The organism is Tabrizicola sp. (assembly GCF_022842145.1).
Taxonomy (GTDB): domain Bacteria; phylum Pseudomonadota; class Alphaproteobacteria; order Rhodobacterales; family Rhodobacteraceae; genus Tabrizicola.
This window is the reverse complement of record NZ_JALHQD010000002.1, coordinates 1-54,540: the sequence shown is the minus strand read 5'-3', so window position 1 is coordinate 54,540 and position 54,540 is coordinate 1. Positions and strand designations below refer to the sequence as shown.

Genomic DNA, 54,540 nt, shown 5'->3' with positions numbered 1-54,540 from the left:
TCGAGCGCGCGATCGAGGCCAATGCCGCAACCCTTGCATTTGCCGGCGTCGCCTTGGGGGCCACCACAGACCGCCGCTGGCTGGTGCTTCCGGCACTGGTCGCGGGCTTTCTTTTGCAGCATGCCCTGCAAGGCTGGTGCCCTCCGGTGCCGATCCTGCGCAGCATGGGCTTTCGCACCGCGGCCGAGATCGATCGCGAGCGGTATGCGCTGAAGGTCCTGCGCGGCGATTTCGTCGGCGTCGCGACCCGCAAGGCCAGCGTGAAGAACCGCGCCGCCGCCGCGATTTCCGCCGTCGAGGGCTAGGGCTTCGCCTGCTCTGGCGGGTTGACGGCGAAACACCTATCCTTGGGGCGTACTCCAGCGCGAAGGACCGCCATGCCCGCCCCGAACGACGCCGCCCTGGCTTTCCTGAAGTCCCGCCGGTCCCGTCCTGCCAAGCTGTTCAGCTTTCCCGTTCCGACCCGTCCGCAGCTGGAGGACATCCTGACCGCTGCAACCCGCGTGCCCGACCACGGCAAGCTGGAACCCTGGCGGCTTGTCGTCCTCCAGGGCGCGGCGTTCCAAAGGCTGGCCGATCTGGCCGAGGCGCGCGCGCGCGAACTTGACGGTGACGCCGAGAAGATCGCGAAGGGCCGCGGGCAGTTTGATCTGGGCAAGCTTGCTGTCGTGGTGATCGCCGCGCCCAAGCCCTCACCGAAGATCCCGCCGGTCGAACAACTCCTGTCTGCCGGGGCGCTTTGTTTCGGAATCGTCAACGCTGCCGAAGCTGCGGGCTGGGGCGCGAACTGGCTGACCGGCTGGCCGTCGCATGATCCGGAGTTCATGGCCCGTGCCTTCGGCTGCATCGAGGGCGAGACCATAGCCGGCATCGTGCATATCGGCACACCACCCGAGGACGGCCCCGACCGCCCGCGCCCCGACCTTGCGCGGATCGTCAGCTGGGTCGACGCGTGATATTCGCCGCCTTCTTTAAGGCCTTGGGCCAGCTTGGCGACCGCCGCTTCCGGCGCGTGGTGATGCTTGGCGTTCTGCTCGCATTGGCCCTCCTGTTCGCGGTTTACGCGTTGTTTCTGCAACTCGTCTGGTGGCTTTCGCCCGATCAGATCGACCTGCCGCTCATCGGCCCGGTGACGGGAATGGATACGCTGCTGGGCTGGACCTCGGTCCTGTTCATGATCGGTCTTTCGATCTTTCTCATGGTCCCGGTCGCTTCGGCCTTCACCGGGCTCTTCCTGGAAGACGTGGCCGACGCCGTCGAGGATCGGCACTATCCGCAGCTGCCGCCCGCCACCCCGCTCAGCTTTGCCGAGGGGTTGCGGCAGTCGGTCAATTTCCTGGGCTTGGTGATCGCGCTGAACATCGCGGCGCTTTTCGTCTATCCGTTCCTAGGCCCCGGCATTCCGCTGGCATTCTGGGCGCTGAACGGTTTTCTGCTGGGGCGGGAATACTTCAGCCTCGTGGCGCTGCGACGCCTGCCGCCGTCCGAGGTGAAGGCCATGCTCCGCCGCAATCGCGGGACGCTTTGGGTCGCGGGAACGCTGATGGCGGCGCCATTGTCCGTCCCGATCCTGAACCTGGTGGTCCCGGTCCTGGGGGTGGCGACCTTCACCCACCTCTACCACCAGCTCGCCTCGGCGGGCCGGTAGCGCGACCCAAATTTCTTGATCAAGAAAATTGCCAAAATCCTTGCTTAAGGATTTTGTGCCGGACCCACCGTCAGGGCGTCATCCGCCCGAACCAGTCCAGGTCTTCCATCGTGATCCAGCCCGACAGGATCACCCCCGCAATCACCACCCAAAGCGGCGTCGCGATCAGCGTGGTGATCCAGGCTTTCCGCTTCATCACCTCGCCCGCCGGCGCGCCCGGGGGTGTCCCCGGCACGATCTCGTTCGCCTCGTCCTGCGAGACGGTGCGGTACGGCAGGACGCAGAACAGCGTCATGAACCAGGTGATCGAATAAAGGACGAGTGCCGCCGTGATCGTCATGCCTGTTCAAGCTCCACCAGACAGCCGTTGAAATCCTTGGGATGCAGGAACAGCACCGGCTTGCCATGCGCCCCGATCTTCGGCTCTCCGTTTCCCAACACCCGCGCGCCCGAGGCCTTGAGGTGATCGCGCGCCGCAAGGATGTCGTCGACCTCATAGCAGATGTGATGGATCCCGCCCGAGGGGTTCTTTTCCAGAAAGCCCAGGATCGGAGAGTTCTCGCCCAACGGATACAAGAGCTCGATCTTGGTGTTCGGCAGTTCGATGAAGACGACCGTCACCCCGTGATCCGGCTCTGGCTGCGGCGCGCCGACCTTGGCACCCAAAGTGCCGCGGTACTGCGCTGCCGCGGCTTCCAGGTCCGGCACGGCGATGGCGACGTGGTTCAGGCGACCGATCATGGAGTCCTCCAGGCTTGTCGCCCCGCTTATGCGATCCGGCTTCGCACCTTGCAAGCGGGCTATGGGTCGCAGGCGTTAACCCGGGTTTTACACGCTTTGGACAAACTCCGCCCACCGCAGACGAGGTTGCCCATGCCGTTTCCCCCCGATCCGATGTTGCCACTCAGCCCGCCGCAGGGGCCGGACCGCCTGCCGCTGCAGGGCCTGTCCCTTTTGATCGTGGACGACAGCCGCTTTACCTGTGACGCGCTTCGGCTGATCCTGCACCGTGCCGGCGCCCGGCTGCGTCGCGCAGAAAGCCTTGAAATCGCTAGACTTCACCTTGCCTTTCGCCGACCCGACCTTGCGATCATCGACCTCGGCCTGCCCGACGGACGGGGGGAAGACCTGATCGCCGAACTGGCCGCCGAAGGCCTGCCGGTTCTGGGTCTTTCCGGCGATCCAGACGGGCGCGAAACGGCACTGGATGCCGGCGCGACCGGATTTCTGGAAAAACCCCTCGGCTCCGCCGCGGCGCTGGTCCGACTGATTCGCCAGCTTGCCAGTGGTGCTGGCCCGGTCGAGAAGGGCGAAGATGTGCCCGCCCCCCTGGGCGATCCCCTGGCCCTGCGCGACGACCTGATGCGTGCCGCCACCCTGATCACCGCTTCGGGCGATCCGGCCTATGCCAAGGGGTTCCTGCGCAGCCTTGCCCGTGCAGCGGGCGATACCGCGCTGGAGGCGGCGGTCCAGGATGCCCAGACCGCCTTCGACCGCGCCAGACTGGCCCGCATGATCGAGGACCGGCTTGCCACCCTCAGCTCACTGGCCTGACGCGCTCAGCGCCGGATCGCTTCCAGCCCGCACCAGCCGCGTCAGGTCGGACAGCCGCTCGCGCTGCCGCCCCTTCGCATCGAAGTTCGCCGGCGCAAGCCAGGCCGCATAGGCCTCGGCCAACGCAGGCCATTCGCTGTCGATGACCGAGAACCAGGCCGTATCCCGGTTCCGTCCCTTGACGATCATGTGCTGCCGGAACACGCCCTCGAAGCTGAACCCCAGCCGCTGCGCCGCCCGGCGCGAGGCCATGTTCAAGGCGTTGCACTTCCATTCATAGCGCCGGTATCCGGCCTCGAAAGCCCACTGCATCATCAGGAACATGGCTTCGGTCCAGGCCACCCCGCGCTGCATGGACGGGGAAATGCAGATGTGCCCGACCTCGATCGACCCCACCTCGGGCGCGATCCGCAAGTAGCTGGCGATCCCGCCCGGCAACCCCGTCGCCACATCCCGCAGCACCACAAATCGCGGGTCTTCGCCGGCCTCCCGCTCCCGCGCCCAGCGGTGATAGGCCGAGCCTGACGCGAAGGGCCCGTAGGGCATGTAGTCCCACAGTCCGTCGTGTCCCTGAAACGCCTCTTGCAACGGGAAGGCATGGCGGTCCGCCTCCAGCGGCTCCAGCCGCACGAAACGCCCTTCGATTGCCGCGAAATCAGGTCGCCGCGGCGGCGTCCAGCCGGTGACAACCTCGCCCAGTCTTGCGTCCGACATTCTGCGCCTCCCAAGCCCCGTTACAGGCTAGGCCCGAGACAGGACCAGCGCAAGCGACTGACTAAAAGCGGAAATCATCCGGATAGGAATGGAACCCGTCAAAATCGGCCTTGCCCAGCCGCACGCCCGCCGCACGCAATGCCGCATAGCCCATTGTCAGGTGGAAGAAGAAATTCGGCAGACCGTAAAGGTGCAGAAACTCCACCCCAGTCTGCTCCAGCACCGAAAACCCGGCCTGATGCCGGATGACCCTGCCCTCGGCCCCCTCGAACTCTGCCGGGGTCATCGCGCCCAGCATTGCCCGCGCCACAGCCAGCCGGGGGCCCAAGGCCTGCGGCAGGTCCGGCACCTCGCGGCCTGCCAGCGGGCAGGTGATCCGCAAGGCGAACCCCGCCGCCGTGGCAAACTGCTGGGCTGCCGGAAAAGCGTCGGCGATACGGGCCTCCAAAGCCTCGGGTCCCGCCTTTTCGGCCATCTCCGCCACACGGGCGAGGTAGTGCCGGAAGACGGGGACCGAGGCCTGGTACATCAGGCTTCCTTGGGCAGAACGCGCAACCGCAACTCGCGCAGCTGTTCGTTCAGGGGCTCAGATGGCGCCCCCATCAGCAGGTCCTCGGCGCGCTGGTTCATCGGGAACATGATGACCTCGCGGATGTTCTGCGTGTCGGCCAGCAGCATGACCAGCCGGTCGATCCCCGCGGCGCAACCACCGTGCGGAGGTGCCCCGTACTTGAACGCCTTGACCATTCCGCCGAAGCGCTTGTCGACTTCGCTGTTCGGGTAGCCCGCCAGCTCGAACGCCTTGTACATGATTTCCGGCTTGTGGTTCCGGATGCCGCCCGAGATGACCTCATAGCCGTTGCAGGCCAGGTCATACTGGTAGGCATAGACGTCCAGCGGGTCGCCGTTCAGCGCCTCAAGCCCGCCCTGCGGCATCGAGAAGGGGTTGTGGGAAAAGTCGATCTTCCCCTCGTCGGTCTTCTCGTACATCGGGAAATCGACGATCCAGGCGAAGCGGAAGCTGTCCTTGTCGGTCAGCCCCAGCTCTTCACCGATTACATTCCGCGCCCGGCCCGCGATGGGCTCGAACGTTTCGGGCTTGCCGCCCAGGAAGAAGGCCGCGTCGCCTTTTTCCAGGCCGAGCTGCACCCGGATCGCCTCGGTCCGCTCCGGCCCGATGTTCTTGGCCAGGGGACCGGCGGCTTCCATGCCCGAGCCATCCTCGGCCTCGCGCCAGAAGATGTAGCCCATGCCCGGCAGCCCCTGCTGCTGGGCGAAGGCGTTCATCCGGTCGCAGAACTTGCGGCCCACGGGCTCGCCCGACGGCCCCTTGGGTGCCGGAATGGCGCGGACCTCGTTGCCCTCCTGCTCCAGAAGCTTGGCGAAGATCGCGAAACCGGAACCTGCGAAATGCTGCGACACATCCTGCATCCGGATCGGGTTGCGCAGGTCGGGCTTGTCCGAGCCGAACCATTTCAACGAGTCCCGGTACGCGATGCGCGGCCAGTCGGCGTGGACGCGGCGACCCTTGCCGAAGGTCTCGAACAACCCCTGCAACACCGGCTGGACGGCGGCGAACACGTCGTCCTGGGTGACGAAGGACATCTCGACGTCCAGCTGGTAAAAGTCGGTGGGCGAGCGGTCGGCGCGGGGGTCTTCGTCGCGGAAGCAGGGCGCAATCTGGAAATAGCGGTCGAAGCCCGCAACCTGGATCAGCTGCTTGAACTGCTGCGGCGCCTGCGGCAGGGCGTAGAACTTGCCCGGATGCAGCCGCGAGGGCACCAGGAAGTCGCGCGCGCCTTCCGGCGACGAGGCGGTGATGATCGGCGTCTGGAACTCGGTGAACCCCTGGTCCCACATCGCATTCCGCAGCCAGCGCACCACGTTCGACCGCAGCATCATGTTCTGGTGCATCGTGTCGCGGCGCAGGTCGAGGAAGCGGTAGGTCAGCCGCGTCTCCTCGGGGTATTCGGTGTCGCCGAAGACCGGCAACGGCAGCTCCTCGGAGGCGCCCAGCACCTCGACCTCGGTGACATAAAGCTCGATCTCGCCCGTCGGGATCTTGGCGTTGACCAGGGACGCATCGCGCGCCTTGACCCGGCCGTCGACCCGGACCACCCATTCCGCCCGCACCTTCTCCAGCGCGGCAAAGGCCGGGCTGTCGCCGTCGCACAGAAGCTGCGTGATCCCGTAGTGGTCGCGCAGGTCGATGAAGAGCACGCCCCCGTGGTCACGCACCCGGTGGACCCAGCCCGACAGGCGGACCGTCTCGCCGACGTGATCCTTGTTCAGCGCGGCACAGGTGTGGCTGCGATAGGCGTGCATCATCACTCCCCTTTCCAGGGCCTCAATTTCCTCGCGCCGATACACCTTGCCCCCTGCCCGAAGTCAACCCCGCGCCCTTTCATCTTTGCCCAAATATCCCCGCCGGAGGCACCCGGCATCGACCGCAAGTGCCTCCGGCGGGGATATTTATCCAAAGATGAAAACCGCAGGGATCAACCCGCGCAATGCATTGCCGACCCAGAGCCGGACATGGGGCAGGTCGTCGCCGTGCAGAACCTCCTCCGGGCAATCCAGTTCCGCCCGCAAGACACCCGGCAGCAAACCGCAGGACAAGGGCGGCGTCCGCATCCCCTGCCCGCGGTCGAAGAAGACGGAAGTGATCGACCCGTCGCAGACCTCGCCGCGTTCATTCAGGAAGATGACCTCATCCAGCCCCTCCGGCAAAGCCGCCCGCGCCCGGTCGTAAACCGCGCGTCGCGTCGACTTCACCCGCAGCCAGGGATCGTTCGAGCGCAACCGCTCGGCCGCCAACCCCACCCGCCATTCCGCAGCGGTCGCGGGCATCGAAAAGACCTGCCAGTCCTCCTGTCCGGTCGCATCGACGGTCAACCGCACACGCGCGGGACGATCCGGAAGGGTGAGGGGGCATTTCAGGTCGAAGCCGACGCCCGGACGCGCCCAGCCCAGCCGCGCGCGCGATCCGTTCAGCCGGTCGAGATGGCGCAGGATGCGGGGAAACCTCTCCCCGTCCCACAGCATCGTCTCGATCAGCTTCAGTCCCAGCTCTCTGCCGCCTTCACGAAGCGCGCTTTCCACAGCGCTTCCTCCCATTCGCCATCCGCGGTCGACCCGTGCGTCAGCCCGCCGCCCACATTCATCACGATCTGGTCCCCGGTCACCGACAGCGTCCGGATCGCCACCGAGAAATCCGCCTCTCCGTCCGGGCCCATCCACCCCACCGCGCCGCAATAGACGCCACGGGCGCAAGGCTCCACTTCGCGGATGATCTCCATCGCCCGGATCTTCGGCGCTCCGGTCACCGAGCCGCAGGGAAACAGCGCCGCCATCAGTCCCGGCAGGGTCGGCGGGCCCTCCAGGACCCCTTCCACCGTCGAAGTCATCTGGTGCACCGTCGCATAGGTCTCGATGGCGAAAAGCGCTGGGACCTTCACCGTGCCGACCTTCGACAGCCGCGAGATGTCGTTGCGCAAGAGGTCCACGATCATCAGGTTTTCGGCCCGGTCCTTTTCGGCCGCCAGCAGTTCGGCCACGATGGCCGCATCCTCGGCCACGTCCTTGCCACGCGGGCGGGTGCCCTTCATCGGACGGGTGACGATCTTGCCGCCCTGAACCTTGAAGAACAGCTCCGGCGACCGCGAGACCACGACCGGGCCGACGCCAAGGTCGACATAAGCGCCATGCCCCACCGCTCCGGTCCGCCTGAAAGCCCCGTAAAGGCCCAGCGACGTCCCCGAGACGAGGCGTGCCGTCATCGGGAAGGTCAGGTTCACCTGGTAGCAGTCGCCCGCCGCGATGTAGTCAAAGACCTTGCGCGCGGCATTGCCATAGGCACGGCGACCGATCGCGGGCCGGGGTGAGGTCATCCGGGTCGCGCGGCCTTCCTCAAGCGCGCGGGCCAGCGCCGGTGCGGCAGGCGCAGGACCATCGAAGACGCCCAGTGCCAGAAGCGGTCCGGGACGCTTCCGCGGCATCTGGCGCGCAAGCTTCGCTTCCAGCGCATAGCCCGCCTCATAGGCCACATACCCGGCCAGCCAGCCGCCCGCGGTCCGCGCCGCCTCTGCCCGCGCCAGCGCCGCGGTGATCTCATCCGGCCGGTCGGCGATGATCACCTCGCGCGGGCGGTCAAAGAAAGCCGGCTCGCCCCCTGGTCCATGTTCGATGAGGATCACCCGCCGGCCCCTTTATCCTTGCTCTTCGAGATAGGCCGATCATGCCTGCCCCGCCAGACGAATCCGCGCCGCAGGGACAGCCGAAAGCGACCTCCGGGTGCGAAAAACTTGATCGCCCGATCATTAGACGCATTCCAAGCTTGCCAGATGATCAAAATAGCGCTTCCCTGCGGGCACGGCCGGCCACCAGATGATGTGGCTCAACGATAACCAATAACAACAATCGTCCAACACCGGTACGAAGGGACACCGCAATGGCTTCCGACGACTATAATGAAAACGCCAAGCATGAGGACCTGAAGGTCCTGCATGGCATGGGTTACGCACAGGAGCTCTCACGCTCCATGTCGAAGTTTTCGAACTTCGCCATCTCCTTCTCGATCATCTGCATCCTCTCGGGCGGCATCAACTCCTTCGCTCAGGCCGTCTCCTCGGTCGGGGGCGCGGGCGGCGGCATCGGCTGGATCGTCGGCTCGGCGCTGTCGGGCATGTTCGCCCTGGCGATGGCGCAGATCGCATCGGCCTTCCCGACGGCGGGTGGGCTTTACCACTGGGGTTCCATCCTCGGAAACCGCTTCTGGGGCTGGCTGACGGCCTGGCTGAACCTCCTTGGGCTGATCACGGTCCTCGGCGCGATCAACATCGGGACGGCCTATTTCTTCACCGGCACCTTCGGCTCGATGTTCGGCTTCACCGGGACCGATTGGCAGATCGTCGGCTTCGTCGCCGTGATCACCGTGATCCAGGCGGTCTTCAACCATGTCGGCATCAAGGTGACCACCTTCCTGACCGACATCTCGGGCTACATCATCTTCGCGACCACCGCTGTTCTCGTGGTGGCCTGCCTGTTCTACGCCCCCGCGATCGACATCTCGCGGCTCTGGACCTTCACCAACTATTCGGGTGCTGCCGGCGGCGAGGTCTTCCCGCAGTCCGACAACATCGCCTATCTCTTCCTGCTGTGCCTGCTGCTGCCGGTCTACACCATCACCGGCTACGATGCCTCGGCGCATACGTCGGAAGAGACGAAGAACGCTGCCGAGGCGGTGCCCCGCGGTATCGTTTCGGCCGTGCTCTGGTCGTCGCTGATCGGCTGGATCATGATCTGCGCGATCATCCTGGCGATCCCGGACATGGACGCCGCGGCCGCACAGGGCTGGGGCGTGTTCTTCGGCACGATGGACGCGATCCTGCCCGCCGGGCTGAAGATGACGATCTACTTCTTCATCTTCATCGCGCAGCTGCTTTGCGGCCTGGCCACCGTGACCTCGGCCAGCCGGATGCTGTTTGCCTTCTCGCGCGATGACGGTGTTCCCGGCTTCTCGAAGGCGCTGGCAACGGTGTCGCCGAAGTACCGGACCCCGGTGAATGCCATCTGGACCTCGACCGTGCTCTGCATCCTCTACGTGGTGCTGGCTCTGTCCATCAAGGTCGGCGAAACCTCGATCTACGTGATCGTGGTGAACTCGACCCTCGTCTTCCTGTTCCTGTCCTTCACCATCCCGCTGATCGCCGGCATGCTGGCCTATGGCGGGCCGAAGTGGCCGCAACCAGGTCCCTGGGCCATGTCCGCCGGGCTTTACAAGCTGGTGACGGTGCTGTCCGTCCTCGGCATGGGGGTCATCCTCTTCATCGCCGTCGCCCCGCCGAACGAGCGTGTGCTCTATGTCGTCGCGGGCTTCATCGTCTTGGCGCTGATCGTGTGGGTCCTGGGCGAGAACCGCCGCTTCGAAGGCCCGCCGACCGGGGACCGCATCGCCGCCCGCAAGGCTGCGATCGCGGCTGCCGAAGCCGCCGTGGGCGAGAGGGGCTGAAGCCTGGCAACGCCTGAAAATCGGAAAGGCCGGGGGTTCGCTCCCGGCCTTTTCCTTTGCCGATCCTCGGCCCGTTTGCCCCTTGCGCCGGTCCGGCTTCTGTCTATAACCCGCACAATTTTGCGCAATAGGTGGGGGCTGACATGCCGAAGCGGACCGATATCAAGTCGATCATGATCATCGGCGCGGGCCCCATCGTCATCGGTCAGGCCTGCGAGTTCGACTACTCCGGCGCCCAGGCCTGCAAGGCCCTGCGTGAAGAAGGCTACCGGGTCATCCTGGTGAACTCCAACCCCGCGACGATCATGACCGACCCGGGGTTGGCGGACGCCACCTACATCGAGCCGATCACCCCCGAAGTCGTCGCCAAGATCATCGAAAAGGAACGCCCCGACGCCATCCTGCCTACGATGGGCGGGCAGACCGGCCTGAACACCGCCCTGGCGCTGGCCGACATGGGCGTGTTGGAAAAGTACAACGTCGAGCTGATCGGGGCCAAGCGCGAAGCCATCGAAATGGCAGAAGATCGCAAGTTGTTCCGCGAGGCGATGGACCGCATCGGCCTGGAAAATCCCAAGGCCACCATCATCGCCGCCCCGAAGAAGGCCGACGGCAAGTATGACATCGCCGCCGGCGTGCGCGAGGCCATCGAGGCCATCGAATACGTCGGCCTCCCCGCCATCATCCGCCCCGCCTTCACGCTTGGCGGCACCGGCGGCGGCGTCGCCTACAACCGCGACGACTACGAGGCCATCGTGAAGTCCGGGCTCGAAGCCTCGCCCGTAGCGCAAGTGCTGGTCGATGAATCCCTCCTCGGCTGGAAGGAATTCGAGATGGAGGTTGTCCGCGACAAGGCTGACAACGCCATCATCGTCTGCGCCATCGAGAACGTCGATCCGATGGGCGTCCACACCGGCGACAGCATCACGGTGGCCCCGGCGCTGACCCTGACCGACAAGGAATACCAGATCATGCGCAACGGCAGCATCGCCGTCCTGCGCGAAATCGGGGTCGAAACCGGCGGCTCCAACGTCCAGTGGGCCATCAACCCCGCCGACGGCCGCATGGTCGTGATCGAGATGAACCCCCGCGTCTCCCGCTCCTCCGCTTTGGCGTCGAAAGCCACCGGCTTCCCCATCGCCAAGATCGCCGCCAAACTCGCCGTCGGCTACACCCTGGACGAGCTCGACAACGACATCACCAAGGTCACGCCCGCGTCCTTCGAACCCTCCATCGACTACGTCGTCACCAAGATCCCCCGCTTCGCCTTCGAGAAATTCCCCGGCTCCGAGCCGAACCTGACCACCGCGATGAAATCGGTGGGCGAAGCGATGGCCATCGGCCGCACCATCCACGAATCCCTGCAAAAGGCCCTCGCCAGCCTTGAAACCGGCCTCACCGGCTTTGACGAAATCGCCATCCCCGGCGCGCCGGAGAAAGCCTCCATCGTCAAGGCCCTTGGCCAGGCCACCCCCGACCGCCTCCGCGTCATCGCGCAAGCCATGCGGCACGGGCTGACCAACGACGAGATCAACCAGATCACCTCCTTCGACCCCTGGTTCCTCTCCCGCATCCGCGAGATCATCGACACCGAAGCCACCATCCGCAAGGACGGCCTGCCCACCAACCCCGACGCCCTCCGCGCGCTGAAGATGATGGGCTTCACCGACGCCCGCCTCGCCAAGCTGACCGGCCGCGACGAAGCGCAAGTCCGCCGCGCAAGAACCCGCCTCGGCGTCACCGCCGTCTTCAAGCGCATCGACACCTGCGCCGCCGAGTTCGAGGCACAGACCCCCTACATGTATTCCACCTACGAACACCCCGCGATGGGCGACGTGGAATGCGAAAGCCGTCCCTCGAACGCCAAGAAAGTCGTCATCCTCGGCGGCGGCCCGAACCGCATCGGGCAAGGCATCGAATTCGACTACTGCTGCGTCCACGCCTGCTACGCGCTCACCGCCGCGGGCTATGAGACCATCATGGTCAACTGCAACCCCGAGACCGTCAGCACCGACTACGACACCTCCGACCGCCTCTATTTCGAACCGCTGACCCTGGAACACGTCCTCGAAATCCTGCGCGTCGAACGGCAGAACGGCACGCTTCACGGCGTCATCGTCCAGTTCGGCGGCCAGACGCCGCTGAAACTCGCCAACGCGCTGCACGACGAAGGCATCCCGATCCTCGGCACCACGCCCGACGCCATCGACCTCGCCGAAGACCGCGAACGCTTCCAGGGCCTTCTCAACAAACTTGGCCTGAAGCAGCCCGTCAACGGCACCGCCCGCAGCCGGGACGAGGCCTTCAAGGTGGCCGAAACCGTCGGCTACCCCCTCGTCATCCGCCCCTCCTTCGTCCTTGGCGGCCGCGCGATGGAGATTATCCGCGACGACGCCCAGCTCGAACGTTACATCACCACCGCCGTCCAGGTCTCCGGCTCCTCCCCCGTCCTCCTCGATAGCTACCTCTCCGGTGCCGTCGAGGTTGACGTAGATGCGTTAAGCGACGGTAAAGATGTCCATGTCGCTGGAATCATGGAACATATCGAAGAGGCCGGCGTCCACTCCGGCGACTCGGCCTGCTGCCTGCCGCCGCACCAGCTCTCCGCCGAAACGGTCGAGGAACTGAAACGCCAGACCGTCGTCATGGCCCTTGCCCTCAACGTCGTCGGCCTGATGAACGTGCAGTTCGCGATCAAGGACGGCGTGATCTACGTCCTGGAAGTGAACCCCCGCGCCAGCCGCACCGTGCCCTTCGTCGCCAAGGCCACCGACAGTGCCATCGCCTCCATCGCCGCCCGCCTGATGGCCGGTGAGCCCCTGTCGAACTTCCCGATGCGCGCCCCCTACCCCGCCGGCGTCGGCCCCGACAGCCCGCTGCCGCTCGCCGACCCGCTGACCCTCGCCGACCCGAACACGCCGTGGTTCAGCGTGAAGGAGGCCGTCCTCCCCTTCGCCCGCTTCCCCGGCGTCGACCCGGTCCTCGGGCCGGAAATGCGCTCGACCGGCGAAGTCATGGGCTGGGACCGCACCTTCGCCTTGGCCTTCCTCAAGGCCCAGATGGGGGCAGGCACGATCCTTCCAACCGAAGGCCGCGTCTTCCTGTCGGTCAAGGACATGGACAAGACCCCCGCACTCGCCGCCGCCGCCCGCGACCTTGTGGCGATGGGCTTCGTGATCGTCGCCACCAAGGGCACGGCGAAGTGGCTGGCCGAGCAGAACGTCCCCTCCGAGGCCGTCGCCAAGGTCTACGAAGGCCGCCCAAACATCGTCGACCGCCTGAAGAACAACGACATCGCGCTGGTGATGAACACGACCGAGGGCACGCAGGCGGTGAGCGACAGTCGGGATATCCGCCGCGTCGCGCTGATGGACAAGATCCCGTATTTCACGACGGCTGCGGCGTCGGTGGCGGCCGTGGCCGCGATGAAGGCGCGGGGCGAGGGGTATGGGGTGCGGACGTTGCAGGGGTGAGGCAACCAAACAACGGGCCTCGACCTTGTTTCGTCAAGAGTCCTCGATCAGGGATTTGGGCGCTGATAGCCGAACAACTCCGTCATAATCATTCCAAAAAGAGCACCAAAGAAGAATTCAACCTTCAAGAAATTAGAGTTCAGAGACTCTAAATCAGGGGCGTCCGACTGAACAAAAGAAATTGGTATATAGAATAGGGCGGCGAAGAATGGCAAAACAATCATTACAATCGCCGCCATCAAGAACGGGTTAATGGGCCTTGCGTCTTCCGAAGCATCCTGACGAAAGAGCCAAGCTAAGACTGCAGATACGTATGCAAGAGTGAGTGGTGCATTGATTTCCTGAACCTTTGACCCGCTTGGTAGATCAATTAAGAAGATAAAGGTAAGGGCTAATGCAACATGCGCAAAGACTACGCACAAGCCCAACCAAGAACTGAATCTCTGCCTTGTCATCCAGATTTAGCCTTTCTTGCTTCCGCTCTAAGCTTCGCGAATTCTTTAAAGTAGGTCGCAACTTGAAGTTGGCCCGCATCAAGCGGCTCCGTGTAGTATCTCCGAGCGCTGAGCTCACGATAAACGGCACTGAAACGAGCCATCACTCTAGCAGAATTTTCTATCCTTTCAAGGAAGGAGATTAACCCACTTCCCAGATCATCTTTGCTCCCACCGGCTTGCCTCCCGTAGATCCCTTGCGCGCAGTCAACAAAGCTCTTTAGAACACCTGCCACTGCTTCCTGCCTCACTTGGCTGCTTAGGTTCACGATGACTGAACCATCACCAGCTGAGATCATTGACTGCAACATCATGTCAGAAAGCTCAAGACAAACAGTTGGATCACTGTCCTTGACTATCTCAAGTGTCTTGGGAAGCTCTTCAACAAGCGCAAAGCGACGCTCGTTGTAGACCTGAAGGACTTTTGCTAATGCCGCCTGACGCAAAGTGTTGCTGTCAGAGAGCGATAAATTCTCACCTATGCGATAGTAGATTTCCAGTAGTCTCAGCTTAAAGACAATCTCGTCCAATGGGACTTGAGCCGCTCCCCTACTAAAGAGATCGGATTGCATCCAAAACTCCAAGAGGTCACTCCGTTCATCTTCGCCTAGAGAAGCGATCTTCATTCTGTTAAGGGCAAATTCGTAAAGAAGACTTCGCTCAGGAAAGCGAGTGTAAAAGCCACTTTCAATTTGCAGCTCGACTGCCAGAAGGAAAACAAGAACGTTTGCATCACCCCAAGCGACCGACTCGGAGCGAAGGAAAGGGAAACTTTGTTCGATTGCCTTCACTCGGTCCTTCTCGGCTTTAATTCCGTACACATTGAAGCTAATTTTCTCGGCGTCATTAACATCTTCCTTGGTAACCACCTGAACCGGAACGAAACCTACAAGATCTCCGGACGCATTCTGCATGCTTCCACCAATCATCGCAATGAAGTTTGCATCCCTATCGACATCGATACGAGATTCAAAAACAAGCTGATTGCTCCCATTCATTTTCCCGGATACGACTTCAACATCCCCCAGGAAACTACCGTTCTGAACAACACGAACTACTAAATTGAGCTCAACGTTATTCAAATCGCTTACCCCAATAACCTTCCCTAACACCTCAACCGAAGCCACTACAGACGACGGCAAGAGTGAAAGTGCAAAGAGAATGCAGAATAGGCAGAATTTTAAAAGGCCGATTGCGCCCGTACCGAAGCTGGAAGAACTTTTCAACTGCACGCTCCAGGTTGGCCAAAGTAGCATATCGAGGCTTCCATGTTGGACACACTGCACTGCGAGAACAAGGAAGCCACATCCGTAGGAAAGAGGTGAGCGCGGCGAAGCATAACACTTGGTCGCACTGTATAAGATGAGTGAGCAGGGTTGGTTGATCAAGTTCTTTGTTTCGCGCGCAACCGTATCATACTGTAATAGAGCCTTACGGTTCTGGATTGTTACCGTGAATCGGCGGCTCCCTTTACCCGATTCCTTTGGCACTTGTCAGCCGTTTACCCTTAACAACCTCCTAACGCCCACACCCAACCCATTGGAATCCTTTGCGGCCCCCACCTGCCCACGCGTGGGCACCCAGAGGGGTCGCTTTCCGCCCCCACCCCGCCGCCTGCGACTTCCCCCCGCCCCCGGCGCCCGCTACTCTCTCCCGGAAAATGGAGACCCCGATGCCCCGCGAGACCACCCTCTCCCTCCTCCGCCGCTACTACGACGCCTTCAATGCCGGCGACCCCGAGGGGATGCTCGCCTGCCTGACCGAGGACGTCGAGCACCGGGTGAACGAGGGCGGGCACCGGATCGGGAAGGCGAAGTTCCGCGACTTCTGCAGCCACATGGGGGTCAGCTACCGGGAGCAGCTGCACGACCTCACCCTCTTCGCCACCGACGACGGCACCCGCGGGGCGGCCGAATTCGTGGTCCACGGGGAGTATCTGAAGACCGACCCCGGCCTGCCCGAAGCGAAGGGCCAGACCTACGTGATCCCCGCCGGGGGGTTCTTCGAGATCAGGGACGGCCTCATCAGCCGCATCACCACATTCTACAATCTGAACGACTGGATCGCGCAGGTCAGCCGATGAACATCGACGAAATCGACGTCCGTGTCCTGAAAGGCCCCGACCTGGAGGCGGCCCTGGACGGCGTGGCCCAACTCCGGATCACCGTGTTCCGGGACTGGCCCTACCTTTACGACGGCTCGCTTGCATACGAACGCGAATACCTCGCCACCTACCGCGACAATCCGGGGGCGCTGCTGGTCGGGGCCTTCCACGACGGCCAACTGATCGGTGCCTCGACCTCGACCCCGATGGAGGACCACGCGCCGGAGTTTGCAGCTCCCTTCCGTGACATCGGCCTGCAACCGGAAAGCATCCTTTACGGGGCGGAATCCGTCCTTCTCCGCCCCTATCGCGGGATCGGTCTTGGCCACCGTTTCATCGACCTGCGCGAAGCGCATGCCCGTACCCTTGGCCGCACCCATGTCGCCTTCTGCTCGGTCATCCGGCCGGACGACCATCCGGCAAGACCTGCCGCCACGCGAACCAACGATGCCTTCTGGCGCGGACGTGGATACCAGACGCTGCCCGGCGTGGTGGCGCGGTTCAGCTGGAAGGACCTCGGCGACAGCGCCGAGACGGAAAAGCCGCTCCAGTTCTGGATGCGGCAGCTCTGAGGTTACTTCACGTCCAGGTGGATGGCCCTGCGGTAGGCTCGCTGGCCGTAAAGCAGGGCCGAGCCGTTGTCCGAAAGCCGGACTGCACTGACCCGGCCCACGAAGATGTGGTGCGTTTCCCACAGAAGCGCGGTGGCGAGGCGGCATTCGAAACTGGCGGTGGCGCCTGCAAGCAGCGGCTGGCCGATGTCGCCCGCGGTCCAATTGACCCGGTCGAACCGTTCGCCGCGCTCTGTCGTGCTGCGGCCCGCGAAGAGGTTCGCGATCTCTTGCTGGTCTTCTGCCAACAGGTTGGCGCAAAAAGCCTGGTTCAGCAGGATCGCCGTCGCCGCCGGAGATTGCCGGTTGATGCAGACCAGAAGGGACGGCTGCTCTCCATCTGCCGAGACCGAGGTCAGCGACGAGACGGTGACGCCCGCGCGCCCGCCCTCGCCGTTGGTGGTGGCGACGGCGACGAAGGTGGACGCGCGGCTCATGCCTTCGACGAAGGCGGCGCGAAGGTCGGCGATTTCAGGCATCAGGTTTCCCGGGGTACAGGCTGCACAGGCGGAGGCGAGCGTCATTCCGGCATGTAAACCTTTATCGCGCCGAGAAAATGGCGCGGAGGCCTTGCGACCCGGTTTTTCTATCGACCCGTTGTCACCGGGGCGGCAAAGGCCGGCGTGCCACCAAGATCATCAAGGATCGGACAGTCGGGACGCCGGTCTCCCGCGCAGCAATGCACCAGATGTTCCAATGCGGCCTTCATGTCCTGCATCTCGCGGATCCGTGCCTCCAGCGCCTGAACCTGAGCTTCGGCGAGGTGCTTGACGTCGGCGCTTGCCCGGCTGCGGTCATTCCAGAGGGCCAACAGGTCGGCCACCTTCTCCATCGGGAACCCGAGGTCGCGGGCGCGGCGGACGAAGCGAAGGATCTGCACCTCCTTCGGGCCATAGGTCCGGTAGCCCGAGGCCGTCCGCCCAGCTGGGGGGATCAGGCCGGTTTCCTCGTAATAGCGGATCATTTTCGCCGACACGCCGCTAGCGGCGGAAGCTTCACCGATATTCATCATGCGCGTGTTCCATAGCGTTTCAGCCGCAGGGCATTGGTGAGGACAAAGACCGAGGACATTGCCATCGCCCCCGCCGCAAGAACCGGAGACAGCAGGATGCCGAAGGTCGGATAAAGGACCCCAGCCGCTACGGGGATTAGGGCGGCGTTGTAGGCAAAGGCCCAGAACAGGTTCTGCTTGATGTTCCGCATCGTCGCGCGGCTGAGGCCAATGGCATCTGCCAGCGCCGGCAACCGGCCCGAGACCAGCACCACATCCGCCGCCTCGATGGCGATGTCGGTGCCGGTGCCCATCGCGATGCCCACGTCGGCCTCGGCCAGGGCGGGCGCGTCGTTGATCCCGTCCCCGGCGAACGCGAGCTTACCCTCGGCCTTCAGCTTGCGGATCACCTCGACCTTGCCCTCGGGCGTCACCTCGGCCACGACCTCGTCAATGCCAAGGTCGCGCGCGATGGCCTTGGCCGTCCGGGCATTGTCCCCGGAGATCATCGCCAGCTTCAGACCCATCGCCTTCATCGCGGCTATCGCGGCCGGGGTCGTCGCCTTCACCGTGTCGGCCACCGCCAGCAGGGCCACCAACTTGCCATCCCGTGCCGCGTAAAGCGGGCTTTCGCCCCGGTCGGCCAGTCGTTCAGCCTCGGGCAGGAAGGCGGCGATGTCGACGCCGCGATTGCCCATCTCGCGGGCAGAGCCGAGGGCTATTTCCGCCGCACCGACGCGGGCCGAGACACCGTGGCCGGGCTTCGCCAGGAAGCCGTCAACCTTGGGCAGGGTCATTCCTGCCGCCGCCGCGACGATGGCCCGTGCGACGGGATGCTCGGACTGGGCCTCGACTGCGGCCAGTACCGGCAGCAGAGCCTCCCTGGTTTCCCCCGGCGCAGGCTGGAAGCTGGTCAGAACCGGCTTGCCCTCGGTCAGGGTGCCCGTCTTGTCGAAAGCCACGATCTGCACGCCTTGCAGGGCCTGCAATGCCTCGCCCTTGCGGAAAAGGACGCCGAGTTCAGCGCCGCGACCTGTCCCCACCAGAATGGATACCGGAGTCGCCAGACCCATCGCGCAGGGGCAGGCGATGATCAGCACCGCAACCGCATTGACCAGCGCCATCGGCAAGGACGGCGCCGGGCCGAAGACCAGCCAGACGAGGAAGGTCGCCACCGCCAGCCCCATCACCGCAGGGACGAACCACAGCGTCACCTTGTCGACCAGCGCCTGGATCGGCAGCTTGCCACCCTGGGCCGCCTCGACCATGCGGATGATCCGCGACAGCATGGTGTCCGCGCCGACCGACACGGCCTCCATCACCAAGGCACCCGTCTGGTTCACGGTGCCGCCGATCACGCGGTCGCCAGCGTGCTTTTCCACCGGCAAAGGCTCACCTGTCACCATCGACTCGTCGATCCAGCTGGAGCCCTCGGCCACTTTGCCGTCGACGGGCACACGTTCGCCCGGTCGGAGTTCCAGCAAGTCGCCCGGCCGCACCTCTGCAACGGGGACATCCCGCACCTGCGCTTCGCGCCGCAAATGCGCGATTGCCGGTTGCAGGCCGACCAGCCGCTCGATGGCCTTGGACGACCGGCCCTTGGCCCGCGCTTCCAGCAGGCGACCAAGAAGGATCAGGGTGACGATCACCGCCGCGGCTTCGAAGTAGACGACGACCGAGCCAGGCGGCAAGAGGCCCGGCAGGAAGGTCGCAAGCGTCGAATAGGCCCAGGCCGCCCCCGAGCCGATGGCGACCAGCGACGACATGTCAGGTGCGCCCTTCAGCAGCGCCGGGATGCCCTTGACGAAGAAGCGCCGTCCCGGACCCGCCAGGACCAGCGTGGTCAGGAGGAACTGGATCAGCCAGCTTGCCCCCTGCCCGATGGTCCCCAGGATGAAGTGGTGAAAGGCCGGGACCAGATGCGCGCCCATCTCCAGCACGAAGACCGGCAGGGTCAGGACGGCCGCAAGGATCAGGTTGCGGGTCAGACCTTCCGCCTCTCGCTCACGGCGTTCTGTCGGGGTCTCGGCATTTGCGGAGGCGGCGATGTGCGCCTCGTACCCCACGGCCTTGACCGCCTGGAGCAGGGCAGCAGGATCGACCGTCCCCTCGACCCGGGCCGTTTCCGTCGCGAGGTTCACATTGGCGAGCGTCACCCCGGGCACCGCCTTGAGCGCGCGTTCCACCCGGGCGACGCAGGAGGCGCAGGTCATGCCCTCGATGCTCAATTCCTGCGAGACGGCAGGGACATGGTAGCCCGCCTTCTCGACCGCGCCGATCAGCGCGTCAGGCGGTGCGATGCCGGTGATCTCGGCGGTTTCGGTTGCGAGGTTCACAGCGGCGGCGCGGACGCCGGGTACGGCCTTCAGGGCCCGTTCCACCCGACCCGCGCAAGAGGCGCAGGTCATGCCGGTGATGGGCAGGGCTACTGTGGTTTCGCGAAGGGGAGCAGTCATGGTCCGTCCTCTCTTGATGGTCGGGACCTTCCTGATATGGACCTTCCCATAATGGTAAGGTCAACCCCCTTTGCGGGATATTCTGCAAACCTCTCAAGCGACAAACATCGCGCTTGGGTGGTTGGGAAAGGCATGGAGTTTTTGCGGGCAAATCTTTTGCCCGACGGCGCGCTGATTTCGGCAGCAAGAGACCATTCTTGCAGCGCTGGTCTGACTTAACTCAGCTGGGCTGACATCCTCAGACCCAGCAATTCGCGGGCTTCCCGGGGCGAGGCGACGCTTCTTCCCACCCTGTCGCAAATCTCGACCACCCGCGTGACGAGGGCCGCATTGGACGGGGCAAGCGTGGTCCGTGACAGGCGGACATTGTCCTCCAGCCCCGTGCGGGCATGGCCGCCAGCGGCGACGGACCATTCGTTCAAGGTGATCTGGTGCGGTCCGATGCCTGCGGCGCACCATTCGGAACCCGGCAGCAGGCGTTCGACAGTGCGGATATAGTAGTCAAAGACATCCCGGTCCGCTGGCATGGCGTTCTTCACCCCCATGACGAATTGCACATAGGCCGGCGCTTTCAGTCGACCGTCAGCCTGCATCGCGGCGGCCTGATGGATGTGGGAGAGATCGAAGCACTCGATTTCGGGCTTGATGTCGTAAGCCAGCATCTCACTGGCGAGCCAGTCGACAAGATCTGGCGGGTTTTCATAGACGCGGGTCGGGAAGTTGTTCGACCCGACGGACAGCGAAGCCATGTCGGGTCTGAGCGGCAGCATCCCACCGCGCGCCTGGCCTGCGCCCGAGCGGCCTCCGGTCGAGAACTGGATGATCATTCCAGGGCAGTGTTTTTCGATCCCTTCCTTCAGGCGCGCAAACTTCTCGGGATCGGCGGAGGGGGTCTCGTCGTCATTGCGGACATGGGCGTGCACGATGGTGGCGCCGGCCTCGAAGGCGGCGTGGGTGGATTCGATCTGTTCCGGGACAGTGATGGGCACGGCCGGGTTGTCGGCCTTCCTAGGAAGCGAACCGGTGATGGCGACGCAGATGATGCAGGGTTTCATGCGGGGGCCAAGATGAAATCGTGTTCCACAAGGAAGAAGGGTTTGTCGAAGCCCGCATCTGCGCTGGCGGCGGGTTCGGTGATCTTCTGGAAGGTGGCCAGCAGGCTTTCCTTCACGCCGAAAACTGCGTCCGAGCTTATGTAGGGATCGTCGGGGTCGAAGATGTGCGTCACGAGACGGGAGTGGCCGTCCGCCTCGATGATGTAGTGCAGGTGGGCCGGGCGGAACGGGTGGCGGCCGAGGGCTTTCAGAAGCTGGCCGACCGGGCCGTCGTCGGGGATCGGGTAGAATTTCGGCTTCACGCCCTTGAACCAGTAGCTGCCATCCGGCCCAGTGCGGAACACGCCGCGCAGGTTGAAGTCCGGCTGCAGGCCCTTTTGCTGGACGTCGTAGAAGCCTTCGTCATTCGCCTGCCAGACGTCGATCTTGGCATTTGCCAATGGCGTGCCGTCGGTGGAGCGGATGGTGCCGCGCACCAGCATCGGCTCGCCCTTCTGGTCAAGGCAAATGTCTGCACCCATCGGCAGCTCGGGCGCGTCGGCGACGTGGAAGGGGCCGAGGACGGTGGATTCGGACGCGCCGGAGGGTTTGCGGTTGTTGATCGCGTCGACCAGCATCGAGACACCGAGGACGTCCGACAGCAGGATGAACTCCTGCCGCCAGTCGGTGCATTTGTGGCCGGTGGCGGTGAGGAACTGGATGGCCTGGAACCATTCTCCTTCCGTCGGTTCAATCTCTTTCACGGCGGCGTGGAGGTGGCGGGTGAGGATCGCCATGACCTCGGCAAGGCGGGCGTCCTTGGCCTTGGCGTTGCGTGAGATGACGACGTCGGCGGAGGTGGCCTCGGTGAAGAACCCTTGTTCGGTCATGTCAGTGCCCCAGAATGGCGCGGAGCGCGCGGGTGAGGTCGGCCTCGGCATTGGCCGAAGCGGTCTGGCAGCGCCAGGCAACGTGGTGGTCCGGGCGGACAAGGAGGCAACCACCGTCCTTGATGTCGCGGATCTTGTTCCAGTCGCCGACGTGATCCTCATAGTCCGCGCGGGGGCCGATGGTGACGGTGCGGAGAGAAAGTCCCAGCGCCTTGGCGGCGGCTTCGGCGGCGGTGACCCAGGTCCCACCCCCGATGCCGGTCAGGAGGGTGAACTTCCCCTTGCCGCAGAGGTCCAGCGTGGAGTGTTTGCGCCCCTGACGGTCATAGACCCAGGCATGGGGCAGCCGTGCGCCGGGGGTGGTGGTGGGGTGGTAGTAAAGCTCCATATCGGCGTTCACGGGGGCTGTGGTGCCGTCGCTGACCACGGCGCCGGAGGTGTAGCGCTGGTTTATCTCGACCCCGTGGCAGTCGAATTCGTAGACCTTGAAGTCGATGGCCTTCCGCAGCGCCTCACGCTGGGCTTCGCCCGCCGGGGTGGCGTCGCAACGGGCGGCCATGCTGGCTTCGATCCGGTCGTGGTCGACCCCACCGTCCATGCCGAGGGCTTCGAAGATCGGGCCGAATTCGGCGATGGACTGGTTGGCACGGGTAACGATCTGGCGGGCGATTGGCGCACGTTCGGTGGAGTAGCTGTCGAGAAGCTTGGGGGCGGCCTGACCCTTGACCACTGCGGCGAGTTTCCAGGCGAGGTTGAAGCCGTCCTGGATCGAGGTGTTGGAGCCAAGGCCATTCGATGGCGGATGCCGGTGGGCGGCATCGCCCATGATGAAGACGCGGTCCTTCTGCATGTGGGTGGCGAAGCAATTGTTCACCGTCCAGGTGTTGGCAGAAATCAGGTCGATCTCCAGGTCCGGCACCCCGACCAGTTGGCGGGCTACCTGGGTGGCCATTGCGGCGTCGACGACGGGGGCGGGCTGGTTGATGTCGTAGCCCCAGACGATCAGCCATTCGTTCCAGGGGCGGACCATGCGGACCAGCCCCATGCCGATGCCGCCGACGTCGGCGCCGGGCTGCATGACCCAGTAAAGGACGCTGGGGCGGTGGGCGACGTAACGCGACAGGTCGGCGCGGAAAAGGATGTTCATCGACCCGCCGACACCCATCTTGCCTTCGAACGGCAGGCCCGCGTGTTCTGCGACGAGGGAATTTCCACCATCCGCGCCAACCAGATACTTCGACCGGATTGTCACGTCCTTGCCGGTCAGCCGGTCGCGGCAGGTGGTGGTGACGCCGTCGGCATCCTGGATGTGGGAGAGGTATTCGGTGGACATGCGCGATTGCGCACCACGCGAGCACGCGGTCTTGAAGAGGATCGGCTCCATGAAGGTCTGCGGCAGGTCGTTCATCTCGCACGGGCTGGCGCGGAGGTGGCGGGCTTTGCTTTCGGGCGAGGTGCCCCAGGATTGCATCCGACCCAGCTCCTCACCGGCGAGGCTGACACAAAAGACGTTGTTGCCCATCAGCTCTTGCGGGGCGGCGTGCAGCATCGCCTCCGCTTCCACTTCCGGCCCGAGGTCGCGCAGGACCTCCATCGTGCGCTGGTTGGTGATGTGGGCGCGCGGCGTGTTGGCAAGCCAGCGGTAGCGGTTCACCACCAGCGTCTCGACCCCGGAGGAGGCGAGGAGGGCCGCCGTGGCGCTTCCGGCGGGGCCGGTGCCGATGATGAGAACGTCAGTGGTGATGTCAGCCATCTTTGGCTCCTTCGAAGATGAGGCGGCGTTGGACGGGGAAGAGGGCGATGCCCCAGCGGTCGTGGATCAGTCCCCAGAGCCCGCGCGGGGCGAAAAGCATGGTGGCGATGGCAAGAATGCCGAGGGCGAGGAGATACCAGCTGCCGTAGTCGGCGAAGGCGGTCTGCAGGCCCCAGAAGACGAGGACCCCGAGGATCGGGCCTTCCAGCCTGCCGATGCCGCCAATGACGGCGATGAATATGACGTAGGCAGTCCAAGTGGTGACGGAGAATGCCGCGTCCGGAGAGATGCGGGCGGTCTGGACGTAGATGAGGGCCCCGACGAGGCCGGTCATCGTGGCGGCGGACAGGAACACCAGCCATTTGACGCGGGTGGCATCGACACCCACGGAGCGGGCAGCGTTGTCGTTGTCGCGCACGGCGGCGAGCGCCAAGCCAGTGCGGGAGCGCAGAAGCGCGTAGATCGCGGCCATGGTGCCAACGGCGAGGGCAAGGGCGAGCCAGTAGGCCAGCACATCACGCGCGGCGGCGTCGCGGAGATCGAAGAGGTTCGCGATGGCCTCGACGCCGATGATGTCTGAGGTGGCTTCGCGCGGAAGCGAGGTGCCGGTGCCGCCGCCGAGGGTCTTCCACTGGGCGATCAGCAGGCGCGTCACCTCGGCGATGACCCAGGTGCCGATGGCGAAGTAGGCCCCGGCCAGGCGGAAGGCGAAGAAGGCCATCGGGATGGCGAGGAGGAAGGCGGCGAGGCCACCGAGCAGGATGGCGGGGACCGGGTCCCAGCCCCAGAGGATGACGCCGCCGAACATCGCGTAGGCGCCGATCCCGACGAAGGCCTGCTGGCCAACGCTGACCATGCCGCCGAAACCCGCGATCAGGTTCCAGAGCTGGGCGAGGGTCAGCATGGTCAGGATGAAGAACAGGTCCTGGATCAGGCTGCGCGAGGCGAAAGCGGGGAGGATAAGGCCGATGGCGATCAAGGCCAGGGCGACGATCCCGGCGATGGTGGAGGCGCGGGTGCGAGTGGTGACGGTTGCCATGTCAGTCCACCGCCCGTGGGAAAAGGCCGCGCGGGCGGATCAGGAGGACGATCAGGAAGGCGATGTGGCCGGCAAGGATCTGCCATTCCGGGTTGATCTGCGCGCCGACGGTTTGCGCGACGCCAATGATTGCCCCGCCAATCAGGGTGCCCCACAGGCTGCCGAGGCCGCCGATGATGACGGCCTGGAAGGCGTAGAGGAGGCGCGCCGGGCCAATGGAGGGGTCGAAGTTCGACCGCATGCCAAGATAGAGCGCGGCGATGGTGACGATCACCATGGCAAGGCCGGTGGCGATGGCGAAGACCGACTTCGGGTTGATGCCCATCAGGCTGGCGGTCGCGGGGTCATCCGACACGGCGCGGAAGGCGCGGCCGAGGGCGGTGGTGTAGAAGATCCGGTTGAGGGCGAAGATCACCAGGACGGCGGAGGCGAAGGTGAGAAGCGGCAGGGTGCCGACGGTGACAGGGCCAAGGTCGATGGAGGCGCTTTCCAGCGGGCCGGCGGTGAGGCGCTGGCTGTCGGCGGAGAAGACCTCCAGCATTCCGTTCTGCAGGGCGACGGAAAGGCCGAAGGTGACGAGGAGCGGGGGCAGGATGTCCTTGCCCAAGACCCGGTTCAGCACGAACCGCTGCAGCGCCCAGCCGAAGGCGAACATCAGGGGCGCGGCGAGAAGGGCCGCGAGGAAAGGGTTGAGGCCGAGTGTCGCGGTGACCAGGAGGATCGCGAAGGCGGCGAAGATGATCAGGTCGCCATGCGCAAGGTTCACGAGGCGCATGATGCCGAAGACGAGGCTCAACCCCGCGGCGAAGAGCGCGTAAAGGCCGCCGAGGAGAATGCCCTGCACGAGGACGTCAAGCCAGATCATCGGACGCCTCACGGGTGGGCACGGTTTTCAAATTGAGCGCCTTGCGGCGCGAGCCTTTTGTCTCGACCTTGCACGTGAAGGACGTGCAAGGGCTCGGGTCTGCCTCCGGCGGGGATATTTCGGCAAAGGTGAAAGGCATGGCTGTCATGCGGCCGCCCCGAAATAGGCGGCGTGGATCGCCTCGCGGGTGACGTCCCTGGCGGAAGCGGTCAGGGTAACACGGCCCTCCATCAGGCAGTAGACGCGGTCGGCGACGGCAAGGGCACGGGAGATGTCCTGTTCGACGACGATGACGGCGGCACCGGTGGCGCGGATCGCGGGGAGGGCTGCGTAGATGTCGCGGATCACGACGGGGGCGAGGCCGAGGCTGATCTCGTCGCAGAGGAGAAGCTCGGGGTTCGACATCAGCGCGCGGCCGATCGCGACCATCTGTTGCTGTCCGCCGGAGAGGGCGGTGCCGGGGGAGTGGCGGCGTTCTTTCAGGATCGGAAAAAGGGCATAGATTTCGTCCAGCGACCAGCGGCCGGTGCCTTTGCGGATTTGGCTTCCGATCAGGAGGTTCTCCTCGACGCTGAGCGAGGGGAAGAGCTTGCGGCCTTCGGGGACCATGGCGATGCCGCGTTGCAGGATCTGGTCGGCAGGCAGCGCGCCGATGGGGGTACCGTTGTGCAGGATCTGGTCGGGGGCGTTGGTCAGGATGCCGGTGATCGACCGCATCAGGGTGGTTTTGCCCGCGCCGTTCGCGCCGATGATCGCGACGCATTCGCCGGGCTCGACCAATAGGTCGACGCCGAAGAGGGCCTTGAACTGGCCGTATTGCGCGGTGAGGCCTTGGGTGGACAGCAGCGGCATCAGACCTCCAGCCCGAGGTAGATCTCACGGACTTCCCTCGACGCCATGATCGCGTCGGGCGCGCCGATGCCGATCACCTTGCCGAAGTCCAGAACCAACAGGCGTTCGACCACCGAGGTCAGCGCATGAAGGACGTGTTCGATCCAGATGATCGTGGTTCCCTTGGCGTGGAGGCGCTTGATGGTGGCGACGAGGGCTTGGCATTCTCCCTCGGTCAGTCCCCCGGCGATCTCGTCGAGGAGGAGGAGTTCAGGGCCGGTGGCCATCGCCCGGGCGAGTTCCAGGCGCTTGCGGTCGAGGAGCGAGAGGCCTCCGGCAAGCTGGTTGGCCTTGGGAAGGAGTTCGGTGTCCTGCAGGATCGCCACGCATTCGTCGGCGACCTCGGCCTCGCGCCTGTTCTGGCCGAAAGCGGCGGCGGTCAGGAGATTTTCGAAGGTGGTGAGACCTTCGAACGGCTGCGGGATCTGGAAGCTGCGGCCGACCCCCATGCGGACCCGGTCCATCGCGGCGGTATGGGTCACGTCGCGGCCAAGAAGGGTGATGGTCCCGGCATCGGGAAGGAAGTTGCCGGTGATCAGATTGAAGAGGGTGGATTTGCCTGCGCCGTTCGGGCCGATGATGCCGAGCGCCTGACCCTGCGGTACCGAAAACGACACGCCTTCGGTCACCTTGAGGGCGCCGAAGCTTTTTGAGACGTTGGTCAGGGTCAGGACATCGGTCATGGGTTTCGGGCCTTTGGCGCGGCCCCCGAGAACGGGGGCCGCGAAGGGATCAGGCCAGCGCTTCCATCGTACCGCCGGTCGGGATGGCGGGGGCGGTCTGGTTGTCGACGATGACGAGGTCAAAAGTGCCATCCTCTTTCCGCCGCCACTGGCCCCCGACGAGGGGAGTCTTGGTGACGTTGGTCTTGGCGAAGTCCGGCACGCCTTCGCCGTTCCAGGCGATCTTGCCGACCATGGTGTCAAGGTCGGTCGCGGCGATGGCGGCGGCCACGGCATCGGCATCGGTCACGTCCGAGACGCGACCCATGACGTTCGATGCCACCTCGAACAGCGAATGGACAAAGCCGATGGGTTGGGTCCAGGGGCGGTTGGTCTTGGCGGTGAAGTCGGCGGCCAGTTCCGCCGCGGACTGTCCGGTGAGCGAGGACTTGAACGGGTGGGTGTTGGACCACCAGACCTCGGACGACAGGTTATGCCCGGCCTCGCCCAAGGCCTCGACCGATTGGGGGAAGAGGATGGCCTTCGCGACAGTTATGATCTTGGGGTTGAAGCCCTGCTGCAGGGCCTGATTGCGGAAGGTGGTGAAGTCGGGCGGGATCACGACGCCGGTGACAATCTCGCAATTGGCGGCCTTGAAGGCGTTGATCTGGGCGCTGAAATCGTCGTTCAGGTTCTGGTAGCGACCGGGATCGTTCAGCGTATAGCCCTGCGCGGCGAAGCCGGGGCCGACGCCGACGTTCGGATCGCCCCAGGCGTTGCCGTCGCCATCATTGGGGAAGAGGCCGCCGACCTGCTTGTTGGTCTCGATCTGGTTCCACATGTTGAGGAAGACGGCGATGACGTCCTCCAGTCCCCAGAAGTAGTGGAAGGCGTAGTTGAAGGGCTTCCACGACGCCGGGTCGCCGGGGTTGCCTTGCTGGCCGATGAACCAGGGCTGCCAGGGCGCCTTGGTGGAGATGACGGGCATCCCCTCGGCCTCGCAGGTGGTGGCGACGGGGTTGGTGGTTTCGGGGGTGGAGGCGACGATCATCAGGTTGATCTCGTCATCGACGATCAGTTCCTTGGCGACAGAGGCGGCGCGATTCGGATCGGACTGGCTGTCCTTGACGATGACCTCGAAGTTCTGGCCCACTTCCGTGGCAAGGAATGCCTCGATGTTGTAGGCGTCGCTTTCGGCGAAACCGGCCAGCGGGCCGGACTGCGGGCTGACATAGCCGATGCGGATCTTGGCACCCTGCGCGATGGCCGGGGCAAAGAGGCCGGGGCTGGCGAGGGCGAGGCCGGTGGCGGCGCCGGATTTAAGAAGCTTGCGTCTGGTGATCATGGTTGGTCCTCCCTTTTGTTGTTTGGTCGGGGCAGTGCCCGTCGAAGGCCTGTTGCAGCAGGTGTTGGATGCCGTCGCGGGTGACGGGGCGTGGGTTGGCGTAGGGGTTCCTGGTGGCGATGTCGGCGGCGCGGTCGAGGTCTTTGGCGGTCAGGCCAAGGTCTGACAGGCGCAGGGGGGCGTTCAGCGATTTGGCGAAGTGCCAAAGGCCTTTCCCGGCGCTGCCGTGGCCGAAGGTGTCTGCGGTCGGCTTCAGGAGATCACCGACGGCGGGTTCGTTGTAGGCGGTGGTGTGGGGCAGCAGGACAGCGTGCGTCTCGGCATGGGGCAGGCCGAAGCTGCCGCCGAGGACGTGAGCCAGCTTGTGATGCAGCGCCATGGTGACGTGGCCGAGGGTCAGCGAACAGCCCCAGGCGGCATAAAGCGCCTTGGCGCGTGCGTCTTGGTCCTGCGGGTCTTTTGCGATGGCCGGGAGGGCCTCGCGGAAGGCCACCATCGCCTCGCGCGACAGGGCCTCGGTCACCGGGTGGCGGTCGGGAGCGTAGAAGCCCTCCATCGCGTGGGCGATGGCGTTGAGCGCGGAAGTGACGGTCAGCGCGACTGGCAGCGTCAGCGTCAGGTCGACGTCGTAGACCACGACTTCGGGCCGGATCGCGGGATCGCGGCGGGTGGTCTTCTCGCCTCCGGCAGTTTCGCCCAGGATATCGGTCATCTCGGAGCCCGCGTAGGTGGTGGGGATCACGACCTGATCGGCACCGGTCCGAACCGCAATGGCTTTGCCAAGGCCTGTCGTCGAGCCGCCCCCCAGCGAGACGACACAATCTGCATTCGCCGCGCGGAAGGCGACGATAGCTTGGTCGGTCACCTCCACGGGCGTGTGCATGGCGGCACCGGCGAAGACACCGGCGGCCAAGGAACCCAGTTGCCTTGCCAGGGCCTGTGCTTCGCCTTCCTGGTGGGGGGTCGACAAGACAAGCGCACGAGAATGGCCCAGGCGAGCAACTTCATCCGGCACCTGCGCCAAGGTGCCATGACCAAAGACCACGCGGGTGGTCAGGCCGGGGAAGACAAACGGGCGCGTCATCGCGGGGCCTCCATCCGGGGCGAGCGCCTGGCCGAAAGATCAGTCAGAAGGTTGTCGATGAGAGCGATCTCGGTGGCCGAAACTTCGTGGGGCCGAGCGGGGAAAACGTCGCAGCGCAGATCGGCTTCGGCGTGTCCCAGCTCGGTTACGGTATCCGCAAAGGCTTGCAAAGGAATCCACGGATCCGCGCTGCCACCGGAGAGGTAGACTGGCAATCCCCGCTGCAGACGAGATTGCCGATCATCACCCGGGACGCCGACGCGGCAACCGGTGAAGGCGGCCACGGCGGCAAGAGTGTGGGTTCCAGTAAACGCGTGTTCCAGCGAGAGACAAGCGCCCTGGCTGAAACCGGCGAGGACAAGTGGCGCACCGGGAGCCTTTGCCCGCAGGTCAGAAATTGCAGTGGCAAGCCCTGAAAGCGAGGCGGAGAGCTCTCCCCTTGTGGCGGCTGTCAGCGGATCGATCGCCCGGGCCGTGTACCAGCTTTTGCCCTCTGCCCGTGGCAGGACAAAGGCGGCGTCAGATGCGGACAGGCGACGGATGACTGCCGCCTCCATCTCTTCGGGCGACTGGTTGCGGCCGTGGACGAAGACGCACAGCACCTTCGCCCGCGCAGGAGCCACGCCGAAAGACAGGATGTCCGCGACCCCTGGCATCAGAAGGTGGCCGGTTCCAGGCCCGCTTCCATCTCGGCCTGACGATCGGCGAACCACGGCGGGAACACCAGCGACCGACCGATGGCGTCGGCGGGTTCGTCCTTTGCCCAACCCTCGGGCACGGTCCAGGCCAGTTCGAACATCGCGCCGCCGGGCGAGCGCATATACATCGACTTGAAGTACATCCGGTCTTTCTGCTCCGAGACGTCGGTGTAGCCCATCCCTTCCAGCCGGGCCTTCAGCGCGATCTGGTTCTCTTCGTTGCCGGTGTTGAAGGCGAGGTGGTGGACTGTGCCGCCCGCCAGCGTCCAGGTGCCCTGCGGGCTATCGCGGTCGGTGACCAGCTCGATCACCGAGCGGAGGCCGTCGTTCTGCGGCACGATCCACATGCTGCCGTTCGGGTCGGTGCCCTCGCGCCGGAACTGCATGCCGATGTCCAGAAACTCCTCCATCGGGCCGGCATCCATCACCGCAACGCCGCCTCCGTAAATTCCCTTGATGGCGACCTGCGCGGTGGTGCCCTGCGCCTCGTTGACGATCGGCGCGCGGGGATCATCCGGGTTTTCCACCAGCTCGTGCGGAATGCCGCACGGATGGGCGAACATCACGCGGGTCAGGCCGAAGCGTTCGCCCTTTGCCGCCGGAATGCCGTGCTTGTTCAGCCGGTCGACCCAGAAGTCCGCCGCCCCCACCGGGATCGCCTGCATGATCGTGCGAGTCTGGTTGGTACCGCGACGGCCAAAGATGCCGGGCTTCTTGAACGGAAAGGTGGTGATGATGGTCGAGGCGTCGCCATGCCGTGACCCGTAATACAGGTGATAGACCGGCAGCACCCCGTCAAACAGCACCGTCCGCTTGACCGAATAAAGTCCAAGCGCCTTGGTGTAGAAGTCGTAGTCCTCCTGCACGCCATGCGTGCTCATCGTCAGATGGTGGTAGCCTGAAACCAGGGCCATAAGCGTCATCCTTTCGGCTGATTGGGTTGCAGTGAGCCATCCCGGTCAAGAACCAGAACGACTTTCAGGAGGTCAGTGCCACCCGCGCCAAACTGTCCGATCAGGGCGGGCTTCACTGCGAAAAGCGCGTCGCGCGAAATTGCGGGATCGGCGCCATCGAAAATGGTGGTGACCAGTCGCCGGTGAGCGGGTGCCGAGACAGCGAAGTGGATGTGCGCGGGGCGGTCGAGCGAAAGTCCGAGGCGACGCGCCAGCTGTCCCACGGGCCCATCTTCGGGAAGCGCATAACCGCCGGGGCGAATGGTGCGGAAGTGGAAGCAACCGTCCGCGTCCGCAGTGAAAGCGCCGCGCAGGTTGTGTTCCGGCTGGTTGTCGGGATCCTGGTTCTCGTACCGGCCCTCGGAGTTGGCGTGCCACACCTCGACAAGGGCCCCCGACAGCGGTTTGCGGTCAGGGTCCAGCACCTGGCCCGCGACGGACAGAGGCTGGCCGGCGCCATTGCGACAAAGGTCGGCTCCCAAAGCCAGATGGGGCGCATCTGCCCGGTAGAACGGGCCGGGCAAGGTGGAAGGCGTGACGCCTGCCGTTTCCGTCCGTCCGCCGGAGAAAACGCCGTCTGTCAGACCAAATACGTCGGCGAGGATGACCCATTCCTGCCGACGGGCATCTGTCGCGTAGCCGACATCGGTCAGGAACTGGACCAGGGCGTCCAGCTCTTCCGGCGTGGGACGCAGCGTGGCGATGATCTGAAAGGCGTGATCCATGATCTGCCGGACGGCATCGCCCAGTCGGTCGGACGGGCTGGCCGCAAGGCGACGGCGCAACTCGGTCGCGATCTCGTGTCCCGCAGAGCTTGTGCCCTGTCCGTCCATCCCCTGCGCTCCCTTCAGATGCAGGCAAAGACTAGGCGGGTTGGCGGCTTCAGGTGATGACTTTTCGGAAGATCAATATATCATCTGGTTATGAAAATGAGCGAGATTCACCTTATCCAGCTTTCGGCGGTGGTGGACGCCGGCAGCGTCAGCAAGGGCGCTGCGGCCCTTGGCGTTTCCCAACCGGCACTGTCGCGATCGCTGTCGCAACTGGAAGCGCGCGTGGGCAAGCCATTGTTCGTGCGGAACCGACGTCCACTGCAGGCGACACCCTTGGGAGTGCAATTGGCCACACATGGCCGGCGCATCCTTCTGGAAAGCCGTCGGGCGAGCGAGGCGGTTCAAAGCCTGGTGCGCGGCACCCGCGGACTGGTGCGGGTGGGCGGCGTGCCCTTCTTCATGGATGCCATGATCAGCAGGATCATCGCATCCTTCCACAACCAGCATCCCGACGTGGATTTCCAGCAAAGCTACGGCAACTTGTCCGAGGTCGGAAATGGATTGCGGGCAGATCAGCTTGACATAGGGATCGTTCCGTTGGGAACCTCGGGTGAACCGGAGGGACTTGCATTCACCGCCATCCTGGCCGCGCGGAACGTCGTCTGCTGCCGGATCGGCCATCCCCTCCAGCAAAGCAAGCGCATTTCCACAGGTGAACTGGGGCACTATCCGTGGATCGCACCGCTTCCTGGTTCGCCGCTGCTGGCCGACCTTTTCGCCATCCGATCATCGTTAGGGTCGGTTGACCTCAACATTCGCTACTCTGGGGGGTCGCTACTTTCGGTGATGAACTACATGTCCGAAACCGACGCGCTTGCCATCCTGCCGTTTTCCGTCTGGTTTGCCGAGCGCAAGCACAGCCGCCTGGCCGTCCTTCCGGTCGACATTCCGCAGCCGCAACGAAACCTGGGGATCCTGCAGGTTCCGGGTTTCGCCACCAACCCGGCCGCTGCGGCCTTTGCGGACTATGTCGTGCAGTCCTTCGAATCCATGCAGCAACTGATCCTGCGCCACGAGAACGCGGTCATCTGGCGACGCTAGGTGCAACACACCGTCGGAGTACCTAACTCCGACCCACCATTCCCATGCGTCTGAGGACCGCCCTCTCGGTCCATTGCGCCGCCAAGTATAGGATCACGGACAGGATCACGCTGACTGCTGCCACGGTCCAGATCATTCCGAAATCTAGATAGCCGCGCGACTGGTTCAAGAGGTTGCCCAAGCCACGGCCTGTCGCCAGCCATTCGGCGATCATCACGCCCAGCAGGGCGCGCGGCGCAGTCAGGCGCACGGCCGCAAAAAGCCACGGGACGGAAGCCGGCAGGGTAACGAGGCGCATTTCACGCCAGCCGGTCGCGCCATAGGCACGCGGCAGTTCCAGCGCTGCGCGGGGAACCTGTGCGATGCCTTGTGCGATCATGACGTAGGCCGGGAAGAAGGTCACCGATATGGTGATCCAGAGAGTAACTGCGGTCCCCCGCCCGAGAAGGAGCACCAGCAGAGGCGTCAGGGCAACCAGCGGCATGGTCTGCGTCACCAGGGCCACCGGAAGGAAGGCGCGCGTGAAGGCGGGCGTCAGGCGCCCTGCAACTGCAAGCGCAAAGGCAAAAGCCAGACCAGCCGCCATCCCGACCAGCGTAATGGGCAGGGTTTCCGCAAGGGCGGCCAGCAGCCTTGATTGGGCGGTCGGCGCGCTGTCGGCAAGGAACAGATAGTCCACCACGCCCCAGGGAGTCTTTCCAAGCATGTCCGGCACGTTCAGGGCCCAGAGGATGACCCACCAGACTGCAAAGGGCATGAGGATGGCCCCAACGCTTAGGACGGGAGAGGATCGATCGGCCAGCACTCCAGGCGGTGCGGCGGGGTTCAGGCTAAGCGAAATCGACGCGCCCAGCATCCGGCGCGAGATCAGCGCGAAGACGCCATAGGACAGGCCGGCGATGACGGTGGCCACCAAGCCGATACCCCAAAGCCGGTCGGGTTCGCCTCGGCCCAGCGAGCCCAGCAGATAGGCACCGAGGCCGAACCGCCCGCCGCCGCCGAATTCGGCCAGGATTGCGCCCAGAACGGCGTTGGGAGCCGCGACGCGGAACCCCGACAGGATCGCAGGCACCGCGCCACGTATCTGCACCAGACGCAGGACAGCGCCGCGCCCACCGCCGTATGCACGGACGATGTCAGCGGCGCGGGTGTCATACTGGGAAAGCCCCGTCACGGTCGCCTGCATGGTGACGAAGTAGACGCCCAGCGCTGCCAGCACGATGCGGGGCGTCATCCCCTCCAGCGTCAATGTCAGGATCGGTGCGATGGCAATCGGTGGCAGCGCAAAGATCGCGATGTTGACGCCTCGGAACAGCCGTTCTGCCGTACGGGACATCACGAAAAAGAGGCCGGCAAGAACCGCCAGGAGGTTCCCGATCACGAAGCCCGCACCGGATGCGAAAAGTGTGGCCGTCACATGGGCCGGGTAATCGGCCCGGTCCACCCACAGCCGCACGAGGATTTCCGAAAGCGCCGGCAGCGCGCCTGAAGCCACAAGATCGAACCGCCCCACCAGCTCCCATGCGGCCAGCAGCAGGACCGGAGCCAGCCACCTGCGCAGGTTAGCGCCCATGCAGGACCCCTGCGATCCGGTCACATAGGTCGTGGAAATGTGGTGCGGAGAAGAGCGTCGGTTCGCGGGGGCGCGGCAGGTCGATTTCAACGATATCGATGATCCGGCCCGGTGCGGCCTGCATCACCGCCACCCGGTCCGCCAGGAAGACAGCCTCGTCGATCCCATGCGTGACCAGCAGAGTGGTCACCCCGGTTTCAGCCCAGATCCGCTGCAGTTCGATGTTCATCTGGCGCCGCAAGATCTGGTCCAGCGCGCCAAAGGGTTCGTCCAGGAAAAGCACGCGTGGCTCGCTGACCAGGGCGCGCGCGATGGCGACGCGCTGGCGCATCCCGCCTGACAACTCGCCCGGCAGCGCATCCTCGTATCCCTTCAGTCCCACGAGTGCGATCAGGTCACGAATACGCCCCGCCGCAGGGCCTGTGTCTCGGCCCAGAACCTCCAGTGGAAGGGCGATGTTTCGGGCCACCGTCCGCCAGGGCAAGAGCCCCGCATCCTGGAATGCAACGCCGGTGATGCCGCCCGCTGTCGCCCGTTCCGGGGGCTGACCGCCGATCTCGACCGTGCCGGCATCCAGGGGCTCCAGCCCCAGAGACGCCCTCAGGACGGTGGACTTGCCGCAGCCTGACGGCCCGATCAGCGCGGTGAAGCTGCCGGGCGGACAGGTGAGGGTGACGTCCCGCAGGGCCTCGACCAGCTTGCCGCGACCGTGAAAGGTCTTGGTCAGGCCAGAGAGCTGAATCCCTGCGGGTGCCGTCATCAGATCTCTTCCAGAAGCGTCGTGTCGAACATGTCGCGCGTGGCCTTGATGCCCACCTTGGACAGCGCCTCGATGTTACCGGCGATGCCCTCCTCGGTCATCGAGAACACGCCTCCTGCGGCTTCGATCAGCGGCTTCTGCGCGATGTTGAAGAATATCTCGTTTTCGATCGTGCGGCCGGTGCCCGCGAAATGCGTGTCGGCCCACTTCGGCGGCCATGCTGCGGGGTCGATGTTGTTCTCGTCCCAGCCCTTGCGGCTGGCGCGGAGCCAGGCGACCAGTTCCTTGCGCTTGGCGGCAAGCACGTCCTCGGTCACCACAACGGTGTCGTTGTAGATCGTGTAGCCGAAATCATACAGGAGGAAGGAGGTTGCCTCCTCGCCCGCTTGACCGATGGTGTAAGGCACGTTGGTCGTGAAATCGAGGCTGGCGTCAATCTCGCCCTTGATCAGCGGTGTGGGATCGTAGGCGTACGGGACGATGTTCACGCTGGCGCGGTCGATGCCGTTCGCGGCCAGCACGGCCTCGACGCTGATGGTGTTCACCGGGGGCACGGCGATTGTCTTGCCCACCATATCGGCGGGGGTGGTGATCGGAGCCTTCTTGAGGCTGACGATGCCGATGGGGTTCTTCTGATACTGCGCGCCGATGATCTTGAACTTGGCGCCCTGTTCGGTGATCGCCTTGATCGTGGTGTCCGGCGTTGTCAGCGCCAGGTCCGCGCGGCCGGCAACGATGGTGCTTTCGGGGATCACGTCCGGACCGCCCGGGAGGTAGGTCAGATCCAGCCCCTCGGCCGTGTAGTAGCCTTGGTCCATCGCCAGGAAATAGCCGGCAAACTCGGCGTCGTTGATCCAGGCGGCCTGCATTGCGAAGGGCGTCGCAGCACGGGCCATTCGAGGAGCGAAGGGCAGCGTTGAAGCGGCTGCGGCGGTGGACAGAAAGGATCGGCGGGACAGAGAGACTCTCATGGCAGCAGTCCTGTTGTTTGAAGGGTTGAAATTGTCAGGCAATCCCCTGAATGCGCTGCAATTCCTGCAACGGCGGGGTGTTGGCGATCTGTTGGGGCTCAAGGAGGTTCCACTTCACGCCCGACGGGCGCTTGGCGCGGCGTTCGACCTTGTGCAGGCCCGAGGGCGTGGCGATCCAGTCGACCAGAATGTCGGTTTCGGACGGGGTCAGCTTTTCCTGGACGAGTTGGCAGTCATGCACCACGGCGACCACCGGCGTCGTCTCGTCCACGAGGCCAAGGTCGGTGAACATGCCCCATTCGAGGTCAAAGAACCCGTGGCCCTTGCCGAAGCGGACGCCGTCGACTGATACGGCAGAGGCCCCGGTGACCATGAAGTCGAACCGCCCGCGGCGGGCAACTTCCTCCAAGGTGATCGGGCGGGCGAAATGCTCCATCCCGTCCAGCCAGGCCGCGTAAAGCTCGGCTCCCTTCGGGACCATGCCCGGCTCCATCAACAGGAAACCACGGTATATGCCGTAGGTCGACATCACGAAGGGCTTGCCTTCTGCGATCATTCGTCGGCGCAGGTCCACCAGACAGTTGTCCGGCGTGATGAAAGCGAAGCTGGTCTGCTGGTAGGCCGACATCCTCACCAGATGCTCGGTCGCCGCCTCCGAGCCTTCGAAATCCGGGATCACCTCGGCGAAGTTCAGATGGAAGCGCGTGTCGGGCTTGGCCACATGATGCAGCTTTGACCAAATCTGCTGGCGGATGATCTTGGATTTGGACATGATCGACCTGTGTCGTTTCATTGTTTCATCACTTTGAAACGACGGTTTCACAAATGCAAGCGCGCTGATGCGCAACGTGTAGGCACATGGCGACGCGTCTAACACTCAGAATCCAGGAGAGAATTTCTCGGCTGACGAAGTCCGAGCAGAATTTGGCCGTTCTACTGCTTGAGAATCAGACACTGATCGAAACACACAGCGCCACAGAGTTGTCGGCACTTGCCGGGGTTTCAAAGGCCACCACGGCCCGCTTCTTCCGCAACCTGGGCTATACCGACTTTGACGAGGCACGCACCCAGGCACGCGAGGAACGCAACCGCAAGCAGCCCTACGCCTATTCGCAGGCCGCGGCTGACCCTGGCGCGCTGGGACGATCCATTGCCGATCATCTGGAGCTGGAATTGCTGAACCTGACCCGCACTTTCGAGGAGATGCGTCCCGACCTTCTGACTGAAGCGGCCCGATTGATCCTGGATGCGCCGCGCGTCTGGTGCATGGGCTTTGGTGCCGAGGAAGGCCTTGCACGCCTCGCGCGACTGACATTTGCCCGCCTTCGTCCGGATGTCCATCTGCTTGCGGCCAGCCCGGGGGCCTGGGCGGAAGATCTGGCCATGACCGGCCCGCGAGACGTGCTGCTTTTGCTGACGCTAGAGCCGAGGCCAAAGTTCCAGTCGTCTCTCACCGCCTATGCGCGCACCTCGCGGATGAACGTGATCACCCTGACCGACCACCGCTACCTCGCGCGCGCGCAGCGGTTTTCACGGCTTGCCATCGGAACCCATGTCGCAACCTACGGGGCGCTGCCGACGCATACGACGCTGACAAGTCTGGTCCGCCTTCTGGCAGTCGCCTTCATTGGCCACGCAGGAGAGCCGGCACGTCAGCGTCTGAGTGTCATTGACGAGATCAACGAGGAAATCGATCTCTTCGAATAGCGACCCTTCCGACCAGCGCAGAGAGCAACGCCCGGTCAGGCGGAGGCGTCAGACGGACACAGAACGACCAAGTGATCAGACAGACACATCTAACCCAACGTCGAAGGTCTCTTCCGGGAAGAACTTCGCCAGACGGATGTCCGCTGAACGCGCATGGCCCTCCATCCCCTCAAGCCGCGAGATCCGGGCAGTGGCCTCGGCCAGCGGGCGCGCTGCGTCGCGGGTGGCGCGTTGCCAGGTCACGGTCTTCATGAACTTGTGCACTGAAAGCCCGCCGGTGTACCGAGCCGCGCCAGAGGTGGGGAGAACATGGTTCGGGCCGGAGGTCTTGTCCCCGAAAGCCACCGTCGTTTCCTCTCCCAGAAACAGCGAGCCATAGGCGGTCAGGCGGCCAAGCCACCAGTCAAGGTCGGAAGCCTGGACGTGCAGATGTTCCGGGGCATAGCGGTCAGCAACCGCGGCCATCTCCTCGCGACTGGTACAAAGGATCACTTCGGCCATGTTGTCCCAGGCGGCCCGCGCGCTTTCGCGGTTCACCTCGGGAAGGGACCCGATCAGGTCCGGCACCAGACGGATCACCGCGAGCGCCAGTGCCTCGTCGGTGGTCACCAGCCAGACAGGAGAATTGTAGCCGTGTTCGGCCTGGCCGACCAGATCGTATGCGACCATCTCGGCATCAGCGCTGGAGTCCGCCAGGACCATGCTGTCGGTGGGGCCAGCGAACATGTCGATGCCAACCTGGCCGAAAAGCATCCTCTTGGCTTCGGCCACGTACTGGTTGCCCGGTCCGACCAGGATATCCGCTTTGGGCAGGCCGAAGTGACCGTGCGCCATCGCGGCCACCCCCTGCACGCCACCAAGGTTCAGGATCACATCGGCACCGCAAAGGTCCATCGCATAGAGGATCGCGGGCGGAATCCCGACGCCCGGGCGAGGCGGGGAGCAGGCTGCAATATGCGGGACGCCCGCAACCTTGGCCGTGGTGATGGTCATGATTGCGCTGGCGACGTGACTGTACCGGCCACCCGGCACATAGCAACCGGCTGCGGCCACCGGGATCTGCTTCTGTCCTGCCGTCAAACCCGGCAGGATCTCGATCGCACAGTCCGACAATGTAGCGCGCTGCGCTTCGGCAAAACGGCGGATGTTGGCATGGGCGAAGCGGATGTCCCGCTTCAGTTGCTCTGGCACCTGGCTGGCTGCCGCCGCCAGAGTTTCGCGCGAGACGATGATGTCACCCGTCCACTTGTCGAAGGTACGGGAATAGTCGCGCACCGCCTTTTCGCCTTCGATCATGATGCGCGCCAGCATGACCTGTACCAGGTCGCGGACATCCTGGTGGTCAGTGTCGGCAGACTTCGTGGCCGTCTTGAGATAGATCATCGGGGGGTCTTTCGGTTCACATACGGCCCTTCCAGGGCACCAGACGGCGTTCAAGGAAGCGCATCACAAGGTCGAATGTGATCGCGATGGCGGCAATCACGAAGATGCCCATGATCACCACCGAGGTCTGCAGGAACTGGCTTGCGGACAGGACCATGTAGCCAAGGCCCTTGGTGGCTGCGACCATCTCGGCCGCGACGAGGGTGGTCCAGCCAAAGCCGATGCCGACCCGCATGGCGGTCAGGATCTCGGGCATGGCAGAGGGCAGGATCACGTAGCGCATCACCTGCCAGCGGGTCGCACCAAAGGAATAGGCCGCGTGAATCTGCTCGATCGCCGCCGACTTCACGCCCGAGCGGGCACCAAGCACGATGGGCGCGAACATCGACAGGAAGATCAGCAGGACCTTTGACGTCTCGTCGATACCGAACCAGATGATCATCAACGGAAGGTAGGCAAGAGGCGGAATCGGGCGGTAGAACTCGATCGGCGGATCAAAGATGCCGCGGATGGTCGGGCTCATCCCCATCGCCAAACCAAGGGGCAGACCGATCAGGCAGGCGAGGACGAAGGCCCCGAAGACCCGCAGGGTCGAGGTAAGCGTGTGTTCGAGGAAGGAGGTGTTGGTGAAGCCTTCGTTCCAGATCTGGACGAACTTGGCCAGCACAGCCTGCGGCGCGGGGACGAAAAGCGGCTTGACCCAGCCAAGCGTCGTGACCAGCCACCAGACGAAAAGCATCGTCGCGACCGATGCGACCGAGAGCCAGAAGGTGTTGCCCTGGCCTGGCACACCATAGATTTCTCCGGGCTTGGTGGGACGGGCGCGGGCGAGCCGGGCGACCAGGCCGGGGGTCTTCGGCGGCTTGGACAGGGTCACTCTACGGCCTCCTCGTCAGCGAAGATGATGTTCAGAACCTTTTCCCGCAGCGCGATGAACTCGGGCGAGGCCTTGACCTGCCGCGCCGGTGCACCGCCCTGAAACTGGCGCGAGAACGGGAGGTCGAAGACATGGGTGATCCGGCCCGGGCGGGGCGACATCACGATCAGCTTGGTGCCCATGAACAGCGCCTCTTCGACGCTGTGGGTGATGAAGAAGACCGACTTCCCGGTTTGGCCCCAGATCTTCAGGATCAGTTCCTGAGCCTTCTCCCGGGTCAGCGCGTCCAGCGCGCCGAGGGGTTCGTCCATCAGCAGAATTTTCGGGTCGCACGTCAGCGCCCGGGCGATGCCCACACGTTGCTGCATGCCGCCTGACAGTTTGTAGACCGGCGAGCTTTGAAAGCCGTCCAGACCCAGAAGGCCGATGTATTCGTTGGCGGTCCTGTAGCGTTCCTGCTTCGGAACACCTTGGATCTGGAGTCCAAATGCCACGTTGTCGATTACGTTCAGCCAAGGCAGCAGCGCGTGTTTCTGGAACACCACGGCCCTGTCGGCCCCAGGCCCGATCACCGGCCGGTCGTCCAAAGTCAGGGTCCCGGACGAGGGCGACAGAAACCCTGCGATCAGGTTCAGAAGCGTGGACTTTCCGCAGCCGGAAGCGCCCAGCGCCACGACGAACTCGCCCTCGGCAATCGCAAGATTGATCTCGCTAAGTGCTGCAACCGGCGCACGGCCATCGGCAGCAGGGTAGACGACCGAGACATGATCGATGTTCAGGCTCAAAGGCCGGTCCTTCCAAGCGATGGATACGCCCGGGCCGGTTAAGGCCCGGGCGGCAGGGTCTGGTTTACTGCGCCGCAGCAGCGGCAGCGTAGGTCGGGTTCACGAAGGACGAATAGTCGTCCAGCGCGGCGTCGATGCGGCCCGCGGTGACCAGGAAGTCGGCAGTGGTCTTGATCTTCGGCGCGGCGCTGGCGAGCCAAGCCTCGCCGGTCTGCTCGGCCATCGGCAGGAAGGTGAAACCTTCCAGGATGCCGGGCACCTGGGCCGGATCAGCGCCTGTAGCCGCCGCCAGCGTCTTCACTTCGGCGCTGTCGGCCGTCCAGGCAGCCGGGTCAGCCAGGTACATGCCATTGACCTTGTCCACAGCCTTCAGGAAGGCCACGACCTTTTCTGGATTGGCTTCGGCAAAGGGCTTGCTGACCACCCAGCCGTCATAGGTCGGGAAGCCCCACTCGGCGGTCTGGTCGGCGCCCACGATCAGCTTGCCGGTCTTCAGGATCTCGGACTGCACCGGCTGCCAGATCCAGGCCGCGTCGATGGTGCCCTGCCCCCAGGCCGCGGCGATGTCGTCAGGCTTCATGCCGACAATGTTGACGTCGGCTTCGCTGAGGCCCTCGTGCTGAAGCGCACCCATCAGCGAGTAATGTGCGGTCGAGCCGATCGGAACTCCTACCGTCTTGCCCTTGAGGTCAGCCACACTGGCGATGCCGGAGTCGTTGTGAGCGATCAGCGATTCCGCTTTGCCGATGACGTCGGAATAGGCGATCAGCTCGATCTCCAGGCCGGAGCTCGCGCCAATTGCAATGGGCGAAGAGCCAAGCTCGGACAGGACCACGTCGCCCGAGGCCATCGCGGCGATCACGTCCGTCCCCGCGTCGAACTTGCGCCATTCGATTTCCCATCCGGTGGCCTCAGCCAGTTCATCCGAGGCAGAGAGCATCTGCATGGGGGTGGGGTTGCCGAAATGGCCGATGATGATCTTCTCGGCCAGTGCCTGTCCGGCCAGCAGGGCCGATGCGGCAGCGCCCAGAAGAATGTGCTTCAGTTTCAGGCTCATGACTTTCTCCTCTGTTGGTTTTTTTGTTGTCTGTTGGTTCAAGTGTCATACGACGTTGGTTGCCCCCCTTTGACTGTCCTCCAGAGCGAAGCCGGTGATGGCCGCAACCAGGACGTCCAGCGTGTCGAAGGCGGTCACGCCAACCGCCGTCGCATCGGAAAGCAACGAGTACTCGGTGCAGGCAATCATCTGCACGGAGGCGCCCCGCTGCAAGAGTGCATCTGATGCAGTCCGCAGCGCCACGGCCGTTTCCGGGTCTGGCCCGACCGCCTTGATCCGACGGATGGCCGCCAGCATCTTGGCTTCGTCATCAGGGTAAAGCGCCTGGAGGCCACACCGGGCCAGAGGCGCGTCGAAAAGACCGATCTTCCTGACAGCAGGTGAGGCCAGAATGCCCACCCGTCCGTCCAGTCCCGCAAGCTCTGCCGCCCGACGCACCGACAGGTCGACCATGTCGAGCAACGGCACTTTCACCGCTGCCCGGATCGCTGGGGCGTAGTGGTGCGCGGTGTTGCACGGCATGGCCAGAGCCTCGGCTCCGGCTACGACCAGGCGCTCCGCCATCCGGGCCAGGACCGGGCCGGGGTCATCTCCCGAACCCTCGATCAAATGGCGCATGCGCGAGGGAACTTGCGGGTTCTGATCAACGATCAGCGGGATATGATCAGCGTCATCGACGGCGGGAACGGCATCCAGAAGCTTCTGCATCAGGAGAAGGGTCGCCTGCGGCCCCATGCCCCCAAGGATTCCGACCCGCCGCATCTATCCTCGCCTTTCAGTCATGCCTTCAAACCACCAAAGCCTTTCGCTCTTCGGCAAAGATCGCATCGTAGCCGAACAATCCCGCTGCACCACCAGTGTGCAGGAAGACAACCCTCTGGCCTTTGCTGAAATGGCCCTTGCGGACGAGGTCGATCAGACCAGCTGCCCCCTTGCCGGAATAGACCGGGTCCAGCAGAATGCCTTCCAGCTGCGCGAACATCGCGATTGCCTCCAGCGTATCGGCCCGCGGGATGCCGTATCCGGCACCGACATAGCTGCAATCCGCGACCACGTCGCCCCGGCTGACCACAGTGGGGCATCCCAGTTTTTCCGCCGTGCGTTGGGCCAAAGCGAAGACGTTCTCTTCCTGCTTTTCCTTTGGGGCCCGCACCCCGATGCCCAAGAGCGGAATCCCCGCGTTCATGGCCTTGAGCCCGGTGATCAGCCCGGCCTGGGTCCCCGCACTACCCGTCGCGGTCACCAGATGGTCGATCACCAGACCGCGGTCATTGGCCTGAGCGACCAGTTCGAAGGCGCAGTTCACGTAACCAAGTGCGCCCGTCGGATTCGAGCCGCCTCCGGGGATGATGTAGGGCTTGCGTCCGTCACCGCGAAGGCGATCGGCGAGGAGTTCCATCTCGGCTGGCATGTCCACCCCACCGGCGCGTCGGGACGTTGTCGCCCCGTGCAGATGGTCCAGCAGAACATTGCCATTGGTGTTATAATTGGAATCGTTCGAGCCCGTCCTGTCTTCCAGCAGGATATGACAGGCAACCCCCAGTTTTGCCGCGAAGGCCGCCGTCTGCCGCGCGTGGTTCGACTGGGTGGCACCCTGCGTTATCACCGTATCTGCGCCCTGAGCGAGAGCTTCGGCCATCAGGAATTCAAGCTTTCGCGTCTTGTTGCCGCCGGTGGAAAGACCGGTGCAGTCGTCACGCTTGATCCAGATTTCGGGCCCACCCAGTTCTTTGGAGAGGCGATCCAACCGCTCCAACGGGGTTGGAAGATGGGCCAGGAAAATGCGCGGAAAGCGGGCGAGATGCATGCGTAGTTCCCCGTGTAACTTGCGGAAGGCAACATTTGCAAAGGCGATTGGCAATTGCAAATGCGAAATATGCGGAATAACTTGTAGAAGCTGCAAGTTGAGGACCCAATGCGTCTGGAATGGCTGGAAGACATTGTGGCGATCGCGCAGACCGGATCGTTCAGCGGTGCGGCCGAACGCAGGAACCTGACGCAATCCGCTTTCTCGCGCCGCATTCAGCAGATCGAGGATTATGTCGGGGTCAAACTCTTTGACCGCAGCCGCAAGCCGGTGCAGCTGCGAGCGATGACGCAAGGCCATGCCGCCCAGATTGAAGAGCTGGCAACAGCCTTGCGGCAACTGGTGATTGACTTGCGCCGGGGCGATCGCATGGCGTCAAACCGCATAGTCATCGCCAGCCAGCATTCTCTGACCGCGTCGCTTGCCCCGCGGATCATTCAAGACCTCCACGACAAGGGGCCGGGTATCTATGTTCGTTTGCGCTCGGCAAATCTGGACGAGTGCTTCGGGCTGCTTTTGTCAAGAAACGCCGACCTTGCCATCGTCTACGGCGTGCCAGGAGCCGATGCATTTGCCAAAGACTACCTGGAGTCCGTCGACCTATGGTCGGACCGCCTGATTCCGGTCTTGCGTCCAGACCTTGCGCTGGAGGTCCTGGCCGGAATCGAGACCTCCGAACTCCCTATCGTGGCTTACCCACGGGAAGTCTTCTTTGGCACCATCATGGCAGAGCGGATCCTGCCGGCGTTGGCTCCGACGACCGTCGCATTGCCCAGGGCCGAGACGGCCCTGACCATCGCGGCGTTGGAAATGGCCGCCGCGGGCGTCGCCGCGGCGTGGGTTCCCGAAACCCTGGCTGCAATTGCCATCGCGCAAGGGCGGCTTACGGATCTATCCGCGGTCCTGCCCGTCTGTCCGCTTTCAATCCGGGCAATGCGGCTGAAAGGGCACCGTGGCCCGGCAGAGGACATGATCTGGGATCAGATTCTGGCCCTGTGCGGCGGCAAGATTGCGTTGCCGGAGTAGCAGGGGGTGCGGATTGGCGCCCACGTACGAAGGATTAGCTGCAGCGTGGTTTGCAGGGACCCCGGTATGGGCTTCGAGTTGCCCCTCGAATGTCTCTTCAGTCGCCCGTGCGCCCACCTTAGGTCTCAGCGATATTCACGACGAAGGTGTTGATTTAACATCGCTCTACCCAGCGAAATGCGCACTATCGGTCCAGCTGTTGATCTGACCGTAAGTAACTGCCTGCGTTGGATTAGATGGTGCCCAGAGCCGGAATCGAACCAGCGACACGCGGATTTTCAATCCGCTGCTCTACCAACTGAGCTATCTGGGCACCGTTTGGTGGGCGGGTGATACCCAAGCGGCGGGGGGCTGTCCAGAGGGAAAACACCCCTTAGTGCGCCCGGGGTGGGGTCTCTTCCGGCGGCACCTCTTCGGCTTCATCCTCGGTTTCCGCCGGTATCCGGTAGCTTTCGTTCAGCCAGCGGCCTAGGTCCACGTCGGCACAGCGGCGGGAGCAGAAGGGGCGGTAATCGGCGGCAGTTGGCTTGCCGCAGATCGGGCAGCTCATGGCAGAAGCTCCGACAACGGCAGGCGGTCGCGCTTGCGGGTCAGCTCATAAAGGCCGAGCGTGGTCCAGCCGGCAAGGTTCGCCTCGCCGTCGGTCTTGAAGGCGGCCTTCAGGACCTGGTCCAGGATATGACGGTCACGCTTGGGCATCGGGGCGAAGTCCACCACCACCTGCCCTCCCAGGCCGCGCAGCCGCATCTGGCGCGGCAGGTCGCGGGCGGCGGCGATGTTGGCCTTCAATGCCGCCGCGGGTGAGGTATCCGGGCCGGTGTTCACGTCAACCGCGACGAGGGCTCTGGTCGGCTCGATCATCATGTGACCACCGGCATCCAGCGCAACGCGGGGAGCCCGCAGGGCGTCCAGCATCTCGGCCACGCCGTGGCGTTCGAAGCTTTCAGGGTCGGTGTCGGCATCGTCCACTGCCGGCTCGAGCCAGTCGCGGAACGCGAGGTCGTGGGCCGTGGGACCATCGACCAGCAGTTCGGGCGGACCAGAGTTGTCGGCAAGCACCGCCTCTGCAAGGCCACGCATTGCGGCGATGTCTTCGGCGATGGCCTGATCCTCGGCCTCAAGGCAACTGGAGCGCAGGATCAGGCCAAGCTGCTCATTTGCGCCTGTCATTCCGGTCTGCGCCAGAGCGGAGAGTTCCGCACGCCGCTCCTCGTCCTTGATCTTGCGCGAAATGTTCAGGCCCGGTGCGTCCGGAGTGACGATTGCAAACCGCGACTTGAACAGCAGGCGCGATGTGACGGGGATGGCCTTGCCCGGTTCAGCCGGCCCGGTAACCTGGACGAGCAGCCGCTGTCCGGGGGCTACGCCAGAGATCTGTCTAAGAAAGCCCGAGGTGCCGTCGGGCAGCTTGACGAAGATGCCGCCCTGGCCTTTGACCGGACGGTCGGCGACGGCCCGGTAGATCGCACCCGGGACGGCCATGTCGCCCAAGGGGTCAATGGCAAGCTCTTCCAGCTGCCCGTCGACCAGCAACGCCGCCGCCTCGCGGCCGTCGATCTCGTCCAAAACCAGCAAACGGCCCTTCATTCCTGCCTCCAGACCGGATAGCCGATCGCTGTCAAAAGTACCGCCGTTTCGGCCACGGGCAGGCCCATGATGCCGGTGAAGGACCCCGAGATCCAAGGGATGAAGGCACCCGCAAGTCCCTGGATCCCATAGCCGCCGGCCTTGCCCTGCCATTCGTTGCTGGCGAGATAGCCGTTCAGTTCTGCATCGGAAAGGCGCTTCATCTTTACCGTGCTGAGACTTTCCCGCACCAGCACCCGGTCACCGCGCCGCACCGCTATACCGGTGATTACCTGATGGCGGCGACCAGCAAGTGCTGTCAGGAAAGCCGCCGCCTCGCCAGCATCGGCCGGTTTGCCAAGAATGCGGCGGCCCAGGGCAACCGTCGTATCGGCGCAAAGGACTACATCATCAGGCCCTGCAGGCACGGCCAAAGCCTTTTCCCGCGCAAGCCGCAGGCAATAGGGCCGGGGGAGTTCTCCCTTGCGGGGGTCCTCGTCGATGTCCGGGGGCAGGATCAGGTCGGGCACGATGCCCAGCTGCTCCAGCAATTCCTTGCGGCGCGGGCTGGCTGATCCCAAAATGAGACGCATTCAGAAATCCACGCGCATCTGGGTCCGAAAACCGGTTCCCACGTTTCGGGATGCGCTCACTTGAAGCGGTAGTTGATGCGGCCCTTCGACAGGTCGTAGGGGGTCATTTCGACCTGAACCTTATCGCCGGCCAGAACACGGATGCGGTTCTTGCGCATCTTGCCTGCCATCACCGCGATCAACTCATGGCCGTTCTCGAGTTCGACCCTGAATGTCGCGTTCGGCAGGAGTTCCTTCACGACACCGGGGAATTCGAGAATGTCTTCCTTGGCCATGGTCTCTCCATTGCAGATGGGCCCGCAGGTTGATCCCCGCAGGCTTCCGGGGGGCGATATGCCCCTGATGGGGGGGGGATTCAAGCGGATTCTGGAATAGGTCAGGTCCGCAGGCGGAAACGCTGGATCTTGCCGGTCTGGGTCTTGGGCAACGCATCGGTGAAAACTACCCGACGGGGGTACTTGTAGGGCGCGATGGCGCGCTTGACGTGGTCCTGCAGGATCTTGACCAGAAGGTCGTCTGGCGTGTGCCCTTCTGCCAGGACCACATGCGCCTCAACCACCTGGCCCCGCTCCTCATCCGGTGAGCCGATGACAGCGCATTCCAGCACGGCGGGATGTGAGAGGAGCGCTGCCTCCACCTCCGGCCCCGCGATGTTGTAGCCGGCACTGATGATCATGTCGTCGGACCGCGCAGCAAAGTGGAAGCGGCCCTCTTCGTCCTGCCAGAAACTGTCGCCAGTCAGGTTCCATCCCGCCTTGACGTACTTCTTCTGCCGCTGGTCCGAGAGATACCGGCACCCGGTTGGCCCGCGCACAGCCAGCCGCCCGACTTCCCCGCGGGGAAGCTCCTGCATGTCATCGCCCACGATCCGGGCCTCATAGCCGGTCACGGGCCGTCCAGTGCAGGCCGGATGGTGATCATCAAAGCGGTTGGTGATGAAGATGTGCAGCATCTCGGTCGCGCCGATCCCGTCCAGCATGGGCTTGCCGGTCTTCTGCATCCACTCCTCATAGACCGGGGCTGGCAGCGTCTCGCCGGCGCTGACCGCCGCCCGCAGGGACGACAGGTCCGCCCCTTCCGCCATCGCTTTCAGCATCACGCGGTAGGCTGTGGGCGCGGTGAAGCAGACCGTGGCGCGGTGCTTCTGGATGATCTCGATCATGTTCGGCGGGGAGGCCTGCTCCAGCAGCGCCGCTGCTGCCCCGAAGCGCAGTGGAAAGACCGCGAGGCCCCCAAGGCCAAAGGTGAAGGCCAGGGGAGGAGAGCCGACGAAGACATCTTCCGGCGTTACGCCAAGCACCTCTTTCGCATAGCCGTCGGCGATGATCATGAGATCGCGGTGAAAGTGCATGGTCGCCTTCGGCTCGCCCGTCGTGCCCGAGGTGAAGCCCAACAGCGCCACGTCGTCCCGCCCCGTCGGCACTGCCTGGAACTTCACCGACTTCGACAGCGCCACCCGGTCCAGTTCGGCATCATGGTTCGCCGTGCCGTCAAAGCCCACCACGGTTCGAAGGTGGCGCGAGCCCTTGGCGCAGGCGACCAGTTCTTCCATCAGCCGAGTATCGCACAACGCATGAGTGATCTCGGCTTTGTCGACGATCTGCGAAAGCTCGCCCGTGCGCAGCATCGGCATGGTGTTGACCACCACCGCGCCCGCCTTTGTCGCCGCCAGCCAGCAGGCCACCATCGCCGGGTTGTTGGCCGACCGGATCAGCACCCGGTTGCCGGGCTTGACCCCGTAATCCTCGGCCAGCGCGTGGGCGATGCGGTTCGACCAGTCGGTCAATTCCTTGTACGTGCGGCTCCGCCCGTTGCCGATCAGAGCCGTGTTGTCGCCGAAGCCCTTGGCCACCATCGCATCGGTCAGTTCCACGCCGACATTCAGCCACTCCAGATAGTCGAAGCCCTGCAACCTGATCTCCGGCCAATCCTCTGGCGCGGGTAGCCGGTCGCGGCTGAACGAGTCGCTATGTCCTGTAGGTCCCAGCATGTCGACTCCTCACGCTTTCGGAATGACGGCAGTCGCCTCGATTTCCACTTTTGCCCGGTCCTCGACCAGCGCCACCACCTGCACCAGAGCCATCGCCGGATAGGTCCGCCCGATCACCGCCTTGTAGACCAATCCCAACTCCTTGAGACTGCCTAGGTATTCCCGCTTGTCGGTCACGTACCAGGTCAACCGCACGAGATGTTCCGGCCCTGCCCCGGCCTCGCCCAGCACTTCGACGATGGACCGCAAGGCCTGTCCCACCTGGCCCACGAAGTCGTCTGTCTCGAACTCCTGGTCAGCATTCCAGCCGATGATCCCGCCGGTAAAGACCATGCGCCCTTCAGCTGCGATACCGTTGGAATAGCCCCGCGCCGCTTTCCAGTGCTTGGGATGAAGAACCTCATGCATCCTGTGTCTCCCTGTACCGCTCCAGAGCCGCCCGCATCTCTGCGGGCCAGGGCGCCGCCTTCATCCCGTCGATCCAGGCGAGCGTCATCCCAACCTTCAGCCGCAAACCATCCGGGCCATGCCCTTCGACCCACATCTTCACCGACGAGCCCCCGACCTTCTCCACCCGAAGCGTGAACCGCACCTTCTCGCCCAGCCGCGAGGCCTTCTGGAACACGGCCTCCATCGCCACCGTGGGCACCCCATTGGATGCGCCAAAGTGCATGGAAGCGAACGAACGCCCGACCACATCGGCAAAGAAGTTCTCGATGACCGAGTTCACCATTTCGAAGTAACGGGGATAGAAGACGATCCCCGCCGGGTCGCAATGGTTGAACTCGATCTGGATCAGGCGCTCGTAGGTCATCCAAGGATGCTCCGCGCAATGACGATCCGCTGCACGTCACTTGCGCCCTCATAGATCCGCAGCGCCCGGATCTCGCGGTAAAGGCTTTCGACTGCGAAACCCTGCCGAACCCCATCGCCACCATGCAACTGGACGGCCATGTCGATCACACGCTGTGCGGCCTCGGTGGCATAAAGCTTCGCCATTGCGGCTTCGCGGCTGACCCGCGCCGCGCCCATGTCCTTTACCCAGGCCGCCCGGTAGACCAGCAGCGCCGCGGCGTCGATTTCGAGCGCCATGTCCGCCAGGTGCCCCTGCACCAGTTGCAGTTCGCTGAGGGTTTGCCCCTGGATACGGCGGCTCTGTGTCCGATCCAGAGCTTCGTCCAGGGCACGCCGCGCAAATCCCAGTGCAGCCGCCCCGACGGTCGAGCGGAAGACGTCCAGCACCGACATCGCGATCTTGAACCCCTCGCCAGGCTTGCCGATCAACGCACCCGCCGGAAGCTCCACCCCGTCAAGCCGCAGATGCGCCAGGGGATGTGGCGCCATCACCTCGATCCGGCTGACCACCTCCAGTCCCAAGGCATCGGCAGGCAGCAGGAACGCCGACAACCCCTTGGCCCCTGGAGCCTCGCCAGTCCGCGCGAAGATCACATAGACATCGGCAATCCCGCCGTTCGAGATATACGTCTTGTCCCCCGACAGACGCCAGCCGCCCTGCACCCGCTCCGCCACCGTCGCCGTCGCGGCCACGTCCGATCCGGACCCCGGTTCGGTCAGCGCAAAGCCGGAAATCGCCTGTCCAACCCGCGTCCGCCCCAGCCACTCGCGCTGCTCACTGGTCCCGAACAGCGACACCGCCCCCATCCCCAGCCCCTGCATCGCAAAGGCAAAATCCGCCAGCCCGTCATGCCGCGCCAGCGTCTCGCGGATCAGGCACAAGGACCGCACGTCGAGCCGCTCCCCCTCGGCCGCGCCCGAATGCTTCAGCCAGCCCCCCGCCCCCAAAGCAGCGACCAGGGCCTTGCAGGCTGCATCCACATCGCCATGTGACACCGGCAGGTTGGCCGCGCACCACTCCTCCAGCGCCGCCGCCAGCTCGCGGTGGCGGGGCTCGAAAAACGGCCAGTTCAGGAAGGTGACATCGCTCATTTCATCTTTGCCCAAATATCCCGCGGGGGGTCCGGGGGCTGCGCAAGCCCCCGGTCCGCCATCAGTCCCCCTGAAACACCGGCTTTTCCTTGGCGACGAAGGCCCGGTAAGCGCGCTCAAAGTCCTTCGTCTGCATGCAGATCGCCTGAGCCTGCGCCTCGGCCTCGATTGCCTGCTCCAGCCCCATGTTCCATTCCTGGTTCAGCTGCGTCTTGGTGACCCCGTGTGCAAAGGTCGGCCCCGAGGCCAGCCGTCGCGCCAGCGCCATCGCCTCGGTCTCCAGCGCATCGGCAGCATGAAGCGAATTCCAGAAGCCCCAGCGTTCGCCCTCCTCGGCGCCCATTGTACGCCCGGTGTACAAAAGCTCTGCTGCCCGACCTTGTCCGATGATCCGAGGCAGCATTGCGCAGGCCCCCATGTCGCTGCCCGCCAGCCCGACCCGGGTGAACAGGAACGCACACTTGGCTGAGGGCGTCGCCAGCCGCAGGTCCGAGGCCATAGCGATGATCGCCCCGGCCCCCACCGCGACCCCGTCAACCGCCGCGATGATCGGCTTGCCGCAGCCGATCATCGCCTTGACCAGATCACCCGTCATCCGGGTGAACGCCAGCAGATCCTTCATCGGCAACCCGATCAAGGGGCCGATGATGTCATGCACATCACCGCCTGAACAGAAGTTCCCCCCGTTCGAGGAAAAGACCACGACGTCCACATCCGACGCATAAACCAGCGCCCGGAAGGTGTCGCGCAGCTCGGCATAGCTTTCGAAGGTCAGCGGGTTCTTCCGGTCGGGCCGGTTCAGTCGGACCACGGCGATCCGGTCCTCGACCTCCCAAAGGAAATGCTTCGGCACCAGATTGGCCATTGTCGTCATCGTCCCATCCTCTTCAGGATCGCGGTCATCTGGTCCAGTTCGTCTTCCGTCAAGTCCGAGAAGTGCCGAGCCACCTCGGCCTCATGCCCCTCGGCCATCGTCTCGAAGGCCCGGGTGCCTTCCGCCGTCAAAGCGACATGCACCGTCCGGCGGTCCACCTCCGAAGGCGTGCGAAGCACAAGTCCCTCGCCCTCCAGCCGGTCGACCACCGCCGTTGCATTCCCGTTGGACACCAGCAGCATCCGGGATAGCTCGCTCATCGTTACGCCCTCGCGACGGCGGTACAAGGCGGCCATCACATCGAAGCGCGGCAGCGTGGTCTCGTGGTTTAGCCGCAGGTATTCCCGAAGCTCGTTCTCGGCCGCACGGGTCACGCCCAGAAGCCGGATCCACATCTTAAGCCGTCGCTTCGAGCCCTCGCTCATACCTCGCCCCCCGAGATCGCAAGGCAGGCCCCGTTCACCCCTGACGCCCCATCCGACGCCAGATACAGCGCCGCCGCCGTCACCTCGGATGGTTGGTACAGCCGACCCTGCGGGCTAAGCGCCTCCAGCGCCGCACGTGCCTCGGCCAAAGATTTCCCGGTCTTCTCCGCAATCACCTGCACCGAATGGTCAGTCATCGGGGTATCCAGAAACCCCGGACAGATCGCGTTGACCGTGATCCCCTTCCGCGCCACCTCCAGCGCGAGCGACCGCACCAGACCCACCACGCCATGCTTCGCCGCCGCATAGGGTGCGACCTTGGCATAGCCCTTCAGGCCCGCCGTCGAGGCAACGGCGATCAGCCGTCCATTCCCGGCAAACTGCCCCAAAGCCTCACGGAAGGTCAGGAAAACCCCCGTCAGGTTCACAGCGATCATCGCGTTCCACTGCGCCAGCGTCGTCTTTGCCATCACCCCGCTGTCGGCGGCCCCCGCATTCGCGATGATGATATCGCAAGCACCCACCGCCGCGTACATCTGTTGCACGGAAGTCTCGTCTGTGACGTCGGCCTGCACCCAACGCGCGCCCAAAGGCTCTGCCACGGCGCGCAAGGCCTCTCCGCGACGGCCTGCAATCACCACCTCAGCCCCTGCCCCGGCAAAGCCGCGCGCCAGGTCGGCCCCGGCACCAGAGCCGCCACCCGTGATCAGCACGCGCTTGCCCTGCAGCGTCATGCGCGGATCACCTCTTGCGCCCGCGCCTGCAACCGCAACGCCTGGTCGCGGCCGTTGAGATAGGGGTTCGGCCAGAACACCTTGTCATCCCCCGCCTGCACCGCCGCGTGCAGCGTCCAGTAGGGGTCGGCCAGATGCGGCCGCGCAAGCGCCACAAGATCGGCCCGGCCGGCCAGAAGGATGCCGTTCACCTGATCGGCCTCGGTGATGTTGCCCACCGCGATCGTGGCAAGGCCAGCCTCGTTGCGGATGCGGTCGCTGAAGGGGGTCTGGAACATCCGACCATAGACCGGCATCGCATCTGTGCTGGTCTGGCCGGCGCTTACGTCGATGACATCGGCACCTGCTTCCGCGAAAGCTTTGGCAATCTCCACCGCTTCGTCCGGGGTCACCCCTTCGTCCCCAACCCAGTCGCTGGCAGAGATGCGGACTGACATCGGCTTTCCCGCCGGCCAGGCCGCCCGCATCGCACGGAACACTTCAAGAGGCCAGCGCATCCGGTTCTCCAGGCTTCCGCCATACTCGTCGGTCCGGATGTTTGATTTTGGACTTATAAAGGATGATATCAGATATCCATGCGCCGCGTGAAGTTCGATAATGTCAAATCCGGCCCGCGCCGCCATTTGGGTCGAGCCAACGAACTGCTCGCGCACCAGGTCCATGTCGGCCCGGGTCATCGCCTTCGGAACCGCATTCCGGCTGCTCCACGCGACCGCGCTTGCACTCATCACCGGCCAGTTCCCGTCGACCAAGGGAGCATCCCCCTCCTCCCAGCCCAGCTGAGTGCTGCCCTTCCGTCCTGAATGGCCGATCTGACAGCACAGCTTGGCCTTGGTTTCTGCATGGACGAAGTCCACCAGCCGCTTCCACGCAATCTCATGCTCCGGCGCATAAAGCCCCGGACAGCCCGGAGTGATCCGGCCTTCGGGCGAGACACAGGTCATTTCCACATACACTAGGCCCGCCCCACCCTTGGCGCGTTCAGCGTAATGGACGAAATGCCAGTCGGTCGGACAGCCATCCACCGCCCTGTACTGCGCCATCGGGCTGACGACGACCCGGTTCTCCAGCCGCATGTCGCGCAGCTGGAACGGCGCGAACATTGGCTGGCGGCCGGGTTGACCACCCGCCTGCGACTGGAACCAGTCCTCTGCCGTTCTCAACCATGCCGGGTCGCGCAGGCGCAGGTTCTCGTGGGAGATCCGCTGGCTGCGCGTCAAAAGGGAATAGGCAAACTGCATCGGTGCCATGTCGAGATAGCGTTCGACCCGCTCGAACCACTCCAGGCTGTTCCGCGCCGCCGATTGCAGGCGCAACACCTC

At 64.3% G+C, this 54,540-nt stretch carries 56 protein-coding genes, 1 tRNA gene and 2 pseudogenes (1 of these 59 only partly in view); 12 read left to right on the top strand and 47 right to left on the bottom strand.

All coding sequences use genetic code 11. The annotated features are described in order from the left end of the window. From Q0C42_RS05215 to Q0C42_RS05205, 3 genes are all read left to right on the top strand, one after another. A protein-coding gene (locus Q0C42_RS05215; RefSeq protein WP_295073005.1) for a YgaP-like transmembrane domain crosses the window boundary here: on the top strand, positions 1–305 show its 3' portion. 154 nt of this gene lie to the left of the window's left edge; 305 of the gene's 459 nt are visible here — the last part of the coding sequence; its start codon lies off the left edge, out of view; it ends in the stop codon at positions 303–305. 72 nt (positions 306–377) lie between these two features. Continuing rightward, the gene (locus tag Q0C42_RS05210) at positions 378–956 is read left to right on the top strand and encodes a nitroreductase (protein ID WP_295073003.1); all 579 of its coding nucleotides are present in this window, start codon (positions 378–380) and stop codon (positions 954–956) included. Beyond that, positions 956–1,648 carry an EI24 domain-containing protein gene (locus tag Q0C42_RS05205; protein WP_295074318.1) on the top strand — a complete coding sequence of 231 codons (693 nt, stop codon included), beginning with the start codon at positions 956–958 and terminating at the stop codon, positions 1,646–1,648. The genes Q0C42_RS05210 and Q0C42_RS05205 overlap by 1 nt, the downstream gene beginning before the upstream one ends. 70 nt (positions 1,649–1,718) lie before the next feature. Here Q0C42_RS05205 and Q0C42_RS05200 read toward each other — a convergent pair whose 3' ends face one another. Both Q0C42_RS05200 and mce read right to left on the bottom strand, forming a co-directional pair. Then, a complete protein-coding gene (locus Q0C42_RS05200) occupies positions 1,719–1,988 on the bottom strand; it encodes a DUF1467 family protein (protein ID WP_295073000.1) in 270 nt (89 codons plus the stop codon). Then, on the bottom strand, positions 1,985–2,389 hold the full coding sequence (gene mce / locus Q0C42_RS05195) for a methylmalonyl-CoA epimerase (protein ID WP_295072997.1): 405 nt from the start codon (positions 2,387–2,389) through the stop codon (positions 1,985–1,987). Before mce ends, Q0C42_RS05200 begins: the two co-directional genes overlap by 4 nt. 132 nt (positions 2,390–2,521) lie before the next feature. Here mce and Q0C42_RS05190 point away from each other — a divergent pair, with 132 nt between their 5' ends. Further along, on the top strand, positions 2,522–3,202 hold the full coding sequence (locus tag Q0C42_RS05190) for a response regulator (RefSeq protein ID WP_295072994.1): 681 nt from the start codon (positions 2,522–2,524) through the stop codon (positions 3,200–3,202). Here the strand turns inward: Q0C42_RS05190 and Q0C42_RS05185 are convergent. The 5 genes from Q0C42_RS05185 to Q0C42_RS05165 form a co-directional block, all read right to left on the bottom strand. Further along, positions 3,191–3,916, bottom strand: a complete 726-nt coding sequence (locus Q0C42_RS05185) for a GNAT family protein (protein WP_295072991.1) — start codon at positions 3,914–3,916, stop codon at positions 3,191–3,193. The genes Q0C42_RS05190 and Q0C42_RS05185 overlap by 12 nt on opposite strands. Positions 3,917–3,977: 61 nt before the next feature. Continuing rightward, entirely contained in the window at positions 3,978–4,445 is a 468-nt protein-coding gene (locus tag Q0C42_RS05180) for a DUF1993 family protein (RefSeq protein WP_295072988.1), read from the bottom strand. Continuing rightward, positions 4,445–6,241 carry an aspartate--tRNA ligase gene (gene aspS / locus Q0C42_RS05175; protein ID WP_295072985.1) on the bottom strand — a complete coding sequence of 599 codons (1,797 nt, stop codon included), beginning with the start codon at positions 6,239–6,241 and terminating at the stop codon, positions 4,445–4,447. The genes Q0C42_RS05180 and aspS overlap by 1 nt, the downstream gene beginning before the upstream one ends. A 147-nt stretch (positions 6,242–6,388) precedes the next feature. Further along, a complete protein-coding gene (locus tag Q0C42_RS05170) occupies positions 6,389–6,961 on the bottom strand; it encodes an aminotransferase class IV family protein (protein ID WP_295074317.1) in 573 nt (190 codons plus the stop codon). Between the two features lie 14 nt (positions 6,962–6,975). Then, on the bottom strand, positions 6,976–8,112 hold the full coding sequence (locus Q0C42_RS05165; protein WP_295072981.1) for an aminodeoxychorismate synthase component I: 1,137 nt from the start codon (positions 8,110–8,112) through the stop codon (positions 6,976–6,978). 254 nt (positions 8,113–8,366) lie between these two features. On the opposite strand from Q0C42_RS05165, the gene Q0C42_RS05160 reads away from it, so the two are divergent. Both Q0C42_RS05160 and carB read left to right on the top strand, forming a co-directional pair. Further along, on the top strand, positions 8,367–9,926 hold the full coding sequence (locus Q0C42_RS05160; RefSeq protein ID WP_295072979.1) for an amino acid permease: 1,560 nt from the start codon (positions 8,367–8,369) through the stop codon (positions 9,924–9,926). Between the two features lie 143 nt (positions 9,927–10,069). Continuing rightward, positions 10,070–13,399: a carbamoyl-phosphate synthase large subunit gene (carB, locus tag Q0C42_RS05155; protein ID WP_295072977.1), complete on the top strand. Its 3,330-nt coding sequence runs from the start codon at positions 10,070–10,072 to the stop codon at positions 13,397–13,399. Positions 13,400–13,446: 47 nt separating this feature from the next. Here the strand turns inward: carB and Q0C42_RS05150 are convergent, their stop codons facing one another. Both Q0C42_RS05150 and Q0C42_RS05145 read right to left on the bottom strand, forming a co-directional pair. Then, positions 13,447–13,821 (bottom strand): hypothetical protein, encoded by a 375-nt coding sequence (locus tag Q0C42_RS05150; protein ID WP_295072974.1) that lies wholly within the window; start codon positions 13,819–13,821, stop codon positions 13,447–13,449. A gap of 29 nt (positions 13,822–13,850) precedes the next feature. Continuing rightward, positions 13,851–15,119, bottom strand: a complete 1,269-nt coding sequence (locus Q0C42_RS05145) for a hypothetical protein (protein WP_295072971.1) — start codon at positions 15,117–15,119, stop codon at positions 13,851–13,853. A gap of 446 nt (positions 15,120–15,565) precedes the next feature. Between Q0C42_RS05145 and Q0C42_RS05140 the strand changes: the two genes are divergently transcribed. Further along, positions 15,566–15,976, top strand: a complete 411-nt coding sequence (locus Q0C42_RS05140) for a ketosteroid isomerase-related protein (protein WP_295072968.1) — start codon at positions 15,566–15,568, stop codon at positions 15,974–15,976. Further along, the gene (locus Q0C42_RS05135; protein ID WP_295072965.1) at positions 15,973–16,569 is read left to right on the top strand and encodes a GNAT family N-acetyltransferase; all 597 of its coding nucleotides are present in this window, start codon (positions 15,973–15,975) and stop codon (positions 16,567–16,569) included. The genes Q0C42_RS05140 and Q0C42_RS05135 overlap by 4 nt, the downstream gene beginning before the upstream one ends. Positions 16,570–16,571: 2 nt before the next feature. Here the strand turns inward: Q0C42_RS05135 and Q0C42_RS05130 are convergent, their stop codons facing one another. The 15 genes from Q0C42_RS05130 to Q0C42_RS05060 form a co-directional block, all read right to left on the bottom strand. Beyond that, positions 16,572–17,087, bottom strand: coding sequence for a flavin reductase family protein (locus tag Q0C42_RS05130; protein WP_295072962.1), 516 nt, complete (start codon positions 17,085–17,087; stop codon positions 16,572–16,574). 107 nt (positions 17,088–17,194) lie between these two features. Beyond that, complete coding sequence (cueR, locus tag Q0C42_RS05125; RefSeq protein ID WP_295074316.1) at positions 17,195–17,617, bottom strand: Cu(I)-responsive transcriptional regulator; 423 nt, start codon at positions 17,615–17,617, stop codon at positions 17,195–17,197. Next, a complete protein-coding gene (locus Q0C42_RS05120; RefSeq protein WP_295072959.1) occupies positions 17,617–20,055 on the bottom strand; it encodes a heavy metal translocating P-type ATPase in 2,439 nt (812 codons plus the stop codon). Before Q0C42_RS05120 ends, cueR begins: the two co-directional genes overlap by 1 nt. 215 nt (positions 20,056–20,270) lie before the next feature. Continuing rightward, positions 20,271–21,110 carry a 3-keto-5-aminohexanoate cleavage protein gene (locus tag Q0C42_RS05115; RefSeq protein WP_295072956.1) on the bottom strand — a complete coding sequence of 280 codons (840 nt, stop codon included), beginning with the start codon at positions 21,108–21,110 and terminating at the stop codon, positions 20,271–20,273. Next, complete coding sequence (locus Q0C42_RS05110; RefSeq protein ID WP_295072953.1) at positions 21,107–21,979, bottom strand: intradiol ring-cleavage dioxygenase; 873 nt, start codon at positions 21,977–21,979, stop codon at positions 21,107–21,109. Before Q0C42_RS05110 ends, Q0C42_RS05115 begins: the two co-directional genes overlap by 4 nt. A 1-nt stretch (position 21,980) precedes the next feature. Then, complete coding sequence (locus Q0C42_RS05105) at positions 21,981–23,732, bottom strand: FAD-dependent monooxygenase (protein WP_295072951.1); 1,752 nt, start codon at positions 23,730–23,732, stop codon at positions 21,981–21,983. Then, positions 23,725–24,771: a branched-chain amino acid ABC transporter permease gene (locus Q0C42_RS05100; protein WP_295072947.1), complete on the bottom strand. Its 1,047-nt coding sequence runs from the start codon at positions 24,769–24,771 to the stop codon at positions 23,725–23,727. Before Q0C42_RS05100 ends, Q0C42_RS05105 begins: the two co-directional genes overlap by 8 nt. Before the next feature lies 1 nt (position 24,772). Continuing rightward, positions 24,773–25,636, bottom strand: a complete 864-nt coding sequence (locus Q0C42_RS05095; RefSeq protein ID WP_295072945.1) for a branched-chain amino acid ABC transporter permease — start codon at positions 25,634–25,636, stop codon at positions 24,773–24,775. 144 nt (positions 25,637–25,780) lie between these two features. After that, a complete protein-coding gene (locus tag Q0C42_RS05090) occupies positions 25,781–26,488 on the bottom strand; it encodes an ABC transporter ATP-binding protein (protein WP_295072942.1) in 708 nt (235 codons plus the stop codon). Continuing rightward, positions 26,488–27,210, bottom strand: a complete 723-nt coding sequence (locus Q0C42_RS05085) for an ABC transporter ATP-binding protein (RefSeq protein ID WP_295072938.1) — start codon at positions 27,208–27,210, stop codon at positions 26,488–26,490. Before Q0C42_RS05085 ends, Q0C42_RS05090 begins: the two co-directional genes overlap by 1 nt. Positions 27,211–27,259: 49 nt before the next feature. Further along, complete coding sequence (locus tag Q0C42_RS05080) at positions 27,260–28,534, bottom strand: ABC transporter substrate-binding protein (RefSeq protein ID WP_295072935.1); 1,275 nt, start codon at positions 28,532–28,534, stop codon at positions 27,260–27,262. Further along, positions 28,509–29,618, bottom strand: a complete 1,110-nt coding sequence (locus tag Q0C42_RS05075) for a maleylacetate reductase (RefSeq protein WP_295072933.1) — start codon at positions 29,616–29,618, stop codon at positions 28,509–28,511. Before Q0C42_RS05075 ends, Q0C42_RS05080 begins: the two co-directional genes overlap by 26 nt. After that, positions 29,615–30,274 (bottom strand): dienelactone hydrolase family protein, encoded by a 660-nt coding sequence (locus Q0C42_RS05070; protein WP_295072930.1) that lies wholly within the window; start codon positions 30,272–30,274, stop codon positions 29,615–29,617. Before Q0C42_RS05070 ends, Q0C42_RS05075 begins: the two co-directional genes overlap by 4 nt. Beyond that, positions 30,274–31,239, bottom strand: a complete 966-nt coding sequence (locus tag Q0C42_RS05065; protein WP_295072928.1) for a VOC family protein — start codon at positions 31,237–31,239, stop codon at positions 30,274–30,276. The genes Q0C42_RS05070 and Q0C42_RS05065 overlap by 1 nt, the downstream gene beginning before the upstream one ends. Next, positions 31,236–32,102, bottom strand: coding sequence for a dioxygenase (locus Q0C42_RS05060; RefSeq protein ID WP_295072925.1), 867 nt, complete (start codon positions 32,100–32,102; stop codon positions 31,236–31,238). Before Q0C42_RS05060 ends, Q0C42_RS05065 begins: the two co-directional genes overlap by 4 nt. Before the next feature lie 96 nt (positions 32,103–32,198). Between Q0C42_RS05060 and Q0C42_RS05055 the strand changes: the two genes are divergently transcribed. Beyond that, the gene (locus Q0C42_RS05055) at positions 32,199–33,143 is read left to right on the top strand and encodes a LysR family transcriptional regulator (protein WP_295072922.1); all 945 of its coding nucleotides are present in this window, start codon (positions 32,199–32,201) and stop codon (positions 33,141–33,143) included. A 22-nt stretch (positions 33,144–33,165) separates the two neighbouring features. On the opposite strand, the gene Q0C42_RS05050 is transcribed toward Q0C42_RS05055, so the two are convergent. From Q0C42_RS05050 to Q0C42_RS05035, 4 genes are all read right to left on the bottom strand, one after another. Further along, positions 33,166–34,716: an ABC transporter permease gene (locus Q0C42_RS05050; RefSeq protein WP_295072919.1), complete on the bottom strand. Its 1,551-nt coding sequence runs from the start codon at positions 34,714–34,716 to the stop codon at positions 33,166–33,168. Then, complete coding sequence (locus Q0C42_RS05045) at positions 34,706–35,476, bottom strand: ABC transporter ATP-binding protein (RefSeq protein ID WP_295072916.1); 771 nt, start codon at positions 35,474–35,476, stop codon at positions 34,706–34,708. The genes Q0C42_RS05050 and Q0C42_RS05045 overlap by 11 nt, the downstream gene beginning before the upstream one ends. Continuing rightward, a complete protein-coding gene (locus Q0C42_RS05040; RefSeq protein WP_295072913.1) occupies positions 35,476–36,372 on the bottom strand; it encodes an ABC transporter substrate-binding protein in 897 nt (298 codons plus the stop codon). Before Q0C42_RS05040 ends, Q0C42_RS05045 begins: the two co-directional genes overlap by 1 nt. Before the next feature lie 109 nt (positions 36,373–36,481). Next, positions 36,482–37,240 (bottom strand): 5-formyltetrahydrofolate cyclo-ligase, encoded by a 759-nt coding sequence (locus Q0C42_RS05035; protein ID WP_295072911.1) that lies wholly within the window; start codon positions 37,238–37,240, stop codon positions 36,482–36,484. Between the two features lie 65 nt (positions 37,241–37,305). On the opposite strand from Q0C42_RS05035, the gene Q0C42_RS05030 reads away from it, so the two are divergent. Further along, on the top strand, positions 37,306–38,154 hold the full coding sequence (locus Q0C42_RS05030) for a MurR/RpiR family transcriptional regulator (protein ID WP_295072908.1): 849 nt from the start codon (positions 37,306–37,308) through the stop codon (positions 38,152–38,154). 75 nt (positions 38,155–38,229) lie between these two features. On the opposite strand, the gene hisD is transcribed toward Q0C42_RS05030, so the two are convergent. From hisD to Q0C42_RS05000, 6 genes are all read right to left on the bottom strand, one after another. After that, the gene (hisD, locus tag Q0C42_RS05025; protein WP_295072905.1) at positions 38,230–39,537 is read right to left on the bottom strand and encodes a histidinol dehydrogenase; all 1,308 of its coding nucleotides are present in this window, start codon (positions 39,535–39,537) and stop codon (positions 38,230–38,232) included. A gap of 16 nt (positions 39,538–39,553) precedes the next feature. Next, on the bottom strand, positions 39,554–40,414 hold the full coding sequence (locus tag Q0C42_RS05020) for an ABC transporter permease subunit (RefSeq protein WP_295072903.1): 861 nt from the start codon (positions 40,412–40,414) through the stop codon (positions 39,554–39,556). Next, positions 40,411–41,199 carry a taurine ABC transporter ATP-binding protein gene (locus tag Q0C42_RS05015; protein ID WP_367115717.1) on the bottom strand — a complete coding sequence of 263 codons (789 nt, stop codon included), beginning with the start codon at positions 41,197–41,199 and terminating at the stop codon, positions 40,411–40,413. The genes Q0C42_RS05020 and Q0C42_RS05015 overlap by 4 nt, the downstream gene beginning before the upstream one ends. Positions 41,200–41,263: 64 nt before the next feature. After that, a complete protein-coding gene (locus Q0C42_RS05010; protein ID WP_295072899.1) occupies positions 41,264–42,256 on the bottom strand; it encodes an ABC transporter substrate-binding protein in 993 nt (330 codons plus the stop codon). 45 nt (positions 42,257–42,301) lie between these two features. Continuing rightward, the gene (locus tag Q0C42_RS05005) at positions 42,302–43,018 is read right to left on the bottom strand and encodes an amino acid racemase (protein WP_295072897.1); all 717 of its coding nucleotides are present in this window, start codon (positions 43,016–43,018) and stop codon (positions 42,302–42,304) included. Positions 43,019–43,043: 25 nt separating this feature from the next. Beyond that, entirely contained in the window at positions 43,044–44,063 is a 1,020-nt protein-coding gene (locus Q0C42_RS05000; RefSeq protein ID WP_295074314.1) for a D-cysteine desulfhydrase, read from the bottom strand. Positions 44,064–44,171: 108 nt separating this feature from the next. Here Q0C42_RS05000 and Q0C42_RS21610 point away from each other — a divergent pair. Next, a pseudogene (locus tag Q0C42_RS21610) lies at positions 44,172–44,282 on the top strand (LysR family transcriptional regulator); the annotation flags it as partial. Positions 44,283–44,348: 66 nt separating this feature from the next. After that, positions 44,349–45,089 (top strand): substrate-binding domain-containing protein, encoded by a 741-nt coding sequence (locus tag Q0C42_RS04995; protein WP_295072894.1) that lies wholly within the window; start codon positions 44,349–44,351, stop codon positions 45,087–45,089. Between the two features lie 237 nt (positions 45,090–45,326). On the opposite strand, the gene Q0C42_RS04990 is transcribed toward Q0C42_RS04995, so the two are convergent. The 13 genes and pseudogenes from Q0C42_RS04990 to Q0C42_RS04930 all read right to left on the bottom strand — a co-directional run. Next, a tRNA-Phe gene (locus Q0C42_RS04990) sits at positions 45,327–45,402 on the bottom strand. Positions 45,403–45,462: 60 nt separating this feature from the next. Continuing rightward, positions 45,463–45,639 (bottom strand): DNA gyrase inhibitor YacG, encoded by a 177-nt coding sequence (locus Q0C42_RS04985; RefSeq protein ID WP_295072891.1) that lies wholly within the window; start codon positions 45,637–45,639, stop codon positions 45,463–45,465. Further along, positions 45,636–46,676: a ribonuclease E/G gene (locus Q0C42_RS04980; RefSeq protein ID WP_295072887.1), complete on the bottom strand. Its 1,041-nt coding sequence runs from the start codon at positions 46,674–46,676 to the stop codon at positions 45,636–45,638. Before Q0C42_RS04980 ends, Q0C42_RS04985 begins: the two co-directional genes overlap by 4 nt. Next, complete coding sequence (locus tag Q0C42_RS04975) at positions 46,673–47,248, bottom strand: nucleoside triphosphate pyrophosphatase (RefSeq protein WP_295072884.1); 576 nt, start codon at positions 47,246–47,248, stop codon at positions 46,673–46,675. Before Q0C42_RS04975 ends, Q0C42_RS04980 begins: the two co-directional genes overlap by 4 nt. A 56-nt stretch (positions 47,249–47,304) precedes the next feature. Beyond that, positions 47,305–47,523 (bottom strand): translation initiation factor IF-1, encoded by a 219-nt coding sequence (infA, locus tag Q0C42_RS04970; protein ID WP_050523081.1) that lies wholly within the window; start codon positions 47,521–47,523, stop codon positions 47,305–47,307. Positions 47,524–47,624: 101 nt separating this feature from the next. Then, positions 47,625–49,238 carry an AMP-binding protein gene (locus Q0C42_RS04965; RefSeq protein ID WP_295072880.1) on the bottom strand — a complete coding sequence of 538 codons (1,614 nt, stop codon included), beginning with the start codon at positions 49,236–49,238 and terminating at the stop codon, positions 47,625–47,627. Positions 49,239–49,247: 9 nt separating this feature from the next. Then, complete coding sequence (locus Q0C42_RS04960) at positions 49,248–49,646, bottom strand: RidA family protein (protein WP_295072877.1); 399 nt, start codon at positions 49,644–49,646, stop codon at positions 49,248–49,250. Then, entirely contained in the window at positions 49,639–50,052 is a 414-nt protein-coding gene (locus Q0C42_RS04955; protein WP_295072875.1) for a thioesterase family protein, read from the bottom strand. The genes Q0C42_RS04960 and Q0C42_RS04955 overlap by 8 nt, the downstream gene beginning before the upstream one ends. Further along, on the bottom strand, positions 50,049–51,185 hold the full coding sequence (locus tag Q0C42_RS04950; RefSeq protein WP_295072872.1) for an acyl-CoA dehydrogenase family protein: 1,137 nt from the start codon (positions 51,183–51,185) through the stop codon (positions 50,049–50,051). The genes Q0C42_RS04955 and Q0C42_RS04950 overlap by 4 nt, the downstream gene beginning before the upstream one ends. Positions 51,186–51,246: 61 nt before the next feature. Further along, positions 51,247–52,059: an enoyl-CoA hydratase family protein gene (locus tag Q0C42_RS04945; RefSeq protein WP_295072870.1), complete on the bottom strand. Its 813-nt coding sequence runs from the start codon at positions 52,057–52,059 to the stop codon at positions 51,247–51,249. Then, positions 52,056–52,484 (bottom strand): MarR family winged helix-turn-helix transcriptional regulator, encoded by a 429-nt coding sequence (locus Q0C42_RS04940; protein WP_295072868.1) that lies wholly within the window; start codon positions 52,482–52,484, stop codon positions 52,056–52,058. The genes Q0C42_RS04945 and Q0C42_RS04940 overlap by 4 nt, the downstream gene beginning before the upstream one ends. Then, a complete protein-coding gene (locus Q0C42_RS04935) occupies positions 52,481–53,218 on the bottom strand; it encodes an SDR family NAD(P)-dependent oxidoreductase (RefSeq protein ID WP_295072865.1) in 738 nt (245 codons plus the stop codon). The genes Q0C42_RS04940 and Q0C42_RS04935 overlap by 4 nt, the downstream gene beginning before the upstream one ends. Further along, positions 53,215–54,540: pseudogene (locus Q0C42_RS04930) on the bottom strand (bifunctional salicylyl-CoA 5-hydroxylase/oxidoreductase); the annotation flags it as partial. The pseudogene Q0C42_RS04930 and the gene Q0C42_RS04935, both read right to left, overlap by 4 nt.

Excerpts from the sequence above, each read along its gene's own strand:
- Q0C42_RS05210 (WP_295073003.1), top strand. The coding sequence starts at position 378 with ATGCCCGCCCCGAACGACGCCGCCCTGGCTTTCCTGAAGTCCCGCCGG.
- Q0C42_RS05200 (WP_295073000.1), bottom strand. The coding sequence starts at position 1,988 with ATGACGATCACGGCGGCACTCGTCCTTTATTCGATCACCTGGTTCATG.
- mce (WP_295072997.1), bottom strand. The coding sequence starts at position 2,389 with ATGATCGGTCGCCTGAACCACGTCGCCATCGCCGTGCCGGACCTGGAA.
- Q0C42_RS05190 (WP_295072994.1), top strand. The coding sequence starts at position 2,522 with ATGCCGTTTCCCCCCGATCCGATGTTGCCACTCAGCCCGCCGCAGGGG.
- Q0C42_RS05185 (WP_295072991.1), bottom strand. The coding sequence starts at position 3,916 with ATGTCGGACGCAAGACTGGGCGAGGTTGTCACCGGCTGGACGCCGCCG.
- Q0C42_RS05180 (WP_295072988.1), bottom strand. The coding sequence starts at position 4,445 with ATGTACCAGGCCTCGGTCCCCGTCTTCCGGCACTACCTCGCCCGTGTG.
- aspS (WP_295072985.1), bottom strand. The coding sequence starts at position 6,241 with ATGCACGCCTATCGCAGCCACACCTGTGCCGCGCTGAACAAGGATCAC.
- Q0C42_RS05170 (WP_295074317.1), bottom strand. The coding sequence starts at position 6,961 with ATGCTGTGGGACGGGGAGAGGTTTCCCCGCATCCTGCGCCATCTCGAC.
- Q0C42_RS05160 (WP_295072979.1), top strand. The coding sequence starts at position 8,367 with ATGGCTTCCGACGACTATAATGAAAACGCCAAGCATGAGGACCTGAAG.
- carB (WP_295072977.1), top strand. The coding sequence starts at position 10,070 with ATGCCGAAGCGGACCGATATCAAGTCGATCATGATCATCGGCGCGGGC.
- Q0C42_RS05140 (WP_295072968.1), top strand. The coding sequence starts at position 15,566 with ATGCCCCGCGAGACCACCCTCTCCCTCCTCCGCCGCTACTACGACGCC.
- Q0C42_RS05135 (WP_295072965.1), top strand. The coding sequence starts at position 15,973 with ATGAACATCGACGAAATCGACGTCCGTGTCCTGAAAGGCCCCGACCTG.
- Q0C42_RS05130 (WP_295072962.1), bottom strand. The coding sequence starts at position 17,087 with ATGCCTGAAATCGCCGACCTTCGCGCCGCCTTCGTCGAAGGCATGAGC.
- cueR (WP_295074316.1), bottom strand. The coding sequence starts at position 17,617 with ATGAATATCGGTGAAGCTTCCGCCGCTAGCGGCGTGTCGGCGAAAATG.
- Q0C42_RS05120 (WP_295072959.1), bottom strand. The coding sequence starts at position 20,055 with ATGACTGCTCCCCTTCGCGAAACCACAGTAGCCCTGCCCATCACCGGC.
- Q0C42_RS05115 (WP_295072956.1), bottom strand. The coding sequence starts at position 21,110 with ATGAAACCCTGCATCATCTGCGTCGCCATCACCGGTTCGCTTCCTAGG.
- Q0C42_RS05110 (WP_295072953.1), bottom strand. The coding sequence starts at position 21,979 with ATGACCGAACAAGGGTTCTTCACCGAGGCCACCTCCGCCGACGTCGTC.
- Q0C42_RS05105 (WP_295072951.1), bottom strand. The coding sequence starts at position 23,732 with ATGGCTGACATCACCACTGACGTTCTCATCATCGGCACCGGCCCCGCC.
- Q0C42_RS05100 (WP_295072947.1), bottom strand. The coding sequence starts at position 24,771 with ATGGCAACCGTCACCACTCGCACCCGCGCCTCCACCATCGCCGGGATC.
- Q0C42_RS05095 (WP_295072945.1), bottom strand. The coding sequence starts at position 25,636 with ATGATCTGGCTTGACGTCCTCGTGCAGGGCATTCTCCTCGGCGGCCTT.
- Q0C42_RS05090 (WP_295072942.1), bottom strand. The coding sequence starts at position 26,488 with ATGCCGCTGCTGTCCACCCAAGGCCTCACCGCGCAATACGGCCAGTTC.
- Q0C42_RS05085 (WP_295072938.1), bottom strand. The coding sequence starts at position 27,210 with ATGACCGATGTCCTGACCCTGACCAACGTCTCAAAAAGCTTCGGCGCC.
- Q0C42_RS05080 (WP_295072935.1), bottom strand. The coding sequence starts at position 28,534 with ATGATCACCAGACGCAAGCTTCTTAAATCCGGCGCCGCCACCGGCCTC.
- Q0C42_RS05075 (WP_295072933.1), bottom strand. The coding sequence starts at position 29,618 with ATGACGCGCCCGTTTGTCTTCCCCGGCCTGACCACCCGCGTGGTCTTT.
- Q0C42_RS05070 (WP_295072930.1), bottom strand. The coding sequence starts at position 30,274 with ATGCCAGGGGTCGCGGACATCCTGTCTTTCGGCGTGGCTCCTGCGCGG.
- Q0C42_RS05065 (WP_295072928.1), bottom strand. The coding sequence starts at position 31,239 with ATGACGCTTATGGCCCTGGTTTCAGGCTACCACCATCTGACGATGAGC.
- Q0C42_RS05060 (WP_295072925.1), bottom strand. The coding sequence starts at position 32,102 with ATGGACGGACAGGGCACAAGCTCTGCGGGACACGAGATCGCGACCGAG.
- Q0C42_RS05055 (WP_295072922.1), top strand. The coding sequence starts at position 32,199 with ATGAGCGAGATTCACCTTATCCAGCTTTCGGCGGTGGTGGACGCCGGC.
- Q0C42_RS05050 (WP_295072919.1), bottom strand. The coding sequence starts at position 34,716 with ATGGGCGCTAACCTGCGCAGGTGGCTGGCTCCGGTCCTGCTGCTGGCC.
- Q0C42_RS05045 (WP_295072916.1), bottom strand. The coding sequence starts at position 35,476 with ATGACGGCACCCGCAGGGATTCAGCTCTCTGGCCTGACCAAGACCTTT.
- Q0C42_RS05040 (WP_295072913.1), bottom strand. The coding sequence starts at position 36,372 with ATGGCCCGTGCTGCGACGCCCTTCGCAATGCAGGCCGCCTGGATCAAC.
- Q0C42_RS05035 (WP_295072911.1), bottom strand. The coding sequence starts at position 37,240 with ATGAAACGACACAGGTCGATCATGTCCAAATCCAAGATCATCCGCCAG.
- Q0C42_RS05030 (WP_295072908.1), top strand. The coding sequence starts at position 37,306 with ATGGCGACGCGTCTAACACTCAGAATCCAGGAGAGAATTTCTCGGCTG.
- hisD (WP_295072905.1), bottom strand. The coding sequence starts at position 39,537 with ATGATCTATCTCAAGACGGCCACGAAGTCTGCCGACACTGACCACCAG.
- Q0C42_RS05010 (WP_295072899.1), bottom strand. The coding sequence starts at position 42,256 with ATGAGCCTGAAACTGAAGCACATTCTTCTGGGCGCTGCCGCATCGGCC.
- Q0C42_RS05005 (WP_295072897.1), bottom strand. The coding sequence starts at position 43,018 with ATGCGGCGGGTCGGAATCCTTGGGGGCATGGGGCCGCAGGCGACCCTT.
- Q0C42_RS05000 (WP_295074314.1), bottom strand. The coding sequence starts at position 44,063 with ATGCATCTCGCCCGCTTTCCGCGCATTTTCCTGGCCCATCTTCCAACC.
- Q0C42_RS04995 (WP_295072894.1), top strand. The coding sequence starts at position 44,349 with ATGACGCAAGGCCATGCCGCCCAGATTGAAGAGCTGGCAACAGCCTTG.
- Q0C42_RS04985 (WP_295072891.1), bottom strand. The coding sequence starts at position 45,639 with ATGAGCTGCCCGATCTGCGGCAAGCCAACTGCCGCCGATTACCGCCCC.
- Q0C42_RS04980 (WP_295072887.1), bottom strand. The coding sequence starts at position 46,676 with ATGAAGGGCCGTTTGCTGGTTTTGGACGAGATCGACGGCCGCGAGGCG.
- Q0C42_RS04975 (WP_295072884.1), bottom strand. The coding sequence starts at position 47,248 with ATGCGTCTCATTTTGGGATCAGCCAGCCCGCGCCGCAAGGAATTGCTG.
- infA (WP_050523081.1), bottom strand. The coding sequence starts at position 47,523 with ATGGCCAAGGAAGACATTCTCGAATTCCCCGGTGTCGTGAAGGAACTC.
- Q0C42_RS04965 (WP_295072880.1), bottom strand. The coding sequence starts at position 49,238 with ATGCTGGGACCTACAGGACATAGCGACTCGTTCAGCCGCGACCGGCTA.
- Q0C42_RS04960 (WP_295072877.1), bottom strand. The coding sequence starts at position 49,646 with ATGCATGAGGTTCTTCATCCCAAGCACTGGAAAGCGGCGCGGGGCTAT.
- Q0C42_RS04955 (WP_295072875.1), bottom strand. The coding sequence starts at position 50,052 with ATGACCTACGAGCGCCTGATCCAGATCGAGTTCAACCATTGCGACCCG.
- Q0C42_RS04950 (WP_295072872.1), bottom strand. The coding sequence starts at position 51,185 with ATGAGCGATGTCACCTTCCTGAACTGGCCGTTTTTCGAGCCCCGCCAC.
- Q0C42_RS04945 (WP_295072870.1), bottom strand. The coding sequence starts at position 52,059 with ATGACGACAATGGCCAATCTGGTGCCGAAGCATTTCCTTTGGGAGGTC.
- Q0C42_RS04940 (WP_295072868.1), bottom strand. The coding sequence starts at position 52,484 with ATGAGCGAGGGCTCGAAGCGACGGCTTAAGATGTGGATCCGGCTTCTG.
- Q0C42_RS04935 (WP_295072865.1), bottom strand. The coding sequence starts at position 53,218 with ATGACGCTGCAGGGCAAGCGCGTGCTGATCACGGGTGGCGGCTCTGGT.